This window comes from Natronocalculus amylovorans (assembly GCF_023638035.1).
GTDB classification, from domain to species: domain Archaea; phylum Halobacteriota; class Halobacteria; order Halobacteriales; family Haloferacaceae; genus Natronocalculus; species Natronocalculus amylovorans.
The window spans coordinates 113024-167473 of record NZ_JAKRVX010000003.1; the positions used below are offsets into that span (position 1 = coordinate 113024).

Here is a 54450-nt window from a genome sequence, read left to right on the forward strand (position 1 = left end):
TGATTCAGCGACCCACCTGTTGGTGCAAAGCACGCTTCAGTGCGGTCTACGAGGGCGATAAATGGTGTTGGAAGCGGACGGTATCGAACTTCCGTTGCTACCCCTTCGAACATCTTTGTTGGTAGTGTTGGCCGTTCAGAAACGACCGCAGTATGAATGCTTACTTTAATTACAACATCGTTCTCGTATGCCTTTTTTAATGCCGGACGGAGTGCTGCAAAATGGTCAACTGATAGCGAAACCTGTACCTCATTCTCTGCCCCTTCGATCGCCCGTGTTGCATGGTCGAATACGGTCTCAAACCGCTTGACAATGCTCAGTTTATGTTCGTCAACAGTCGGCTCTTCCCATCGTGTTTCAATCTCTTTTGCCGCTGTTGAGAGGAGCTCTGCACGCCCACGGAGGTCTTCTAATACTACTTCGGGGTTGTTTGCACGTGCGTGTAGGCTATCCTGTTCGTACGTCTCAACGTAGCCCTTATCTTCAAGATCGCGGACAACATCGTAGATTCGTGCAGTCGGGACGGAGGATTCATCGGCTAACCGCGTTGCACTCGTTGACCCGAGCCGTAAAAGCGTAATATATGCCTCCGATTGATACTGTGAGAGCCCGGCGTTCCCCAGCGCCTGTCGGAGTTCTTGTGTCTCCATACGCACCGATTCAGTTCTCCAGCGTATTTAATTACTGCAATACGAAACGAAGTTACTCGTTTTGTGGGCTGTAGTTTGGTGCTTCGTCAGTGATCATCACGTCGTGTGGGTGACCCTCGGTCTGCCCTGCTGCTGACACTCGGACAAATCGGGCCGCTGCTTTGACTTCTGGAACCGTCTCTGCACCAACGTATCCCATTCCAGATTTCATCCCACCAACGAGCTGATGGAGTTCTGACGCGAGCGTTCCTTTGTATGGTGTCGCTGCTTCTACACCTTCTGGGACAAACTCGTCCTCTTCATCTGCATCCTTGAGATAGCGGTCGCCACCACCGGATTTCATTGCACCAACCGAACCCATCCCTCGGTATTGTTTGTAACGTTTCCCGTTCATCGTAATAACGCGCCCAGGCGCCTCATCGGTTCCTGCAAAGTATGAGCCAAGCATGACTGCATCTGCTCCTGCCGCGATCGCCTTAATCGCATCACCAGAGTACCGAATTCCACCATCTGCAATGACGGGGATTCCGTGTTTGCTTGCAACATCTGCAACCTCTGAGACGGCAGTAATCTGTGGCATACCAGCACCCGAAACAACACGTGTTGTACAGATCGATCCCGGACCGATACCCACTTTCATTCCATCAGCAAAGTCAGCAATTTCTTGCGCTGCTTCACGAGTACCGATGTTTCCAACAACAACATCTGCGTCGACAAGGGACTTGATTTCGCGCGCGGAGTCAATCACATTGAGATTGTGGGCGTGCGCACAGTCAATGAACAGCACATCTGCGCCTGCCTCGTCAGCTGCGGTTGCGCGATCGATTTCGAATGGGCCAACAGCAACACCTGCACGGAGGCGTCCGCTTTCATCACGGGCAGCATATTCGTGTTCTCGACGCTCAAGAACACCTTGCATGGTGACTAGTCCGACAAGCCGACTCTGTTCGTCCACAATTGGGACGCGCTCGATTTTATAATCGTACATCAGTTCGAGCGCCTCACGAGCCGTTACATCTTCCGACGCAGTAATCACTTCATCAGTCATCGCTTCGCTGACTGCATCAGACTCACCGACTTCAAGATATGGCCGAATATCAGTTGCAGAAATAATGCCGAGCACAGTATCGTCTGTATCGACGACTGGTGCACCGGAGACGCCTTCTCTGCCCATCATCTTGTCCACGTCACTGACTGTTTGTTCTGGGTTTGCAGTTACAACATTTTCTCGCCGGATGACAAGCTCGTGCGCTTGTTTGACCCGTGCAACCTCATCTGCGGTCTCTTCAACCGTCATATTTCGGTGTAGTACACCAAGTCCACCTTCGCGCGCCATCGCGATCGCAAGGTCGCTTTCGGTAACGGTGTCCATTGCTGCCGATAGAATCGGAATCTCCAACTTAACGTTTTTCGAGACGTGTGTTGCCACATCTGCATCGTCTGGCTCAACGCGGCTCTCCATCGGTCGGAGGAGTACGTCATCAAATGTCAATGCCTCTGGAACACGGAGCTTCTCAGAGAAAGTACCTGACTGAGGAACGTCGTTCGCCATATAAATCGTCTTTGTGGCAACCGCAAAAGCATTGCGAGTTTGCACTTCTATGAGTATGTTGGACAATCACATTAACGCATCTGTACAGTATCATGTGTTTGTGCGTGCTGCTGCGACGATTTTTACTTGCATCAAAAACAACACGATCCGTAAAAAGGCGGTGTTGATCGGCAGGTGTTAGATACTATCCAATTTATACTATCAAATGTGAACAATACCAAATTTCTTGTGATGCACTTACGGGTTTTAATCGAATAACTTCTATAATCATCAGCATAATTTATATACTCAATCTATAAATCAAAACCTATGGTTCCAATTATCACGCAACTTTTAATAGCATAGTCCTGTTTATTTTAGATATGAACTCCCAGCAGTTCGCAGCACCGTGCATTGTTGGTCACGTAAACGCCTTCCGAGGGACCTGTGCAACACGGATGTGGACATTTAAAACACTTACAAAATTTTCACTGGGAGTGAAACGATCCATTAGTGGTGGATCTGTACCCCATGACGGTTCCGGGTTGCACTCATATCACCGATCGGCCGACGGTGACGGCCATAACTAGCAAATGAGTGTCTCACGGCATCCGATCGCCCTTCGTTTAGAGAATCGTGTTGGTGGTGCAACCCGCTTGTTGGCAACAGTTATGGCACTCCCACTGATTGATGGGATTTTTGTCGCATTAGTCCTGGCTGGGACGCTTAACTCGACGTTTGGCATCCTCGAGACTGGACTGTTGATCTTCGGTGGCTCTGCGACACTTGCAGTTATTCTTGCAGAGATGGACGGCACGCGAAAGCAGCAGGTCACCTCTGTTTTGTTAATTGGTGCGTTGATTCTGCCGATCGCGGCGATCGAAGCAGCCCTTGCACCAATGATTGCGAGCGTGCTCAACATGGCGATCTTCGAGCGGTTTGCCGGATTAGTTATCTTGGCAATCGCTGCAAAGACGGCAAGCTCAAAAATTGGGGAATACCTTCCAAGCCCGGGTATCATCATTGGTCTTGGACTCGTTGCGAGTCTTGAGCCGAACGGATTCACGGTTGCGTTCCTTGACGATCCACAGCTTGTCGTTAACGCAACTGCCGCCGCGGGTGTTGGTGTTGGGTTCGCTCTTGCGGTTGCAATGTTTGCACCAAGCCTCCGCGGTAATGTCGATCTCGATCGGTTCCGCTTCGGAAGTTCGGTTGCCCTTGGTGTGCTTGCGCTCCCAATCTTGGGTGTGTTGAACACGGAGGCACCGATCGCACTCGCTGTATTGGTTGTTGCGGCACTGTTCGCATACGACCCTGATGGGGGTGGTGCAGTTGCCGGCGATTCAGATGACCACCATTCGACGGCGATGGCCGCAACCGATGGCGGTGACGAACCACCGTCTGGACCGACTGAAGCAGACACTGATACCGCATCCGATCGGGACCGAAAAGAAACACAATCCGAGTCTTCGTCGTCCGCAGAGTCCTTCGAGGAGCCGGAATCTGAGGAGACTGGGTACGGATACCCTGGCGAAGATGAGTCACGTGCGCCGTGGCTCTGATTGCATACCTACACGATTTTTCATAGCGGTAACCAATACTCGTTGACGCAACCCCTCCGCACCCATAATCCCTTACTATACGCCCATCTTGTGATCTGTATGAGCAACCGCGTTGTCGAAGGTCGAATGGTAACACCAGAACGATTGGCTGAACTTGTTGAAGGAGAGCGTCCCATGGAGGCTACTCAAATTGAAGATGCAGATGACCCATGTCCCGACTGTGGTGGAAACGTTATTTCAGTTGGATATATGCCAAGCGTCACGGCATTTGTAACCGGATACAAGTGTCAAGATTGTTCGTGGAGCGATCGAGAAGAGCAGTAACCTAGGGACAACTATCTAATTCGATCGCCGGTCGCGAGTTTCAATCGAAACCCCTTTACTATCGATCGGACAATATAGTGATAGCGGGGACGTGGCCAAGCCAGGCATGGCGACTGACTCCAGAGGCCACGCGCCCGGGACGATACTCCAGACTGATATACCGAGCGGTCGACTGATCATCGATCGCGTTGACGACCCTCTGGAGTTCCGAGGCGCTACACCGGAGATATCAGTCGATCGGGGGTTCAAATCCCTCCGTCCCCACTGAATTTAAGTCAGAAGCGGCTAAATTTTCCGCTTCTTTCACCCGTAAAATACCCCCACGAGACGCCTCTCATTCGGCCCTCCACACTATTACTAACTTCCGACAGAACGGGGTGAACTGCTAATGGCAGTTCGGCTTGAGCTGCCGGTTCGAAAGGCTGTCTGTCTTCACTGCGGAGCCCACGTAACCACGGACTTCAGGCGTGTCTATGGCGACCAAGACGATCGGGCCCACCGCTGCCGATCGTGTGATACGCTGGTTCGAATTCGAGAAGGGAGTGCAGCTGGTGTTGACGCTCGCACGCCTGACCCTGAAACCTCACCCGGACGGCATGGCTGTGAGGCTGTGGGGTGGTCTCGATGAGCGGGCAGGCTCGTCTATCCGAGTTCGGTGGTACTTCCGATGTTGATCTCGATCTACTGAGCCCTGCTGAGCGGAAAGCCTACGTTGCCGTTCGTTTGAACGGTATCGGTGTTCGCGAACACGCACGGACTACCGATAGATCACCTGGTACGATCGGGAATCTGCTTCGGAGAGCTGAGAAAAAGTTTGAACGGGGTAGAAAATGACGGTGGACACGTTCGTTCACTGTGCTCCCCACGAGGGAGATCTCCACCTCATCTTCTCAGCGTATGGGCTTGGGCCGTACTTTGCAATGGATCGCGTTCGGAAAGATCACGACGGCTGGAAAACGACCGGCAAACCAACGCGCACCATTCATTTCGACGGTGATGAGTGGGCTTTAGCGTACGATTACGACACGGACAACCCGCTCGATCCACGCGAGCACCAGGACTACCACCTACAGAGTGTTCCTGAATTCAGGTTCTATTTTGTCGCAAAAGATGAACTGTATGATGGCGAGAAGGCCGATCAGAGTAAACGAATTCGTGGTGGAACGATGACCGTCCGACCGCGGTGGCCGGGACTGACGGCGAACGGAAAGAAAGTAAAAGGTATCCCAAACATCGGGAAGCCGTACATTGACGTCCAGATTCAAGCGTCGAATATCGATCATACACTGTACCACAAGCTCGCGATCCAAGTGATTAGCGCGTTTGACGTGAACCCGAAGTATCTGCAGGAAGTTCACGAAATGAGCAACTGGCAGGATATAGCCGTCTACACACGATTGAAACGCTCCGAAAGCGGGCCAGTGTACGCTGCAGATGGGCCGATCGCCCGCTCACACCAACTGCTCGAAGGCGATCGCGAAGGCTACCGCAAGCACGTCGAAGACCACCGAAAGATACCTGGCTACTACGTCACCACTTCGGTGAATGATCAACGATCGCACGATCTCATCAAGGGCCACACACTCGGTAAGGAGATTAAGCACTACTACCCGATCGAGCCACGCGACGATCCCGACGATCCACTGTACCACCCGAAGCTCGAAGTTGCGTATCAAACCTCACTCACTGACGAAACAGTGTACTGGGAAGATACACAAGACGCTGTTCGCGAACTCGAAGAGACGCTATTGAACACGCTTGATTGGGCTGGGCTGCCGGTTCACGGGAACGACGGTGACGACCACAGTGGAAACGGTGGTGTGTTCGTCAAAGACGCGTATTTCACTGCAAGAGATGGCCACCAACGATCGCGGAAGTTGGTTGCGTGTCCGCTACCAGAGATCAAAGACGCTCAGGAGGCGGCAGTTATGTCACTGTGGGGTTCAGCCTTACAGAGCGATAGGGAGCTGATTGATCTGTTGCTCTCGGATGGCGGCGAAATCTCGCCTACCAACGCCTCAGAGAAGACTGGGTACTCCTACCGGACGATTCGAGAAATTATCGATCGGTGTGGTTCGGTGCTTAAGCACACGTACGGGAAGATCGAGATCGCCTCGAAGCATCAGCGTGATCTGTTGCTCGAACGAGTCCGAGCGACAGGAGCAGAGTTTACGAACACGGTAGAGCACGCAGTACTGACAGCTGCGGAAGCCGCAAGCGATCGCCGTCGATCGAAGTGGTCCGAAACCCGCCGTGAGTACAACATCACTGTTGACAGCGATCCTGACGACTGCCGGAAGCTACTGAAGGTGAGCTACCAACCTGAAGACGAGTACGAAGCTCGCGAAGTTATTCGATCGATCAAAACGGCGTATCTGTCCACGCACAACGATCGTGGTGGCGCCCACGGCGTACACGCAGTGTTGACCCTGAAAGATGGAACACGCAAGCGGTACAAGAGTCTCGAAGCCAAGACGATCGCACCTCGATCGGGATCGAGCAGAGCGAAACGATACCGTGAAGCGATCGAATCCGTGACCGATCGCGAATGGGAGCTCTGGAGCCAAGGCCGATCTGTGACCTAAGAGCCCGACTGCTGAGAGGCTTTGCTGTTATTTTACTTTATTTCTGCAAGTATACTTGCACTATTTACAGACTAGTACAAACTCATTTTAGTTCGGATGTTGTGACAGTCACGATCGCGTAAACGCCGATCGAACTGTCGGGAAGCAATTTGGAAGCGGGGCTTCCCATTGTTCCTTAGAATGTGTGGCTAAGGCCACATCAACAAAATACCACAGACAGCTCCGCACAGCGCGCAAAAAATTTTCACCGATAGCTATGATCATACTGTGTGTATGTGTCATCTGGTATCCTATATTGTATATTTACTAAATCCCGATCTGGGTTCTTTAATTCGGGACTATCGCTGAGCCTTTTTTCAACCCATTCAAAGTCTTCTGAGATAGAAAAAATGTGTCTTGTAGAATTTTGCACTTGTAGATCATTATAGAATATAGGTATATTCACATCGTGGAATTCATCAGTAATAAATTGCCGTTCTGTATTGTATTCCTCCTTATCAAGTAAGTGTAATATTTTATTTGGCGATAGTGGAAAGAAAATCTCAATTCCCCATGACAACAAGCCTTTACCACCTGCTGATTTTCTCGTATTGGTATTATATCGAATAACTGGATGATCAGAGGTCCATAGGGGGACTGATGTTTTATTTTCTATAACGTTCCACTCCATCCGATTGACTAGCATGTCAGAAAACCTAGGTACATGTTTCTTGAAGAAATCTGTTTGAAATTTCCTTAATGACGCTTCAGAACTAAAATTAGAGATTTCATGTTTCAGTTCAGCAGGAATATCCTCTCCTAAGATATTCGCTAATTTTTCTGAACTGTTTTTTAATATATCACGCCACATTCGTGTTCTCAATTCTTGAACGGAAATATACATAGCAAAATAATATATTTCCCTTGGGGTGAGTATCCGGGTACTAAACTCATTGTTCCGCATTATTTTATCGTAGGGGCCATTTTCATCAGCAATCTTATTTTCCAAATTATGTAACCATCTCTCAGTATCTGCATCTTCCTCTGGTCCATCATAAAAATAATTTTCAACTGCAATTTTTCTAGTAGATACCTGAAATGACTTCTGTTGATATTTGTCATAACACCACACTTTGGACCCATCCGGTTCTGGTGAGAACTGTTTAAGATGATGTTTTGGAACGTAGTGTTGCCGGATATATTTATCTCTCATAAGTTGTTCTTGTCAAGAAGAAATATAAAATCAATAGCGTCAAAGTGGTTGTGTAACAGGTATCTTTGTTTGTCTACTTTGCCGATGTTCACCACCACCGTGCCAGCTCAACCGTGGCAACTGCGATGAGTGCACCATCTTCGATCGCAATATCTGCAGCCCACGCCCACGAACCCGATACACAGCAAACACGTAGTAGCCCCCTTTTCGCCGGAGCTTCCGGTGGTACTGCTCGTACAGTTTGAAGTTCCCCGGCTGTCCATCCGAGTGTGTGCGCATCGTTGATTTGATTTCAACTGGTTTGCCGTCCGATCGCGTAGCGTCACACCACGATCGCCGATCTGGTTCGAGACCGTACTTCTCGAACATCTTCTTTTCAACTGCAGTTCCGAAATGGTTCGCTCGGTGCGATCGGTTCATGTTGGAATCACGCGCTCGCACGCGCCAATATATAGAACTGCGTCTACAGCCCATGGTAGAGAGATCGCTTGCAGCGATCGACTGTATGGGCCACATATAGGGTGTCGGTTGGCACTGTCATGTTGGCAAGTCGCCGCTGTCATGCGATCGCAGCCTCCACACTGGCAAGTGCATCTGTATGCTTGCCCTCATCATCGTACTCGTTCCACCGCGATCGGACCCATTCGTGGCTGTACGGGACGAATTCGGCCACATCGCGGTTTGACATTCCCATCTCTTTGCCGCGGATTGCCGTCCAGATCGCGGTCCGACGAACCACGTCCTTCTCGCTCATCTCCTCAGTCTCTTCGCTATGCGATCGCCAGCTCCAATCGCTCGCTTCTTTGGTGTTGAATCGCCAGTCTGTCGGTGGGATTCCCTCGAGCTCGAACTGAATATCTGCGAGCTGGTTCGATCGGATTGAGTCACCGACGATCGCCCGCTTTTGACTCACTTTCTTGACGATCGTGCCGACGCGCCACAGCATCGGATGGATAGATTTCGGACCGTGAGCAATGTAGATGAGCGCCCCGCCGTATTTTCGGATCTTGTAAACCAACGGAGCCATTTTCATCGCAGTTTCGTAGCCTTGTTTTCCACGTCCTGAAGCAGCACTACTGAACTCATCTCCAATGAATAGCTTTGGGCGCTGGGCGTGCTCGATCGGATCACCGTCCTGCTTGACCCATTCCATCAACTCACCGTAGCTCGAAATCCACCCATCTCGGAGATCGCCGCGATCGTCCACCCAGCGAGTTTTCTCTTGCAGGCTCTTGATGTTCGTTCCGACCAGCCGATCCTCTGGCTGGAGAGCTGACCAGCGTTGTGCTAACAGCATCGAGAAGTCAGTCTTCCCAGCTCCCATTTCACCGAGAATGACAATCACCGGAGCCACGCCATTTACGAGTTTGTCCACCTTTCCGATCGCCTTGATTCCTGAAATGTCCGATCGCTGGTTAGTGTCGCCAGTGAAGTGCTTGAGTGTCGGTGTATCGCCAACTCGCATTGCTCGGCGGAACACTTCGGTGCCTTCCATTTCGCGAACGAGGCGCATCTCAGCCAAGTTCCGAGCCTCTCCGGGCATTTTCTCAGGCCGATCGGCTTCTTCAGGGTCATACATGGCCTCGTAGATGCTCATCCATCGGCTCACTTTCGGATCTTGAACGATCCCGCCGTGTGGGTGGACTTCTCGGTTCGGGCGTTCGTGATAGCCGTCCTGCCACTCTCTCGCCTGTGCTGCAGTGTACACGTCGTTGTCGTCACTCATTGTCTACCTCCGATTTGGTCAGCATCCGTGGCAAGATATCGTCCGTGAGCTGACCGTGCGTACTGCAACAGTAATTTTCTTACTTGGTTCTGAAAAATAGTAGAACCATGATGACGATTGTCCCCGCGTTTTTGTTGCTTTTTGGGATAATCTGTGTAGTGAAACCCGAGTGGATTGTTATGATTGACCGTCGGCAGAAAGCTGCCGGCACAACTCGACGCTCTGAAGAAATTGAGTTCACTGACGGCCACTATGTTTTTATTCAGGTTGTCGGGTTTTTCATCGGGGTCTTTGGCCTTGTGTACACACTGAGGGCCTTCTGAGAGTGTCGAGTGAAACCGATCAGAATCAAGACACACAGTATCGATTGTGGACAGGTCGACATCTTTATTGGGAGAATATCTCACTTCTCTACACCTCCGTCCGTCGCTGTTTGTTCGCTCAGTGGGTCCGGCTTGAATGGTTCCACCAACGATTCTTTTCGGTAGTCTTCGATCTCCGGTAGCTCGATCTCATCATCTCCTTTTGTATCCTCCCGAGCATCTTCGAATGCTTGTCGGGTTGCATCCCGATCGAGCATGATGCCGCGTTCGCGAGCTTCTGCCTCCTCGTTGATGAGAGCGTGCTGTATTTCGAGCCCCATTCTACTGATTCGCGCACGGAGGCGTGAGAGTTCCATGTAGCCGTCTACGAGGAAGCCGTGAACGTCTTCCATCATGGCTTTCGACGTGACAAGGTTCGAATCGAGTGTTGCACTCATCCATGTGCCTTTCACTCGAAGCTCTTCCACGTCATCCAAGTATTCAAACTCGCGAACTTCCCACGCAGAACCGCCGTTAACTGGGTACGGTGCGGGTCCGTCTACGGACTTTTCAGCCCAAACGTCGGGATCGACGCGGTAGACTTTCCGCGTATCTTCAACGCTGTTGATGTGGTAGACTGTTACCCAATCTCGCGTGTGGAGCCACGAAACGATCCGGCGGCAAAGGATGTACGTTGGTAATGCGAGCACGCCCCACGCAGCACTGAATGCGAGCCACGAATCTGGTGGCTGCGGCAGCTGTGGTGAGGCCCAAACAGCCCACACTCCCGCTGCGAGAACGATTACTGTCAGCGGGACTCTGTACTCGCCTAAGAGGTACGTGAGGCGATCGCGGTTGGTTGCAAACGTTGGAGCAGTGTCGCTCATGTGAGTTCCTCCGGCTGTTTCAATCTCTTACGCTTGACTTGCCATGCAGAGGCGAATAACATCGCAAACACAACCGACGCTCCACCAAACCAGCCTGCCGTTGAGGTAGTGCCGGCGAATGGTCCACCAGTTTGTGTGATTCCTGTAGAAACGTACACGCCACGGCCTTCACTGATTGAGTCACTCGTCGTGATCGAAACCGCTGCTTCGCCCGCCGATCGAGGGACGTGGATTGAAACGGTTTGTTCGCCGGGGAGGATTCGCTCACTCATGATGGAGAACGATCCTGCGCCCTCGGGCTGTTGGACAGATTCGGAGATCGTCACTCGTGTTGGCCGATCGGCTTCGAAGACAATCCGAAAGACTTCGGCTTCTGAATCGTACTCGTGATCCACGACTCGGACATGATTATCAACATGGAGTGGGTGACTCTCATTTTGTTGGGCTTGGGCTGTATCAGTAGCTTGAGCGGCAACACCACTAACTCCCATTATGAGTGATCCAACGAGTACGAATAGTACGACCGTGAGCTTTGTCTTCATGACGTGCTCACCGACCCAGCAATGAAAACAATGAGCAAGGCAATAACGCCGTAAACAATACCACCACCTCTATCAAATTCGGGAAATGAAATTCCACCGCCTTGAGCGTCCTCGTATTTCTCGATCAGTCTTTCATTTTCCTCGCGCATTGCGTCCCACTCATCGGATGAGATATAGTTGTCATCAGTTTGTGGTTCACTTGATGAAAACTCAGCACTGTTGTATTCCTCACCATCAGAATCAGTGATTGATTCGATGGTGAACTCATCTTGCAATTGGACGGTTTCGTATTGCGTTTGGTCCATATCACTGTAGAATTCGATTGATTCGACGTTTGTAACAGAGTCGTCTAGATCGTCGGAGAGGTCAACAGTCCAATGTTCAGGTCCGTCTTCGTCGTCTTCGCCTTCAGAGTCGAAGTCGGAACCCGATATATGGACAGTCTCACCAGCAACAGTTTCAACAGTGTAAAGAGTCTCATCGAAGGGTTCAGCGGTGAACGTGAGAACCCCACCGTCGATACCCTCCTCGAAATCGCCCCACGTACCGTGACCGCGTGATATGTCGTACGTGAGATAGACGGACCCATCGAGATCGTCAGGGTCGTAGCTCTCTCCAGAGTTGATACCGTCGTCGGGAGGCTCAGTGAGTGCAAGCGACCCGTAGATAGTTGCATCTATGTCATGGAGATAGACCTCCGCCTCACGTTCGAGATCGACGGGGATATTGAGTGCTTGGAGATCAGCGACCGCTTGCGGGTAGCCTTCGTCATCGGGCATGAGTTCGGCCAATTCACGACTTGTGAATAGCTCCTCAGTGTCGAGATCGCCAGCTTGAACCTCTCCATAGACGCCAGAGACCCATGTTTCAAGACCATCTTTTACGTCGTCAAATTCGTCATTGACTTTTTCGACGACAGAGTTCCAGTCGTCATAATCGAGATATTCGGGAGCGTCGAAGTCAAGCGTCGGCTTGACCTTCGACCGAATATGATAATCGCGTGAGTCTATGTTACTACCCGTCGTCATAGAAACACTGCTCGATGTTTTATCACGGTCAAAGGGAGTCCAATGAGTTGTGTGGTCTCCCTCTTGGCTACCTTGGTGACCACCGTCAAAGTAGACATAGGTCTCAATCTCTACGAGATCATGAGTGTCCCCGTTGGGGAGCTCGTATTCTATCGTTTCGATAGTAATGTCGTCATCGGGGTTGTCTCCATCCCACGCACCGCTCCCGTATTCATTGAGTTCAACGTTATCGAAGGACTCGGGAACCGTGAGTTCGTCATGTTCGCGGATGGATTCGACAAGATATTCAAGCTGTTGTGCAGACTCATTCCACGAGCGAATGAGGTTTGTAAGTACTGTTGATTGATATTCAGTGACGGCTTCGTGGGCAGCATCGAGCACGTCTGATTCAGATACTTGTTCATTTAGTGCATCGATTGCAGCTATCTTCCCATCGGCATATGCAGCATGATCGAGACCAACGAAAACCGTATCATTATCAACGAACGTGCTTGCGTTGTCCGACTGTCGGTTAGTGATTGCATCAGCGACGTTTTTTTGGAGTGCATCAGGAGTCATCCCCTCAGGTGGGGGATTCGAGCCGATCGCCTCAGTTTCGCGGAGCGTCCAGCCGATAGCCATGCCAGCCGCAGCAGAGCCAGCAGTGGCCGCGCCGATAACGACCGCGGGAGCAATGGCTTCAGCCTCACCGACCGGTTGCCGATCAAATTTGTTGCTTGCCCCGACCACTCCAACGGTTCCGATCGCTGTTGCTGCCGATCGCCGCATGAACGCGCGTCGATCCATCACTTCGGTGCTCATAGCGCACCCCCGAGGATGAACGCGCCCAAGCCCACAACACCGATCGCAAAGGTTGCGGCTGCTATGCGGATTTGAAAGTGTGATAATTGAATCATTGGCTTACTCCGAGTAGCTGATCCACACCGCGACTGCCGCGATCGCGATCCATGCAACGAACTTCACAGCGTCACTCGTATCCAAGAGCGTCTGGAACGCAGGGACGAACGAGTACAGTGGTACGAGCAAGAAAACGCCCGCTATACCGAGGTACTCCCACTGCTCGTAATTCGACCCGTCCAGCTCGTTCGTCACCACAATCCACGCGATCGAGGCAACAGTGAGAATGAGTGCAACGGAGATCTCCGCGCCAGCTCCTTCCCACAATGGGGTGGCGAAATCATACCCGCCGAAAATGTTCAACCCGAAACTGAAGACACCGAGCACAAAGCTCGCCATCACCGGGAATATTACCAATGCTCCTACGTCGATCAAATCAACTTGTTGTTGTGCCATAACGACGGTCAGACGACCGTCCGCTCCATCATATAACTCAGTTTTTCTATAGGTTTCCTATCGTGACTCTATCGTTCGCAGTACAGTCACAGTAATTGTTAAGTACAATCGGATGGCCCGCTTTCTCGATGTTTCGTACTCTACGAAATCACGACGGTACGCCACTGGTGGCGTTAGATCGCGATGAACTGCAGATGGACGGCGTATTAGACGGTCAGGGAGCTGTGCCGGACGACCAACCGATGCACATCCAGCGCGTCGGCAAAGCCTGCTATCTTGTCCGAGCTGTAAACGAAGATGGGCTTCCAGATCTCGATGAGGTGTTTCGGCTATGAACCTCGTGGAAAGGGGTTCTCAACTCCGACCCCGTGGGGTTGCGCTCAGATGTATTCAACCGACCCGATGTATGCACACGTTGGGCCGGTTGGGAGTGGTGAGTGTGCATAGATCGCGTGGGCTTGGGCCGCGATCGGGAGTGGTCGGTGACGGTGGAAGAGTGGTTAATATAAAGAAACGAGTGTTCAGTGAGTCGAAACCAACGGGTTTCGTTGGCCGGTCATACATTGGTACTTAAAATGGCGAGTAAACGGACAACTATTCGGCTGAGTGATGAACGGCAGCTGTTGCTCGATCGGGCTTCAGAGATTGTAGCCAGTGGGCCAGATGACGATCCACCAACTTCGGACGTAATTGATGCAGCTCTGACTCACTTAATTGAGTCAAGAAAAAATATGCAGTCTGCACGCAAAAATCTAGACCCAGTAACTATACAACAATTTAATACGCCTGTTCTCGCGCTACAATATCGAGCAGTGATTGATGAACGTTGGAGATAGGTCAATCAGTTGTATGCTCTTTGTAATATTACAATAAAATAATGAGAAATTATGAGTTTATAAGCTTATGAAGACACGTCGGACTCAGTGAACTCGTATGTTTTGAGTGTGGTTGAGCGATCGCCGTCATCAAATATAAGTGAAACAGTGTCACCTGCTTCTAGTTCATCACTAGCTTCTGTTGCATTTGCATCAAGTGTTCTTCCAGCATTGAAAGTTCCTTGAGAAATGTCTTTTTCTACATCAATATTTGAAGTGTTGAAGCTACCAACCACGTCTAAGTTATCTGCACTAATGGAGTCACCACTTCGGTGAGTGAACGTTACAAGAGTTTCATCCGCCTCAAAATCATCCAATCCGTCCCCAGGGCTTGCGTCAACAGATGCACTTGGTGTGGTACTACCAATATCGTCACCGAGACCAATGACAAATGTTCCGATCACTGCTGCGAGAATGACAGTGATTGCGACCATGAGGATAACCCCTATGACTGGAGAGACTGCGCGATCGTTTGTGAATAAGTTTTTGAGTTTCATGTTTTCACGTTTGACACGTATGACCGGTAGAAGGGCTTATCATTGTCTGATACATCAGAACACTTGCAGGCCAACTGAGGCCGCACACATCCTTCTTGCCAAGTACTTGTGTCGTTAGTACCAACTACTCACCAAGTGACTTAAAATCGATGGGTCACCTATCAACAATGAGAATGAGCACTCCAGGTGGGCGAGGAATCTTTTGCAATGAATCTCCTCTAATTGATACCTATTCACCGACCGGCGGGCTTTCCGCTGCGCAATCCGTCCAGCAGTACCGTCGTGTCCTTGAATACTGCGCCGAGCATCCACAACAGAAGTCTATGGCAGTCTCATCTGCACTTGACCTCCCACGAAGTCGTATCCGTACGTGGGTAGACGAGAACGGAGCACCGGATGCAGCTCGTGCAGTCGATGAAGCACACACGTTGGGGTGGCTTGGAGAGTTGGATACTGCGCGACAAACCCACTTTTCTACCCTCGTTGCAGGAATCTTCTCAGGTGGCTCGATTTCATCCGACTTGTACGTACCATCGTGGACCGTCGATCGCCCATCTGTGACTGACGCGATCGAAACGGCACTCCGAGAGCTTGGGTCTTCGGTTCGGTGCCGTCATGAAAATGTGGACAGCCGATCGACAGAGATCCTGCCAGAGAGGCATGCGTCACTCCTTGGGCGTGTCTTGGTGTGTATGGGTGCTCCGCTTGGACAGAAGGCAATTGACGACGATCTTCGAGTCCCGCCGCGCCTGTTTGATGCTTCTGAAGAAGTCCGGTTGGCATTCTGTGAGGTGTACCTTCGAAATCGACTCAGCCCAATAGACGGACGAGCAAGTGGCCCGATTATGGAAGATCGACCAGCAGTGTATCGTGAGCAACTGGCTAACTTATTCCAGTCAGTCGGGATCGATGCGCGATCGGCAGAACGAACAGTTACCGTTCGATTCGACTCGCTGCCGTTTTCGATCGAAGAACTCTAAAATCAATCGAGTTTTTCACGCCAATATCTTCGTTCAAATACTCCACATTTTACCCACACCGATTCGAATGTGTTAGTCTGAGGCTCGATCGAGCGCTTTCGATGTTACATTCTCACCAGTTGCTTCTTTGAGATTGTCCTACTCTCGAGCACGAGTATCTGTCTTTTCGATTCGTATAATTGCACAACCACCTCGAAATCATAGGGTTTTGCGGTGACTCAAACTGTGTTTGTATATAAATAGGCCAACTCTTGGCGTTGGGCTGGGCCACGATATGTGTACAGACGATCGCGATTCGGTAATTTTCGCACAACCACCGACCGGATTACTTGTGCAAAAACGCGGAAGGGATTTTTACGACGTGCAACCCCACGCGTGTGGGTGTCCTTTTTTCGTGTGGGGGTGATTCGCCCAGAGAATTAGGAAAGTAAAAGATGATTATTTTTCGTCATCTAGATCCATCATCAATTTTACGATGTCTCCTCTAGACACATCTTGATTGTCAAGAGAAGGGTTTTTTGTTAAGCTCTTGGGTACACTTGTAAAATAAGACGAGAAGTCAAGTCCTCCCGTGTTTTCATCCGTCACCATTATCGAGTATTTTTCTTCAATTTCAACTGGTCTTACTCTTGCAATGCGATATTCAATCTGTCCAAGGTCTTCACCACTATCTGGATCTTCAATCGGGTCGCTTATTTTGTAAATTCCATATCTTTGGGACTCTGTAACTCCATCTTTAGTACCAAGATTAGTCATAACAGTATATTCGTTTATAGTCTCGGCCACCTTACCCTTAATAGTCATATTTGAGTCCTCGCTCATATCTAATTTTTTGGAGCGTCTTTAGAGTCGTTTGTAACCGCTCTTTTTCAATGTTCGCTACGTCGTCAGTTAAAATTTTCATCCTTGCGTACCCATTTTTGAGATCACTTTCTGCGTTTTTTTTCCAGTGTTCATCATCGTCTTTCCATTCGGTTATAACAAATTCAAATAATTTACCTGACGTACTCTCAGACTCAATTAGTTCAGCTTTTCCAATTCGGCCATTCACAATTCCACAATGATTATCATCTGAGAATACATTGAATAATAGACCTTTAGCCAAACTCAATTCGTCTTCGGAGTTTGCGACAATAATCTCATTATCGCTCCGATAATCAACAACTCTAAGACCATCTGTTTCTTCGGTAGAATTCAAATATTCAGTAATTGCAAGCTGTTTATTTATTAAATTAATAGTCTCTTCTATTGGATCTCCGTATTTCCAGCTTTCTTGTAATTCAATCTGCTCCCCTATTTCATTGAGCAGTGGGATTACAGACGAGATATATTCGTGTTTTTGGCTAACAATCGGTGATATATCTTGTTTTTCACCAATTGCAAACCGCTTATCGTATATTATAACAGAATTATGTTCCGATGATTCGCTTACAAGGAGTAAAAAGCCAAATATAAAAAGCAGAAATCCAATAAAGAGGGTTCCTGCTGACCCAAGGGAAATTGTATGAAACAGTATATCATACGTAACTACGACCATTATAATAAAACCAAGAAGTAGGGCTGCAAGAGATATAATTGGTTTTAATTTTCCCATATGAGTTAGTTCCTGTTAAAGTAAAAACTCATATTACTTTTATTTTAGTATTGGAGTAAGTAGCTATGACACTGCGCTCATTGCTCCTGTGACCATCGACGTAATAGATCTGCATCTAGATCGCCACGCAGGTACGCTAATCCCCAGGTTGTAATCTCATACATATCTGAATGAACTGGCTCGATCAACTCTCGTTCAGTCAGCTCACGACAGCGCTCGCGAACACGAGCAGTGGAACATTGAAGATCGTTGAAACTCGGATCGTCAGCAATCAATTCAGGGGTTGACCAACCTTCTTCGGCAAGGTGTTCAAGAATTCGTTCATCAAGCTGTTGCATCCACCGCCCGGTCTTTCGTATTGGAGAGCCCATTCTATCTATGCACTCGCAGTACCCTCTCCTTCGCTCATATCCTGCAGTTCATCAGCGTCAAGCTCACCCTCAAGATACCGCTCTCCTTGGTCGGTGATGACGTAAACACCATTTCCTAAATGCGTAAGAAGCCCATGATCAGCAAGCCGACTAAGACGGCGTGTGATCGTAGATCGAGAGACCCTGATGTACTTATGATTGGCAATATCTGTTGCATTACCGGAATCTGAATCTCGGATAATCTCTAAGATTCTATCATCCCAGATCGTCATCCATGCACCACTCTTTCTCATTAGCACACACATTGCATTAATGCACAATGTGTGCATTGGATAGTGAGTAATAGCACACTATAGCCTTAATCACTCATTGTGTTTGAATTCAATTAATCAGTGCATTTATGCACACCTAGCTTAATTGTGTACTGTGAAGTCACCTGTTGGTTGTAGATGAGTCTTGTCGGGTGTAGTAGAAAGGACGGCGTCCCAGCGCCGCCCTGTGGTGGCTTCACTGTTCGCAAACAATGAGCCAAAGTAGCTCTGCGGGTGTGAGAACCCGCACACGACAAGATGCGCCGCCCATCAATAACCCCACTGATCGCCCATGCCCACACTGTCATATTCGATCGGCAACTGGCTTCGACGCAAACAGAAGCACCCCAAGCTGTAGGTTGTGTGCGTCGTTGCAGCGGGTCGATCGGTTCATGCTCGGTTCTGAGTTGATTACGGTTCGATCGGAGGCCGATCGGAATGAGTGAAGAGACCGATCGAGAGGAGAAACCAACGCCACCGATTCCACCGACGAGTGTCGATGTGATTCCGAACGCCGGAACCAAACGGCGTTTAGATCGAGAGGCAGTTGAGCGGTGTGATTGCGGCGGTATGGTGTGGGATGAACAGATTGCAACCGGACATTTAGTAGTCGGTAGGTGGGATGAGGCTGATTTCGATTCTGAAGAGTGGAAGCTACACACCGAGTGGGATCAGACAGAGAATGAAGTTCGGTGCGATCGCTGCGGATGGGGGTACGATTACTGATGACCATCACACAGTTTGCGTACTGCGATCGGTGTGGAACGCGACGTGAGCTCGTTCCGGTTGGTGACGGCGTGTTTGCGTGCTACTATTGTGATGCGATTGTTGGAGGTCGATCGAAATGATCGAGCCGTCTGACCTAACACCACGTCAAGCACAGCAGAATTTTCTTTCAAAACGGAAGGCAAGCAGCTCTGACTGGACGATTCGAACGTATCGATACCAGCTCAACGAGTTCGTTCACTTTCTCGAAGAGAATGGTATCGAGACGATCGGCGAAGTGAACGGCTGGGTGATTGACCAGTATGAGCGGAAACGCCGTCAGGAGGTGAAGCCTGCAACTGTTCGCGGTGACATGGTTGCAGTGAAGCAGCTGATAGATTACTGTGTCACGATCGAGGCTGTGGACCCGACGCTACCGGAGCGGATCGACGTACCTACGCTTTCGAAAGAAGATGGCAGTAGCAGCGATCGGCTGGAAACGAAAGACGCGATAGAACTCTTGGATTTCTTCAGGAATTCAACTGCGTACTACGGAAAACCGATGCACGCAGTACTAGAGATTTTTTGGTGTGTTGGGTGCCGTCTTGGTGGGCTACAGGCACTCGATCTCAAAGACTACATCGAGGATGGGCCGTACCTGCATTTCAAGAACCGAACTGGTACGCGGTTGAAAAATGCAAGCGATGGTGAGCGACCTGTGCAGATTAGCCCGCAGGTTGCTGATGTGCTTGATACGTACATCGCTCGAGAGCGTTGGGATGTTCGCGACGATCGCAGTCGTGAACCGTTGTTTACGTCTCGTCGTGGGCGGGCATCGAAGACAACGATTCGAAACTGGACGTACACAGCGACCTTCCCGTGTTGGTTCCGATCGTGTCCACATGGTGAGGTTCCGTCTACGTGTGAGTTCAAGCAAGTTCATCGGAAACAGAGTCAGTGCCCGTCATCGAAAGGTCCCCACGCGATCCGTACTGGATCGATCACGTGGCAGTTGAATCGTGGGATTCCGATCGAGGTGGTGTCTGAGCGAGTGAACGCGAGCCCGGATACGATCAAGCGGCATTATGATAAGGAAGAGCCGTTCGAGGAACTTGAGCAGCGGCGTTCGCAGTGGGTTCATGACCTCGATATTGATAAGGAAAATGAGAGTTTAGGTGCGTAATCATGGATATCAGATTTTTGGTAGGTCAGAAAACGGGAGGTAGAGGGTTTGAGGGTGTTGATAATGGTGTTGGGGGGTGTCCCTCCGTCCCCATTCCGTTGTTAAAACTTTGTTGACCCTTAGGTTAGTCCTAACCGATTCTACAGTACTAACTCTTTCGGGGGTTGATGGTCCCGCTCCGTAGCTGAGTGTGAATAGCCCGCGCTGTACGGACCATTGATGTCAGTTATGTACTATACGTACGTTCGGAGAGCCCGTACATGACTCGCTGAGCTGGGCGCTCAGCATGCCAAGGGAGCCGATCGCATCTGCGATCAGTCCGTTCAAAAAGTCATGTATTCAGTACGCAGCGAACAAATTTGTCTTACAAATCAACCAAACAATAATACCGTATGTCGTATAAAGATCCGTTTTAGTTGTTCTATCGACAATACAGACGATCCGCGATTTTATTTTCCTTTCACTCGCCTATTATGTATGGATCGATCGGGACCACCTATCTACACTCTCTCTCACCAAGTTCATACCATCCGACAGCTTCGATCGATCATTGGCACACTCATCTCGATCACGTTGCGACTTGTGGTTGTTGTTGCGGTATCGCTTGCAATTGTACTTGCAGCAGGTGGGTTCGATACCACCCAACTGCCAGCAGTTGAACTCGATACGGAGTCGAATCCGTTAGCACCAGCTACTGAACGACCGGCAGATCAACCGGACACGCAACCACAGCCAACCGTCTCAGAGGTTTCTGAGTCACGTATTGAACAAGAGATCCATGATGTCGTTAATCGTGAGCGGGAAGCCGAAGGAGTAGATCCGGTGACATTCGATACTGATCTCAGAGAGATCGCACGGTATCACTCCACGCGCATGGCAACAGAGGACTTTTTTGCACATACGGCACCGGATGGAGAAACGCTGGGCGATCGGTACCAACGGTTTGGCTACCGCTGTCAGGTCTCTTCGGATGACGGCTGGTATCGAACGGGAGGAGAGAATCTTGCACAAACATGGTATGACCAACCGATCGCAACGGATGATGGAACGGTCGTCCATGAATCAGAATCTGATATTGCGGAGGGTGTTGTCACCCAGTGGCTCAACTCGCCAGGCCACAGGGATAATATGCTCGATGAGCATTGGGAGGGTCAAGGGATTGGTGTGGTCGCGATTGAAACTGACGACGGCATCAAAATATTTGCAACGCAGAACTTCTGTTAGCGGTAGCCCACCGCTGCTGGGGCGTCGCTACTGACGCTGTCTTCGCTGTGCACTGACGGTTGTTTCTGCGTATCGCACGGTCAGGTATACGGTGACTGCAAGTGAAAACAAGGCCGCAGTGACAGCAGTGACAGGGAGCCACCCGCCAAGCTCTGCCACAGAGAGACTGGTGTATAGCTCTACATATGGAAGCACAAGCCCCACAATAAACAGTATTGTTCCACCGACAACAAGGATACTGCCCCATTCACGGTTCCCAACTGTCACACTGAGTGCAGTCCCTGCAAGCATGAAGACAACGTATGGCAGAATTCCAAAGAGCCAGACAAGTTCAGTTGTCTCTCCAATGCTTGGTCCACTGGCCACCGACTCGCTTCCCGGAAGAAGCCCTGTCTGAAGAATGTATGTCCGTTCATCGTAGGTAACGAATGTAAAAATCTCGCTCGCTGAACCTACACCGTATGTGAAATCGGTCGGTGCGTCCCGTGTCGTATCACAGGTGAGGAGCCATGGCTCACAGACCTGTAATTCATACTGGCTCCACCCATCATCCCCTTCGCTTGCATTGATGGTCTGTAAGAACACAGCAGCACCAGCAGGTGTTAATTCGGAGATATCAATCGAATCATCCGGATCAAGATCGTATAACTCAACCGTTTCAGCGAATCGAGAATCATCCTCTGACACCGCAAAGTGTGTGTACTCTCCAGCATCACCATCAACATATGGGCCAGCAAAGAACGGATGCGGAGCGAGTACTGCGGCAAACAAACAGAGCCCAACGAGTACTGCCGCGCCAATAAGTATTCGATCTGCACGCTCAAACGGGAGTGAGACCATACAACTAGTTGGGAAGAACCTAACAAATTGGTTGCGCAATGAGCGACTCAGATTTCTGTGGTAAATGACGCATACGCCTCATCATCTTCCCACAGTCGAACCGTAATCTGCGTTGGAACATCAACTGCTGTTGACTCAAGAATCTCTTCACACACAATCCGAGAAAAATGCTCGACACTCGGGTTCAACCCCGAAAATGGTGGTAACTCGTTGAGGGTCTCATCGCCATATGTGTCAACGATCGCATCCATGGCTTCTTTGATTGCATCAATGTCTACCAGATAGCCATACTCATTCAGTCTATCACCACTGAATGTTACTTGCAAGCGGAACTGGTGTGAGTGGAGCTCCCCTTCTGGACCTGGGTTTGGGACCGTCAGAAAATGTTGCGCGATGAATGATCGTTCAACAGAGACTCGATACGTGCCTGTGGCAGCCTCAGTTGTAGACATACTGCTACTATGGGCCACAGATTGAAAATAGTATGCAGCGTTAGTAGTGGAATCTGACACCAATCGCATCAGCTGGGGACCGATCAAGCGTCTCATACGCTTTTGGTGCATCATCAAATGGCATCGAGAGCAGTTCAAGGCTCGTTTCATCAAGTGTTGAGAGCTGCTCCCAGACAACGTCGAAACGTCTATCAGCAGTCCATCGCCCCCGAAGTGCAGGGTCGATCGTACTGACTTGACTTGCTTGCAATGAGATTCGGCTTCGGTGGAACCGACCTCCAAGAGAGAGTGAGACATCCTTATTGCCGTACCACGACCCAATAATAACCCGCCCGTCGTAGCCAGTTACCTCAACTGCACTATCAAGCGCAGCAGGATTTCCAGACAGCTCATAACAGAGGTCACAGCCAGCAAGCTCACTGTCGGCGTTTTTCGGGAGCATAATTGTGTCTTGTAGTTCAGCAGGATGAATGCTTACATCTGCACCACACTGTCGCGATTGCGATCGGCGAGCAGAGATCGGATCCACGGTAATGAGCCTGGACAACGGAAATGATGAAAGCACTGTCGTCAAGAGCAACCCAACCAAGCCTTGCCCGAAAACAACCACTTCCTCACCGATTTTCGGTGCCCCGTCATGTGCAAGCGAGATTGCGGTTTCCATTGTTGGCAGTAGCGATGCGACTGCTGGTTCGATCTCATCCGGCACCGGTCGAAGCACATCCGGTGTAGCGACAAAATGGCTCTGATGCGGCTGAAACCCAAATACCTGTGTGCCGAGCCATGAGGAAGAGACGTGCTCACCGACAGCAGTAACAACACCAACTGCAGCATACCCGTACTGAAGCGGATATGAGAGCGAGCCATCCAGCGAGTCGATCGAGAGATCGGCTGGAAGGTCTGTTGGCGCGTCGCCACGATAAATCAGTAGCTCTGTCCCCGGGCTGACCGCTGAAACGCTGGTTTCGACGAGCACCTCTCCAGCCGCTGGTGTTGGTTGCTCCTCTTCTCGAAGTTCTGCCGATCGCGGGGCAGTGAAGTACAGTGCCCGGCGAGATTTACTCATCAGTCGCCACTTGCGTGTGCTTTTGAGCCTGCAAACTCGACGGTTGTGCCGTCAAATCGACAGTCCTCAAGCGCATGTTTTGCAGCGATCCCTGCTTCATGTGGTGACTTGCCATTGCCAATTCCAACCTTTAGTTCGACGTTGACATCACTACGGACGTGATCAATCGCCGCTTGGTACTCTGTCGATGTAAGCGATGGGCAGACGGCGATGATGTTGTCTCCACCAACAAAGAAGGACAGTGCACCATGTTCGGTCCGCATATACTCCATCAGGGAGGCATAGCTTCGCTCGATATGGATGAATGAGTCATACTCGTTCATCTGGTCTGTGTAGCGCCCGGTTGCATCATTGACATCAAAGTGCGCGATATGGATCTCCTGCACATCCTCTTCAGGGAGGAATGTGCCGCTCAGAACCTCTGTTCGGTCTTTATCCTGTGCGCTGCCTGCTGCTTGAATGTGTTCGGTTGCCTCATCGAGTGCAACCGCAGGTGTTGCTCCGACACCGACACCAAGACTGATCGTTACCGGATATCGATTGCGGATACTTTCCTGTAGGATTCTGTGTTCTTCTCTGTCGATCCCGTTTGTGACGGCGACCATATTGTCAAACCGTGTGTAGAATACGTACCCATTCCGACCACCAATGAACTGTGCAATATCTGCGAAAAGCCGGGATTGGAGGGTCTGAAGATCCATCTCTCTGCGGGGCTCGGGAGTTACTGTCCATGGGCCGTAGTTATCGATCTGAATGAGCGTCAACTGGGTAGTTGTCACAATACGACACTATACGTACTGCATCACATAGTGTCTTTCCGTTTTTGTGTTGTATACCGATATCGGAACGGTTAATTTCATCAACAAAATGATCGGCGGATTGAATGGATCGTAGCACGTACATTGACTATGAATTATCGGGCAGTAATTTTTGATGTTGATGGCACGATCGTGCGCGGGGACACACCAATTGACGGTGCACGTGTTGGTCTGGAAACTGCCGAAGATGCAGGACTCAACCGGCTGTTCGTTTCGAACAATCCAACAAAAATGCCTCCCGCATATCAAGCCCGGCTCGCACATGCTGGTGTTACTGTTACTGGTGATGATGTCATTACTGCGGGCACTGCAACAACAACATACCTCTCTGAGTTTCATGCGAATGAGGACATCTTTCTGATCGGTGAACCGGGCGTCTCCACGCAGTTTGAAGAGGCCGGACTCTCCCAGACCGAATCGGTTGAGCAGGCAGAAACGCTCGTTGCGTCGATCGATTTCAACTTCTCGTACCAAGATCTACAGGATTCGTTGACAATTCTCAAAGACCCGTCGATCCCGTTCATTGGGACGGACCCGGATATTATCATCCCGACTGATCACGGAGACATCCCTGGCTCTGGAGCAATTATTGGTGCGATCGAGAACGTCACCAACCGCAGCGTTGAGCAGATCTGTGGAAAACCGTCACCATACACGGCGCAACTCGCACTCGATCGGCTCGGAAATCCCGATCCAAGCGAGTGTCTTGTAGTGGGCGATCGACTTGACACAGACATTCTGTTGGGTAAAAACGCAGGAATGACCACCGTGCTCGTCAAAACCGGCGTGACAGACAATACGACGCTCTCTGAGAGCGATATTCAACCGGACTATGTTCTTGAGTCGCTTGCTGAGTTCGATCGCGTTCTCTACTAATTATCATGTGAGGTATTAACTAGCATATATTTTTATACTAGTCGACAAATGTGTTCGTATGGAGTCGAACCATTCACCGTACGTCTTCCGTGACGAACGCGAGCCAACGCCTCAATACCATGTGTCGGAAACAGATGTCGTAATTGTTGATGGGGCCGCAATGACGTATCGAGCGTACCGTCGCTAAGCGTTCGCTATTGGTTGCGTCTGCTGCACAAAAGAAAGTTGAACTGGTGTCGGAGCCGTTAGAACGCGTTACCGTGGACGTCGATCGATGCGTGAAGCTCCGGTTTGAGTGCTGCGTGAACGTGACAGATTCCTTCTGCTCGTTCGACGATTGCAGCGAACTCCTCATCTGAGAGATCCGCTTCAACGTGCATTGTAAACCGAATTGCAGAGAGATCATCCCCGTCATCAAGGTCTGCTTCTGCATCGATCTGGATCTTTCCAAGATCGTCAACGCCTTCTTTTTGGCCACCAACGCGGAACGCAGGGAGGAAACACGCCGCATAGTCTGCGACGAGCACAGCATTCGGATTTGGACCGGCTTCATCAAGTGCGTCAATTGACAGTTCAAACTCGCCAACTTGGCTCGTGCTTGCGTATCCTTCTTCGCTTACGGTGGATGTTTCAATGTCGCTCATAGCGTTTACACTAATGTCTGCATCCGTCCTAAAGCTTGCTCAAGCGGTTCCGTCTCTTACTAACAGAACATACAAGTGTCTGTGTGTATCCACCAAATCTGCTTGTAAGCGTGTCAATATAAATACAAAAATATTCAGTGTTTACGATCGTCTGTGGGCAGTGCTACCCACAGTTATTTATTCCAACTGGAACGGTTCATCCGCTTCAAGTACATGGACCTCCGTGTTCGATCCAGTTGCCTTGACTTCACGAACGAAGTCGTCTGTATCGACTTCGATCGGCGGGAACGTATCATAATGCATCGGGAAGGCGTGATCGACACTCAGCCAGTCAACAGCAACCGCAGCCTGCCATGGTCCCATAGTGAAATGATCACCGATCGGGACGGCTGCAGCATCCGGTTCAAGATATGAGCCGATTACCTCACGCATCTCGGTCATGAGGCTTGTGTCTCCAGCATGATAGAATGTCGTTGATTCTCCGTCGGAGACCTGTGTTGGTTTTGTATCGCTGATAACGTAGCCAGCAGGCATCCCTGCGGAGGTATCATAGCCCGTGTTGATTCCGTTACTGTGGTCTGCACGGACCATTGTTACATACGCATCGCCACATTCAACAGTCCCACCAAGGTTCATTCCCATCCCACCAACTGCATTTTCTAACCCGAACTCGTCGTTCATGAAGGATGCAAGCTCCGGTGTTGCAACAATCGTCGCCTCCGGGAATGCTTCTGCATCAGCAATATGATCCGCGTGCCCATGCGTTAACAGCACGTAGTCCGGCGTCTCAATGTCGCTTGCATCAAGTTCCGTCTTTGGGTTGTCAAAAAACGGGTCGATCAGAAGCGTCGTCTCACCAACAGTCACATACCAAGTCGAGTGGCCGTGCCACGTGAGTTCCATCGTCATAATCCACCTACATATACTCGGTAAATCCACATAAAAGATGGCGGCGCTCCGACTGACTATCTCGAGTGCATCACCTGCCGATGCACGAACGCTTTTTCATCCTGCTATCGTGAGGGTGGGTATGTACACTGCACGATTCCGTGATCCCGCGGGGACAGTTCGAACCGGCACATACAACGAAGGTACGGTCACTGCAGGCGGCGAAACATATGACCTCTCCAAAGACGATGTGACACTCCTTGCTCCCTGTGAGCCATCCAAGATTGTCTGTGTGGGATTAAACTACGCAGACCACGCTGCAGAACGTGATAAGGAGGTTCCAGAACGGCCCCTACTATTTTTGAAACCGCCAAACGCGGTCTCGCCACCGAATAGCACTGTCACGTTGCCTGCTGGAAAAGATCGGATTGACTGGGAGGCTGAGTTCGCGATCGTCATCGGTGAACAGTGTCGAAATGCTACTGCAGACGATGCGTTGGCGTCTGTCGCGGGCTACACCTGTATGAACGATATCTCGAACCGTGATGATCAGGATATTGAAACGAACTGGGTTCGTGGGAAGGCGTTTGATAACAGCGCTGTCCTCGGCCCAGTGCTTGCAGACCCGACAGCGGTTCCCGAGGACGCATCGATCGAGCTCCGTGTGAACGGCGAGACAAAGCAGTCCTCATCAATCGACCAGTTCTTCTTTTCGGTTCCTGAGCTCATTGAAGAGATTTCAGCATATATGACGCTTGAACCCGGTGATGTCATCTCGACTGGAACGCCTGCAGGCGTTGGCCCACTCTCTGACGGTGACGACGTGGCAATCGAAATCGAAGGGATCGGAACCCTCGAACACAGTGTCCGCATTCCGTAGGCCGAGGGCACTGACGGCGAGGTGTAAGCACTCTTAAGGCTCGGCGGCCGAATTCGACGCATATGCAACCGCGGGATCTCTCTGCAAACGCCCCGTACGTCCCAGGTCGAGGGATCGAAGAAGTCGCCCGTGAACTCGGGCTCGATCCATCCGAACTGATCAAACTCTCATCAAACGAAAATCCACATGGCTCCAGCCCAAAGGCAATTGAAGCCGTCGTGACACACGCCGAAACAAATGGGCTCAACGTCTATCCAAAGGCCTCACATACGGACCTTACTGCGGCGATCGCAGACAAGTGGGGCGTCACTGATGAACAGGTTTGGCTCACACCTGGTGCCGATGGGGCGATCGATCTACTCTCACGCGCAATGCTCGAACCGGGCGATCGGATTCTCGAACCTGAACCTGGCTTTTCATACTACAGCATGAGCGCAAAGTACCATCACGGTACAGCGACGAGCTACACCCTCTCAAAGGAATCCGACTTTGCACAAACCAATGCTTTGGTTTTAGATGCGTATGCTGGCGAACGAATTGTCTATCTCACAAGTCCACACAACCCAACTGGCAAGGAGTTCTCACGAGCGGCGATTGTTGAAATTGCAGATGCGGTCGACGATGACACGCTCATTGTGGTTGATGAAGCGTATGGTGAGTACAGTGAGCGACCAAGCAGCATCGGACTGATCGATGACGATGACCATGACAATATTGCTGTCCTTCGAACGTTCTCAAAGGCATATGGCCTTGCTGGTCTCCGTATCGGCTATGCGGTTGTTCCTGAATCGTGGGCTGATGCATACGCTCGTGTGAATACACCATTTGCCGCGAACGAGCTTGCCTGCCGGGCTGCACTCGCTGCCCTCACCGACGACGAGCACGTCACACAGTCCGTAGAGACAGCACAGTGGTCCCGTGAATACATGCAATCAAACCTCGACGCCCAAACGTGGGATAGCGCAGGGAACTTTATTCTTGCAGATGTCGGCGATGCAAAAACAGTCGCAGCAGAGAGTCAAGCACGCGGCGTAATCATCCGTGACTGCACAAGCTTTGGACTTCCACAGTGTGTTCGCATTTCGTGTGGAACTCGATCGGAGACACACAAAGCCGTTGAGACGCTGAATTCGATTCTCAACGAGGTTGCGATCCACTGATGCGCGTTGCTGTTACCGGGACTCCTGGAACTGGAAAAACGACTGCTGTTACTGCAGCAGACTCCCTTTCAGTGCCCATCGTCCATCTTAACGAAACAATAACTACCCATGAACTGTGGACGGAGCGCGACACCGATCGAGATTCGCTCATTGCTGATCTCGACGCCGTTCGGTCTCACCTCGGTGCATGGGAGGGAATCGTCGAGTCACATCTTTCACACTATCTTGATGCCGATCGAGTGATTGTTCTTCGATGTGAGCCTGCAACACTGGAATCACGACTACTTGACCGTGGTGAGACACCGAAAAAGGCACGGGAAAATGCTGAAAGCGAAGCCCTCGATGTACTCCTCTCGGAGGCGGTTTCCCAACACGGTGCAGAGAAGGTGTATGAGATTGACACAACTGGGAAAAAACCGAAAGAAGTTGCAACCGAAATTGAAGCCGTCGTCACAGGAACAAAAGAACCAAGCGCTGGGACGGTAGACTTTACGCAGTACCTCACACAATGACACTTGATCAGTTCCGCCCTGTTGCAAACCGACTGCTCTCCCCATTTGTCACTGCCGCCGATAAAGTGGGGCTCACGCCAAACAGCGTCAGTGTCCTTGCAGTTGGGTTTGCAGGCGCTGCGGCTGTTGCCTTCTCGTTTGCTGAACCGATCTGGTATCTTCTTGGTGCGCTATTTGTCTTAGCAAACGGGTGGCTGGACCTTCTCGATGGTGCACTCGCACGTGAGCAGAACAGCGCATCAGCAAGCGGCGATCTTCTTGATCACGTTCTGGATCGGTATGCAGATATTATTATCCTTGCTGGACTTGCTGCTGGAATTGAACAGTACGCGCTTGGCTTTGCAGCGGTTACCGGTGTGTTGATGACCTCGTACCTCGGGACACAGATCCAAGCGGTTGGCCTCGGTCGAGCATATGGTGGCCTGCTTGGGCGAGCCGATCGACTCGCACTTATCGGTTTTATTGGCGTCGCGACGGCTGTCTACCCGGCAGCGCTCATTTTCGGGCTTAATTTAATTGGCCTCTTGCTTGTGCTGTTCGCGGTTGTAGGCCATCTCACCGCATTCCAGCGATTCTGGGGTGCGTGGTCAGATATTGAGTAGTAACGCAGTTATCCGACGACGCACCTTTTTTATTCGGGGGCAGTGTAACGGAAGGTATGCCACAGTGCGAGATGTGTGGTGCGACTCAAGGGTCGCTCACTACCACGAAAGTTGAAGGTGCCGAGCTAGAACTCTGTGACTCGTGTAAGGATTTCGGCACTGAAGTCCGCACTACGTCGCCATCTAGCTCCGGAAGCAAATACTCTACCTCCTCCAGTTCTGGGAAAGCTAGCGGTGCTTCCACAAGCTCTGCGGGCGCAGGATCGTCTTCCAGCTCCGGATCGACTCGTCGACGCCGTGATATGTTCGATGATATGGACGAGATTGCAGCAGACTATGACGATCGGATTCGGAGTGCGCGAGAGTCACGAAATCTGACACAGGAGGAACTTGCAAACAAACTCAATGAAAAAGCAAGCCTCATTCGCAAACTCGAACGCGGTGATATTCTTCCGAGTGATGGCGTTCAAAAGAAACTCGAACGATCGCTCGATATCTCACTTACCGAAGGAACCGATGTTGATGCTGATGACTGGTCTAGCGGATCCAGCAGCGGGATGACACTCGGTGACGTTGTCAAGCGAAAAGACTGATCACGAACGACCAGGTTATTTTTTGAGCAAGTCCGAAGGATCCGAGGAGTCTCCACCGTCTGTCTCAACAAATCCATAGCTTGTCGTGAGATGTGAAATAATATAATCGACGGTACTCGGATCATAGCTCCAAAAGCCGTAGAACTGACGTGGCTCTCGTTCTTCAGCCAAGAGCGCGCATTTATTTTGGTCAATCCCTGCTCCATCATAAGCAACAAACCATGTGTTTCTGATTTCAGGTGCCCGCTCGACGTGGATCGTAAATCCGTCATGATCTGGGACATCCCCTTCCGGTGCGGCATACGCATGCACATCAAGTCCGTCTCGAGACCCAATCCGGTTGTATGTTGGGACCTCTCCTGCAAGCACCGATAGCGTCTGGAAGCCGGAGTGTAGCTGGCCTCTACCGATTCGGAAGGCTCGGTCTTCAATTTCGCGGGAGGCAGCGACCATCTTTCCGATCGAGTAGGAGGTAAACATCGTCTCGTCAAGATGATCCAATATTGGTCTGTACGTTTCCGTTTCAAATCCAGGCTCTGTAGAGCTACTTAAACCTAAAATTTCATCAACACCTGCTGCAGTAACAAATTCGCCGTCGCGGCTCAGCACAACAAACGATTGCGGACTACCATCCAGTGTCCCGGATTTGACAGAGATGTTGCGATCGGAAAAGTGCTCTCGGAGCGAATCCACTGCCTCTGGATCCGCATTAACCACAGTGAGCACCTTTTCATGGGCTTCAACGCCCGAGATAAGTTCGATGAGGGACATCCTCGATACAAATACTACACTGCACAACTATTTGGAGTTTTGCACTGCATTAACACGATCAATGCGCTGGTACATACACATCTCGACGCAACTGTAGCCGAAATGATCAAGCTATTTGCGTTTCAGGACGAACGGCAATATGTACAAATGTTCATTCTGGTTAATTTGAAAGCGTACCCGTGTGACCCAGTCGAAATCGCAACTGCAGCGAATACGGTTGCAGAGTCCTCTGGTGTTAGAATTGCTGTCGCTGCACAAGCAGCGCATCTTGAACGTGTCTCAGAAACCGGCGTCGAAACGTGGGCCCAACACGTCTCGCCAAACGGACATGGAAGTTTCACTGGTAGCACGCTCGCGGAAGCGGTCGCGGATGCAGGTGCGGTTGGAACGCTGATCAACCACTCGGAGAACCGACGCAAACTTGCAGATATTGACGGTTCGATCGAAGCCGCAGAACGCGTGGGACTTGAAACATGTGTCTGTGCGAACAATCCTGAACAAACCGCAGCGGTTGCTGCGTTGTCACCTGACTCTGTTGCGGTTGAGCCACCGGAGCTAATTGGTGGGGACGTGTCCGTAAGTAGCGCCGACCCAGATATTGTCAAAGATGCCGTTTCGGCTGCGGCTGCTGTGAACGAAGACGTCGACGTATTCTGTGGTGCTGGAGTTTCAACTGGCGATGATGTGGTTTCTGCAGGCGAACTCGGTGCAACAGGTGTGCTTCTTGCAAGCGGTGTTGCAAAAGCAGACGATCCAAAAGCTGTACTTGAAGATCTCGTATCCGGGCTCTAAAATAGGTGCTTTGGTCTCGCCTTGTGCGTATGTGAGGTATCAGCTGCGTCCGAGCTAATCCATATCAAACATAAATCCGGGTGTCGATGCTTTGCTCGGGCGGGTCTCTCGTGGATCTTCAACCTCTGACACAAACGCGGATTCCACAGCCGCAACCATCTCGGACACTTCATCGTCTGCAAGTTGGTGTGCATATGCATCATCGATTAAATCCGGAACTGCATACTCGTACTCTCCACGACCGATGTGTTGGACAACACCTGCTTGTCTGAGCGGGCGATGCCGACTGTATGCGAACTGTTGGTCTGCATCGCCTCCAGTTTCGATATGTGCGGTGAGCGGGTCGCTTGTTTTGACTTCCCGATAGTGACGGAGAATTTCGAGACTCGGCTCTGGGAGCTGTGTAACCCGATCGACTAATTCCTCAATGACTGCCTGTCGGGTGCCAATGTCGACCGCCTCTGCAAACTTCATCGCTTCCTCAGCGATCTCTTCCCTTGATACCGTCCCTAACCTGGCAAGTGCTGCAATTTCGTCATCGACATTCTCTTCGGAGGGTTGTGCGTGTGCCTCTGCCTCTACGTCTGTATCACCTTCTCCCTGGTCTGACTTTGCCCATGCCCGAACCTGCTCGTCCGTCCACTCGTCTGTATCTGTCGTTGTCTCCTGATCTGTTTCTCCCTGTATTTGTGTTCCGGATGATTGGTCAAGCTCTCCGTCTACGTGCTCGCCAGGCTCATACTCGTAGAGATCGGACTGCTCATCATCACGCGCAAGATTCCGTCCTTCACCACCATGATACGGCGCCTCCGATCGTTGTAAGAGCGCTTGTGCAAACTGATCGGCCATACGACTGAGATCTTTGGCCTCCTCAAGTTCGCGTTTGAGCTGTCGGATCGTTGCATCTTTCGTGTCCAACTGCTGGCGGAGATCGGCGATCGTACTCTCTCGGCGCTGTTTTTCGTCAGAGATATCTGCGAGCTCAGAAACAAGGTTTCCACTGACGGATTTTAATTCCGGTCGCTCAAAATCGTCTAACCCAGGTGTTGCACCAGCATCGAATGTGCGCTTTCGGTGGAACTGCACGCGGCGAATTGATTCGGACCAGTCAGTGACAAGAAATCCTTCACCATCCCCAAGATCCTCAACCGCACTTGCATACTCATTTCCAAGGATACGGCCAACAACTTTGGTGTCGTTTCGCCATGTAAGGCGGTGCCAAACAAGCCAATCACATTGCGTAATGAAATCTTTCTTTACATCTGCAGGCCGCTGGCTAATTCCTAAAATCCCGAGGCCGTGTTTTCGCCCTCGCTTTCCGATTTTAATGAGCATCTTTCCAGCCTCGCCCATCCCGCCTTTTTCGGGGATATACTCGTGGCACTCCTCAATGACAAGCAGAAACGGTTTTTTAAGTTTCTTTTCTTTGGCGAATAGATGCCGGGCAGTCTCTAAGATCAACTCTTGGGCATCCGAATCATCTAAATACCCTGACACGTCTAAAATAATTGGAACGTTCTGTTCGAGCGCTAAGGAAGCAATCTTTTCTGCATGCTCCGGACTGACTTGAATGTCACACTCCTCATCCGCGCCGACATGTAGTACCTCGTACTCTTCTTTCAAGCCATAGTATTCGCCATCCGAATCAACAACAAGCACTGGAAAGTTGTTATCCAGCAAATTTTCCATCATCACGGACGCGGTGTTTGACTTTCCAGACCCTGACTTTCCGGTGACAAACCCTCTCCCCGTAAGGATGTCGACAACAGGGAGTTCAACGGGAGTTCCAGGCTCGATCTCGTCGGTTCCACCAAGTCCGGCGCTTACATCTGCGACGGTGATTTTCTCCGCGTTACTCATTCTCTATCGAATAGCAACGCCGAAGACACATAGTTTATACTGTGAATTGTGACTTTCTGTACCGAGGATCGATCGCTTCACACTACTCTTGCGGATCGACGTCTGAATCCGAAAATGAAAATAACGACGCTTGCCCCTCAGATATAGACCGCTCTTCGGTTGCATCATCCGTTGTGTCTGGTGGATCGACCCAGTCTAACAGCGTCTCACCGGTAGGTGTGTCCGGATCTGTGCCGGAATCTGACTGTCGCGATGTGTCTCCCTGTTCGTTCTCGAATCCACTCAATGTGACCTGATCGCTCGCTCCAAAATCAAGGTTTGAAACACGCACTCCCACTTTTCTTACAGTTGCTCCCACAAACTCAGTATACAACTCATCTGCAATCGTTGACACTACATCTGGGTCATCAATAGGCCCGGGAAGCGATCGTGCCCGGGTGTTTACGTCGAACGGTGGAGAGACAATTTTAATTCCAATTGTCCGATACAACGCCCCACGGCTTCGGGCACGGGTTGCAACATCCCCAGCAAGCGCCTGTATCTTTTCTCGAATCTGTGCAGAATCATCTGTTGACGCTGTGAATGCAGACTCCCGTGAGAGGCTTTTCGGGTTTCCGCTGGGTGTCACCACCCGTGAATCTTCTCCCCGCGCTCGTTCATACAGTTCTTCACCGCGGCTACCGAACTGTGTTATCAACATCGTCCGATCGGCAGATGCAAGTCCTCCTGCGGTCTCAATCCCGTGTTCTCTGAGTTCACGCGCGGTCACTGGACCAATACCATGGATATCGTCGATCGGAATTGGCTCCAGAAACGATCTGACTGTTGCTGGCGGAACGACCGTTAATCCATCCGGCTTCTCAAAGTCGCTTGCGATCTTTGCAGTTGCCATATCAGGGGCGACCCCGATGCTTGCAGGAACACCGACTTCCCGATCAATTCGATCCTTGATATATCGGGCGTAACCCTCTGCGAGCGTTCTCGTGTCACCGTCAGAGACTGTATCCCACCCTGTCCGATCGGTTACATCGAGGTATGCCTCGTCAATGCTGACTTCCCGAACGGTTTCAGCACACTCATGAAGAATTGATTTCACTTCACTTGCAATGTCTTTGTAAAACTCCATGTCAACAGGACGGTAGTGGCCGACAGGGCCATCATACCCTGCGTCTGTGTGTCCAACGCGTGGGAGTGCGTCTAGTGCCTGCCGTATTGGCTGGGCACTTTCAACACCATGTGCTCGTGCCTCATAACTGGCTGTTGCGACCGCACCATGGGTCTCACCATGCTCGTATCCCATCCCAACAATAACAGGCCTACCGTCTAAGGACGGCTCTTTCAACCGCTCACAGGATGCATAAAAACAGTCCATATCGACATGGAAAATGATCCGATCGACCGGATCCTCACCCACGTCTGTCCCAGGGAGCTGACCTGTTGTCATCGCACAGTGTCGCTTACAGTTGCGAGGGGTTTAGTATTCGGTACGCACGGTGAATGTGGACAGACAAAAAACCACATCAGCTAAACGCCCCGCTCACAAAAGAATATCAATGCTTGAGGCGATCGTTCTGTTTGGCTCTGCAACCCTTTTAACATATCTTGGCTACCAAATTCGGTATCGTGGGCGTGTCGATCTTATTTCAGGCCCGCAGCCAGAACAAATCACGGATCATGCAGGATTGGCACATTTTGCTGGTGCTGCAGTGTTACGAATCGCATTTATTACGTTTATTATGGGTGTTACTGTGTTTTTCGAGTACGACTCAACCGTGATCTGGGGAATCTACATTGTGACTATGTTGTTACTTGTCGGAATCGTTGTCGTCGGCTCATTCCGATTTTTCGAACCTGCAGAACCGACCGGTGTTGATGAAGAGTAACCTCTCTGCGACGTGCGGTCTGTTCGACTCTCTATTTTAATCGCTCTTGTAGAAATGACGGATGTGCAGCCGTCACACCATCGATCGCCAAAATCTCCTCTGCAATTATAGTACCCAACTCATCACCGTCACCAGCACGTACTTCTGCCATCAGCATGTGGTCTCCTGAAGAGGTATACAGCGACTCGATCGAATCAAGCGCCTGCAGCTTTCGGGTGACTTCGACGTACCGGCCGCTATCGACATCCATCCCCACGAATGCAATTGATTGCGAGGAGAGCTTTTTCGGATCAATATCAGCAGAGTACCCAACGATGACGCCGCTATCTTCAAGCTGTCTAATGTATTTTCGAACTGTTGGTTTTGATACTCCTGCTCTGTCAGCAATCTCCGCATAGGATGCTTGTGCATCATCCTCAAGAACGGAGAGAATACGATCCGCGGTAGACGTTGTGCTCATAACTACCTATTTTGTTTCGCAGAAAAAATACCTTGCGAACACGTAAACCAAAACACACCCTGTGAGTGCTCGGTTTTCGCTTCGCGCAGTGTGTCTTGTTATTTGTGCTTGTCGAGGAAGTGGTCTGCCGATCGCTCCCACTCGTAGGAGTCGTCGAAGTACCGCTCTGCAAGCGGTTCTTCTGGAATCTCGCCAATTGCACGTTTCTCCTGTTGGTAGGATGGTCGGTCCTCGTCAACGTAGAATCGACCAGTAAGGACGGTTCCCTCGTGGAGCGCATCCTCAACCTCTGCCATCATTGCTGCTGCTTCGCGTCGATCGTTGACGTCGAAGTCGTAGTCATCGGAGTCTTGTACGTCGATGTATGGGACGTACTGGCGTGCATCCTTGTTCCAGGTTGGACATTGGGTGAGGAAGTCAATGTGTGCAAAGCCGTCGTGCTCCATTGCCTCAATAATGATCTCTTTTGCCTGGTTTGGATTCACTGCTGCCGTCCGTGCGACGTAGGACGCACCGGATGTCAGCGCTAGCGAAAGCGGTCGGATTGGATCCTTTGCGCTTCCGGATGGCTGTGTTTTCGACTTATGGCCTTTCGGACTCGTTGGGGAGGTCTGTCCCTTTGTGAGGCCGAAAATCTCGTTGTTGAACACAATATACGTCATATCGTGGTTCTCACGAGCGGTGTGCATGAAGTGATTGCCACCGATACCGTAGCCATCACCGTCACCACCTGCTGCAACCACTTCGAGACCTGGGTTCGCAAGTTTTGCTGCACGAGCGATCGGGAGCGATCGGCCGTGGAGCGTGTGGAATCCATAGCTCTCAAAGTAGCTGTTGAGTTTTCCAGAACAGCCGATACCGGTCGTGAGAAGAATCTCATCCGGTGTTCGGCCGAGTTCTGCTGAAGCGCCTTTCAGTGCCTTCAGGACACCGAAGTCACCACATCCTGGGCACCACGTCGGCTGTGGTTCAAGACCAGGGGTAAACTCGTTTTGATCAACGTCTCTTCCGTCTCCGATTGCATTGAACGCACTCATAATCAGTCACCTGCTGCAGGAACGAATTTGGTCTCCAGCCCTTGGAGATCGTCCCCTTTGATGATGGTTGTTTTGAAGCCTTCGACGATGTCTGCTGGCTCGAATGGGTTTCCGTTGTATTTGAGAAGGCTCGAAAGTTTCTCGCCGTAGCGTCCAAGTTCCTTCTGGGTGAGTCCACGGAACTGTGCGGATGCATTCATCTCAATAACAAGTGCCTCATCGACACTTTCGAGGAATTCGGTAACCTCCTCAACTGGGTACGGCATCATATCACTCACGCCGAGCGATTTGACTGAGTAGCCCTGGTCAACGAGGACATCAACTGCCTCTTCGACAGTTCCCTGCTGGCTACCGAACGTAAGGAGACCGTATTCGGCGTCATCGTCACCGTGGTAGGTCTGGTGTCCGTCCTCGAGGTCGTCGAGGTACGCGCGGATTGCCTCCTGTTTCTGCAGACGTCGGTTCATCTGCGCAACACGGTTCTCTGGGGTCTCTGCAATGTGCCCCTCTGGAGTGTGTTCGTTACCGGTTGCGAGGTATCGGCCGCCCTTCTGACCGGGGATCGATCGTGGGCTGACACCGTCTTTAACATCGTGTTGGAATCGCTGGTATTTGCCAGTGTCCGAGTGTGGAGCATCCTCGAGCTCAGCCTCGGTCAGTACGCTGCCGAGGTCTGGGTTTGGATCTCGATCGAAGTGGCTTGCCGGTACGTTCATCAGCTCGCCGCCGAGCTTCTGATCATACAGGATAAGCGATGGAATCTGGTACTCGTATGCGATCTTGAACGCCTGTCGCGTCTGATCGTACGCCTCTTCAACAGTTCCCGGTGCGAAGACAACACGTTGGGAGTCTCCCTGTGAGCTGTAAAGGACGTGTTCCAAGTCAGCCTGCTCTGGCTTCGTTGGCATACCAGTCGATGGACCTGCACGCATTGCCTCGATAAGGACAATCGGCGTTTCGGTCATCTCTGCAAGACCAAGCGGTTCGCCCATCAGTGCAAAGCCACCGCCGGAGGAGCCCGACATTGCTTTGACACCTGCGTGGCTTGCACCAACAGCGAGTGCCGCTGCAGCAATCTCATCTTCGACCTGCTCTGAGATGCCGCCGATCTTTGGGAAGTTCTGACAAAGAATGGTGAACACTTCGGTCCACGGAGTCATTGGATAACCTGCAATGAACCGGCATCCTTCGTCGATCGAACCGTATGCGATCGCATCCGATCCTGAAAGCAGAACCTGTTCTTCATCGTGCTCTCCCTCTGGGACCTTCACGTCGTGTGCATCGACGTCGTACTCGTCTTGTACGAGCTCATATGCCTCGTGAAGAATCTCGAGGTTTGGCTCGAGAATCTTCTCCGGCATCGCATCCGTCATGAGATCTTCGATCCAATCCGTGTCGATGCCTGCGAGCGCACACGTGACACCAACACCGGCGGTGTTACGCATGACTTCACGGCCGTGCTCACGAGCCATCGATCGGAGGTCAAGGTCGTAGACGTGCCAGTTGTTTGCCTCGACGCGCTCGTCGAAGTCTTCGATCTCGGATGCATCAAGCAGTCCCGAGTCGTAAACAATCACACCACCTTCTCGAAGCTCATCAAGGTTCTCCGAGAGCGGTTTAATCTCCTCGTTTCCGTAGTACGCACCCTCTTTTGGGTTACGTGCGAAGGAGTCACCAAGTGCAAGAAGGAAGTTGTAGCCGTCCCCTCGTGACTTGACTTTTTCGCTGGAAACGCGGATTTCCGTGTAGGTATGGCCGCCACGGATACGTGATGGATAGTGTCGATGCGTGAATACGTTCAGCCCCGAACGCATCAGTGCTTTCGCGAAGTTCTGGCTCGTCGAAGCGATCCCGTCACCGGAACCCCCCGCGATTCGCCAGATAAGTTCGTCGTCAGTCATAATTACGGTCACGGCCCCGGTGGGCCACTAGTGATCATAACTTACAATGACCGCGTAAAAGACTTTGCTATGCAATGGCTAGGAACAATCATTAAAGACTTGATTTGCTGGACGAATGTCCATGAAATATCGTTCAAAATTCTCGTAATTTGACGATCAAAACGTAATATATGACTAGTCTCTACAGTGTCTAATATAAGGCCATATATAGATGTTAATTTCAAGCGCTAGAACAATCCGGCTGCGCCACGGACACCATAGCCTGCTGCAACAAGGAAGACAATATAACACACATTTCCACAGAACGACGTAAGTAGAAACCGTCGTCGTGGGTAGTTACTCATCCCCGCTGGAATTGTCATGAGACATCGAATCCCCGGTATTGCATTGGTACCAACAATCCCCGCACCGCCGTAACGATCGAACACGGTATCAACAAACTGCATTCGTTTTTCACCAACTCGTGCCCTGCTCCACTCAGGAAGTTCATCCAATCGTGGAACCGTTTTCCGTATCCCTATGAACTCGGTTGCACCATCTACAAATCCACGGTATAGCGTCCACTGGCCAACCGTTGCTGCAATAACACACAACACACAAATGAAGAGAAGATGGCTGTTTGTCGGTGATAACACGCCAACGTATGCGATGAACACGATCGGTGGCTGTAGCAGTTTTCCAACAATGAGGCCCTCAAAATAAAAGAGGACAACAAGCGCAGGGATCCCAACCGTCAGTGCAACTGTGACGATCGTGCCGATCGGATCCGAGAGAACCATACGTATCGTACTAGATCACGACTGAAAATAAACCGGTATGTTTGTCGAAACTACTCGTTGTGCGGGCTTCGGGGATGGTACTCCGTATCGTATTTCCCAGGAGCATTATCAAGTCGATCGGCATTGATCCGACCGGACAACAACATGAAATCCAAAATTGTCAGATTAAGCATTGCCTCGACAACGGGAACTGCGCGCGGCGGAAGCACTGGGTCGTGTCGGCCAACAACCTGAATCTCTTTCTCTTCGCCGGTTTCCCAATCGACCGTGATCTGTTTTTTTGGAATTGATGTCGGTGCGTGCCACGTTGCTTCACCCCAAATCGGCTGTCCAGTTGTTATTCCACCCTGAACTCCACCGTGTTTGTTTCCAACTGGTTCTGGATCGCCATCGTCGTCGAATTGCCAGTCCTCGTTTCGATCTTTTCCGGTCCATTCTCTGGCTTCTTTTCCAAGCCCAAACTCAACATGTGTTGTCGCTGGAATGGAAAACAGTGCTTGTCCAAGCCGTGATGGGACCGAATCAAATCGTGGTGCACCAAGCCCGCGTGGCACCCCGCGGGCCTCGAAGTAGATCGAACCTCCAATTGAGTCACCTTCTTTCTGGTACCGATCGGCTTCCTCACGCATTTTTTCGGCTGCATCCGGGTCCGCACACCGGACGTCATTTTCTTCGGTGTTCTCCAAGATATCTTCCCACGTTACATCGCCTGCTTTGACATCACCAATCTGGTTGACGTGCGCTTTGACCGTAATGCCGTGTTGCTCGTTGATGAGTTTCGCAACTGCGCCCGCTGCAACCCAATTTACTGTCTCGCGCGCGGACGATCGACCACCGCCACCCCAGTTTCTGGTTCCAAACTTTGCCGAGTAGGTGAAGTCACCGTGACTTGGGCGTGGTGCGGTGACGTATGGTTCGTATTTTCCCGATCGTGCGTCTTTGTTCTCGATGACCATTCCGATCGGTGTTCCCGTCGTATAGCCGTCTTGGACGCCGGAGTTGATGGTTACCGCATCAGGTTCGCCGCGGCTTGTCGTAATCATTGATTGGCCGGGCTTTCGTCGATCGAGCTCTTTTTGAATCGCTGCTTCGGTCAGTTCCAATCCCGCTGGACAGCCGCTGACAGTGACACCCATGGCTTTACCGTGGCTTTCACCATAGGTCGTCACCTGAAAGAGCCGACCAAACTGATTTCCATTCATTACGATACGTTGAGAGCGGGGGCCATTTGAACCTTGCAATCCATACAAAGACTACCGCACACCAAATGAACATACGAAACTATCAGTCTCTGCGTAATGTATATCATATATGAACAGTGTAGTACCGCAGTTGGGGCCGATTGACGCGCTTATTTCAGTATTTGGCCCATTTGCACTGCCCGTTCTTTTGTTTTTCGTCGGTCTCTGTGGCTATCTCGCTCTGTTAAAACTCAACCAGTGGTGGGTTGCTCGATCGTAACAACCGTTTTTGTTTGCGTGGCTCTGTTGAATTTCTCAATCAGTGATCTGCTTTTTGCGATCGTGCAAGATAAAGAAAATGTATTCAGCACGATCATTTGGACTTGGCAGACATACAATATTAGTAGGACCGATCGAAGCGAAATAGCACGATATCTATCTAATGGCACACGCAAGCGTGAGCAATCGGTCGGGCGATGGGATACGGTAGTTCAAGATACGAACGGCAGTAGCTCGATGTTGAGATTTCACCCTGGATGAAGACTTTGCCTACTGCTTTTGAGCCACATCGGTGCGGTTATTGTTTCATATTTGAAACTACTTTTGATTTGGAGAATTACAGACAGAAGCCCTAATGAACCTTTTGAGAATGTTTAAGCTCTCATAGAGCATGTTACCTATTATTTATGAGGTACTTACCACCGACGAAGGCATTCATTCGCGTTTTCCTTGCGCTTGCGCTCGTCACTGCCACAGTTGGCGCCGGTGCCACCCCGGTCGCAGCCCAGAGTGACCAACCTGACTGGGCGGTCGATATGTTCGGGGAAATAGAACCGGTGATACAAACGTACAATGCGAACGTGGACGTATCAAAGGAGCATTTCGTAGTACGGTGGTCTATCAGCATCTTGGGGGGTGAAACGGTGAACCTTCACGTGTTTGACCACGAGAACGACACCATTGCGACCGCATCATTCCATCTAGACAACGACTTGCAGATGGAGGAGTTTGAACTGGGCACTCGTGACGACGCTACGCTGCATATCCTCACGGACAAAGACACGTTGGAAAAAGTCCTCACGTCTCCCGATCCCGGTTCTGAATTCCGATCGGCCTACCTGAACGGAGATCTGCGTTTCTCCGGTAACGGGATGATCAACTCACTCAAGTGGAGCCTCGTTCACGGAATCAGCTGGGTGCATTCCGCAATCTTCGGCTAGCGTGGTCAGCGCACCTCAGACGACCTCCTCGTTTGCGTTACCGCCACGGCGCGCCGTCCGGATCGATCACACGCATTTCACGATCGATAGTTTCGATCTCTTCAAGATCGGCCTTCGTTAGTTCGATCTGTTGTGCCTCGTAGTTTGCACGAATATGCTCGCCAGTTGCCTTTGGGATCGGGACAACAGTCTCTTGTTCGAACGCCCATGCGAGACAGACTGCTGCAGTCGTTGTATCGTGACGCGCTGCAATCTCGACAAGTTCTGGTTCAGAGAGAATTTCTCCGCGACCCAGTGGCGAGTACGCGACCAGATGATGGTTGTGCTTTCGTGCGTAACGTCGAAGCTCCTCCTGTTGTAAAAACGGATGACATTCGACTTGATGTGCGGCAATCGGAACCGAGAGGTGATCGCGGGCGTCATCGAGCAACTCCGGCGTGAAGTTTGAAACACACAGATGATCCATCACGCCGTCATCGTACAGCTCCTCAAATGCAGCAAGTGTCTCCTCTGCGTCATATGCGCTGATCGGCCAGTGGACATAGAGCATCTCAACCGATTCGACACCGAGCCGATCGAGACTTGCTTTTGCCGTCCGCTTTGCATCGTCCGGCGCTAAATTATCCGGATGGACTTTTGTTGCGAGAATCACATCCGATCGATCAACACCGCTCCGTTCGATTCCCGCGCCAACATACGCCTCGTTTTCATACATCTGTGCGGTGTCAATATGACGATACCCCACATCAAGCGCGGTTACAACGCTCTCTGCACACTCATCTGGGTCTTTGTTTGCGGATGTTCCAAGTCCCAACGCAGGAAGTTCAAGACGACTCATGCGACTACGTTCACAGTCCGCTAAAAAATAGCTGTGTACCGCGGCGATCGCCTCAGTCCGTGTTTGGTGTCTTTTTGCGAATAAATCGGTCGTATGCTGAGAGGAACTCCTCGTTCGACTCTGCGGTTGCTTCCCACGCAATCAGCCCACGCTCTTTGTCAGTTCCACTAATTGTGTTATCCAAAAACAGCGCAATGAGCCCGCCGACAGCCATCCCTGTCGAGCCAATCACAAGGATAGTTGTTGCGATTGCGTCGACACCAAGTAGCAGTCCAACGTATGGAATTGCATCAAGCGTAAGCACGATCGTTCCGAGTACTGCCGCATCAGTCAGGCCGGCTGCGATCGCATCAACGCCATCGATGTTGCCCATGTATGCTGGAATTGCCATTCCTGCAAACATCGAAATTCCGACAATGAAGAGATTTCGTTGCGAATCAAGTTCGACATATTTCAGATTCGCAAGACCAACAGCAATAATTTGGCCGAACATTGCGATATACAGTCCACCGATGATTGGACTTGGAATTGATGCAACAAGCGCGCCGAACCAGCCGGAGAATCCGAAAATCAACATGACAACCGCACCGATCTGGACAACATACCTCGAAGCAACACCGGTGAGACCGATCGCACCGATGTTTTCGGAGTATGATGTTGACCCACCTGATCCCATGACTCCTGAAAAGACGTTCATGATCCCTTCCATTCCAATTCCGTGGTTGATTCGTTTTTCGCTTGGTGCAGCAGCGCCTGACAGTCTGGCAACCGCATAGTAGTCACCGAGACTTTCGACGATCGATGCTGCAACTCCTGCGAGCATCCCGATTACGAATGCAGCGGTAATCTCTGGAATTCCCCACTGGAACGGTGTGATTGGAAGTAGCGCGGGAGTTTCGTTCAGTGTCTGTGCACCAAAGTCAACGTAGCCCGGCGCATCCGGGGAGTAGATACCAACCGTCGAGAACAAGAACGCAATGACGTATGCACCAACGATTCCTAACAAGACTGGGAAAAGTTTGAACAGGCGATTCGTGTCGAGATACTGTGAAAAGAGGACGATGAGCGCAAGTGTAAGACCAAGCAGCCACCAGTCCTGATTGGCGGTAGTAATATCAGGTGCATCAAAGAGCGAAAGGCCGATAAGTGCGATCGTTGGAGCGATCACCACTGGAGAAAGATACTGTTTGAGCTTTCCAACAAGCCCAAGATACCCGATCACAACCTGGACGATCGCCGCAACAATAATCGCACCCTGTAGCTGTAACAGTGCAACCTGCCACGCCTCACCAGCGGGATTCGTTGCTTGGACAACTGCAATAACTGCAAGTGCAGGCGCGAGCAGGGAAAACGGGGCACCTTGGACGATCGGATACCGATTTCCAAACGTCGTTTGGGCTAGTGTTGCGATTCCAGAGACAACAAAGAATGTCCCGATGAACTGTGGCCACAGCTCTTGTGGCATACCAAGTGCTTCAGCCAGAATAAGCGGAACCGCAATATTTGCACCAACCATCGTGAGGTAGTGCTGAATGCCCAGAAACGCGGAGGTGACAACCGGTGGTTTGTCATCAATACCATACTTTACAAGTTTTTCTCGCTCCACGTCGCTCATATGCTCACCTGCATTGAACGTGACTGAATAACTGAAAGAATATATACGTACCTATGTTTATTTTTCACCCACCACCCAATTCTAACTCATATTACAATGCACAAACATGAATATCACGTCTGTTTTATTGCGCATTCATAAAAGCCGCTAGCTCTGACTGTGTTGGCAGTGCGGTCATTGCACCTGGTGCGGTTGTCGTGAGTGCAGCAACTGCATTCCCGCGTTCGAGTGCTGTGTTGAGCGAACTTTCGGTTGCCAGTGCAGAAATCAATCCTGCGGTAAACGCATCACCGGCCCCGGTCGTGTCAACTGGATCGACACTGAATCCACTATGAGATATACTCCGGGTTGAATCGGAATTATTCCACGGCGCTTCCGGCGTTGATCCAGCAGTGACACCATCTGCACCACGTGTGAGACAGACCGTATGTGGTCCTTCATCTCTATTCAACAGCGAGCGAACGATTGCGTCCGGGTCGACGTTCGTATCGAATCCAGCAGCGTCTAGATCGTCCGTTGTAACTTTCAATACGTCTACAACAGAGAGAATATCACGAATAGACTCACCGAAATCGAACGTGGTCCAGAGCTCAGGTCGAGCATTTGGATCGAAGGACACTGGAATCCCGTGTTTTTTAGCCGCAGTTGCAAGCGCTTGGGTTGCAGAGCGGGAAGGCTCGTCAGCCAACGTTACACCGCCAACGTGGACCCACGATCGCCCGGCGAGCAGTGCATCGTCTACTGTATCCGCGGTCATTTGTGTGTCGGCACTTTCGTGACGATAGAAACTGAACTCTCGCTCCGCATCCGTCCCTAAACTTACAAACGCAAGCCCCGTTTTTGCGGCTGAGTCACGTTCAATGTGCGCCGTCGAGAGCCCCTCAGCGGTTAGTGTATCCACGAGAAAGTCACCAAACTTGTCGTCACCAACACGGGTCCAGAACATCGGTACTGTCCCAAGCCGAGCCAGCCCAACAGCGACGTTTGCTGGTGCACCGCCTGGTCGTCGTGAGAATGATTCAACGGTTGAAAGAGAGCCAGCACTGTCCGGGAGAAAATCAATGAGCGTCTCACCTGCAACGAGTATCTGATGCATAATTGTTCGAGTAGAGTAACATGTGTGCACCGTCTTAGACTATCCGGACATCGACAAGCCACTATTGGCTTGTTCTATGTACACGGTCATCTCCGCGAGGAGCATCGAATGATGGAAGTGAAAATGTACACCGAACTTCTGTCCCACTATCTGGTGCGGCAGTGAAACTGATTTCTCCTTTCACGCTCTCTACAATCCAGATAACAAGCCAGAGCCCCAGCCCACTAACGTGTTCTAGTGGTGTTTCCGTCCCTGACTCCACGACACGCCTTTCACCGACTGGAATGCCAGGGCCGTTGTCCTCGATCGTGAGTTCGACGCGTTCTGTGTGTTGTTCGAGTCTAACGGTCACTGTTGGTTTGTCTGCAGTATTATGTTCGATTGCATTCTCCAACAGATTCCGAACAGCAACACTGAGCGATGAGTCACCTAAAATAATGCACTCGTTTTCAATCTGTGTTCGAACAGTCGCATCAGGGTAGGAGTCACAAATTGCAGTCACTTCTTCGGTAACAATCACAGAGATATTTGTTCGCGTTCGGACTGGTTTCGTTGTTAGCTCTTCGTCAATTCGTCGAACTTTTTCACCCAACTCAACTAACGACATTGCTTTTCGTCGAATGATTTGTGCATGACGAGTACCGCCATTATTTGCTTCTAACAAGAGGTCTGCATGGCCAAGGACGACATTCATATCATTGCGGAGGTCATGCCGTAACACACGATTCATCACTTGCAGCCGCCGTTGATATCTGTGGTTTTCAGTTACTTCACGTGCACTGATAATGATACCCTCAATTTCAGGTGTTTCCAGATGATTGAGTGCCACACACTCGTACATTCGCCATGATCCGTCTGTATCTTGGATTCGATAGCGCGATCGAATCTGCTCTCCAGTTGTCACCACTCGTTGAAACTGTTGGAGGGCCGTATCTTGTTCATCTTCGTGAATGAAACTGAATACCTGCTCTCCGAGTAGCTCTTGCGGTGTATACCCCAGTTGTTGGGTGAGCGTTGGGCTGCTGTATCGTAGACACCCTTCTTTATCAAGCACAAGAATAATATCTGACGTGTGTTCAATGAGCGATCGGAACTGTGTCTCCGTCTTCCGGCGCGCGGTAATGTCCCGAAAGACGAGTAACTGACCATCAATTGCAGCAGTCATTCGAACCGATTGTACCGTCACCAGATAGTTACGCTCTTCACCGCTGCTCAGTGTGATGGCCAGATCAATCTGATTGGTCTCGGCTGCTTGCTGGGTGTCGTCAATATCATCGGTCAGCGGAAGATTCTGTCGCTCAGCAACTGAGACATCGTATTTCGCCTGTTTCTTGTTTCTTTTGGTAGTTTGCCCTGCAGTTACCTGTCCCGTTTTTGTAGCGATCGATTCAGCAAAATGTCCTCCATCTGGCCGAGGGTGGTGATCCTGCTGTGTCTTTTGGAGTTGGCTAATAATCACTTGGAGTGGACGATACTGTCTGGCATCATCTCCGATTACGGTGTCTGGAAGCTCAAGCCCATCTCGGGCGGCACTATTTGCTTCTACAATCTGTCGATCGCTATTGAGAACGATCACCCCGTCACGCATTCGGTTGACAACCTCATCCCGTGCAATCGATCTCACATCAAACAGTGCGTACCGAACCGTCCCAAATAGAACAAGTAAGATCGAACCGGACGCAACGAAGGGAAGTGCATCCACTGAGGCAGTTCTAAACTGAAGCAATGAGATCGAGATACCAACCAACGGAAGGACTGTTGCCACCAGCAGGACAACCGTTTGCTTCGTGTAAACACCCGAGCTGCCGCGTAACGATCGGCTCAACAATCCAACCGATGCGACAGAGACCGTGATTACATAGGCTGCAAAGAGCGCATATGCAGGGCCATATACAACAACCAGTGCGTCTACCCCACCGATCGGTTCGATTGTCGTCTCGCTCACAAATAATCCATGTACTGGATGCGTAATCGTAATACAGAGCAATCCAACCGGAACCGTCGCCAATAGCGCTACGGTGCGTTTTGTGAGTGCTGATTTATGGCCTGTGTAGGTCAAAATAAACACAATCCAGCCAAAAGGAAAGAATATTGCACCGAGAACCACCGGTATCAACGTCCAGAGTCCATAGGTGGCTCCGATGGCAAGCTGCATTCCATACCCACCAACCCACAATGAACTGGCTACTGCTGCAGTTGTGAACCCAATCGCCGCGACTCGGTGATGGGTATCAGCCTGTCTGTAACAAATAACCGCGGTAAGCACGGAGAGTGCTGCGGCTGTAACTCCGAAGACGACGGTCGGGGATAGCGCAACTATACCATTCACGTTGTGTGTCAATAAAAACGAAGGAAACCCCGATATTAATCCCGATGTTTAAAATATCAGTATTGATACCGAGTGTGGTTATAGTCCCAACTGACGGCCAATAATAAGATGTTGGATCTCACTTGTCCCTTCGCCAATCTCCATTAGTTTTGCATCTCGGTAGAATCGTTGTGGTGCGAAGTCTTCTGTATATCCATAGCCGCCAAGCACCTGCACTGCATCTTCTGCAACCTCACGCGAGGCTTCTGATGCATCGAGTTTGGCAAGAGCGGATGCCTTTGTGACGGGCTTTCCATTGTCGTATCGCCATGCTGCGTTGTGTGTCAAAAGGCGTGCTCGTTCAGTTTTCCTGTACATGTCAACGAGTTTGTCCCTGATTGCATCGAACTTCGATATTGGCTTGCCAAACTGTTCGCGCTCTTGTGCATACTGATGCGCCGCTTCGTATGCACCTTGTGCCAGTCCTGTTGAGAGCGCTGCGATCGAGATTCGACCACCTTCAAGTGTTTTCATTGTCTGTGTCCATCCTTCACCCGCTTCACCAAGGAGGCGGTCAGCAGGCACGCGAACATCGTCCAATGCAATTTCACAGGTAGGTGAACAGTTCAACCCCATCTTATCCCATACAGTTGTCACCGCAAACCCGTCGTCGTTCTGTGGGTCGATAATGAAAGTGGAGATGCCGTCGTAGCCTGCATTTGGGTCAGTCACTGCTTTGACAAGAACGGAATCTGCGACGTTTGCATTGGTAATAAACTGTTTTGTCCCGTTGAGAACCCACTCGTCTCCATCTTTGACGGCAGTTGTATCCATGTCGCTTGCATCTGAGCCACTTCCTGGTTCGGTAAGCGCCCATGCACCCATCCCATCCCCTTGCGCTAGTGGAGTGAGCCATCGTTCTTTCTGTTCTTCGGTTCCGAATGATTCGATCGGTTTCGAGCCAAGCGAGACATGTGCTGCATACGACAGGCCAATTCCACCGGAGACGCGCCCAAGCTCTTCAGTGACAAGCGCATACATGAGTTGGTCGCCACCGAGGCCGCCGTACTCCTCGCTTACAGGGACACCCATCATATCGAGTTTCCCAAGTTGATCAAACACCTCTTTTGGGAACCGATGTTCCGATTCCACTTCTTGAGCGATCGGTTTGATCTCCTCCTCACAGAAATCCTGAACAGTATCTCGAATCATCCGATGTTCAGGGGAGAGTTCAAAGTCCATGTCTCTGAGTTATCGACACAACGTATAAATGATGCGAACAACCATGAAGAATACTCCAAAGCCGACTGTTTATGCCGACTGCACGCGTGTAACTTTTATAATGGAGTTCCGACGTCTCGTTCGGGGCCGTGTTGATTGGTCGGATCTGGAATCAATCGCTCGGGCAATCGCCGATCGGTACGATCGCTCGGAGCTATCGGTCCGTTTTTTGGATGCCGATAACTGGCTCTCGACACCGATGGTTGTGGATGACGACCTCTTTGTCAAGGTTATTTCACCACAAAATACGCTTGTTCATGCAATTTTCACAACCGGCCGAAATCTTGGTGTCCTCTCAAGTGGTGTTGAAGGGTTTTTTGAGCCGTTCCAGACGCCCTTGGAGATGGCACAACACGAACTCGCAGCAACGGAACAGATGCGAGCGCTTGGAATACACGCCCCCAAACCGATCGAAGCGTTTGAACACAACGGGTTTGGAATTGCAGTATTAGAATACCTCCCATCATTTCGACCACTCGACGAGTTAGACACCGCAACCGAGATTGAACTTGCACCGGAGCTGTTTCAATCGTTAGCAACACTGCACCAAAATGGCCTTGCACATGGTGACCTCCGTGCGGAAAATGTACTGATCCGAAACGGAGAACTCTACTTTATTGATGCAACAAACGTCAAATCCTCCGCAGAGGCCGATGCAAAGTCATATGATCTTGCATGTGCGCTTGCGGCGTTAGAGCCGCTTATTGGTGCCCACAAAACGGTTTCAGCTGCACTTACGATCTACTCCGCGGAAGAATTGCTTGCCGCGCTTGACTTTTTGGATTTTGTTAATATCCGTCCGGATCATGATTTTAATGCGATCGTTCTTAAAAGCGAGATTGAAAAACATCTCACACCGTAATCAGACATTTTGTTTTCACTGGTCAGTAACTTATCATCATACACGACACCCACTATGGGCAGCAAGCCAAAATGTGGGAGCAATGTAGCTCACTGCCGGTGGGTAACGAGAGAGTCAATCTCTCGCCGCAGATGTAACGGACGGTCTGTAGGGGCATCGATCCACGTGTAACACCGGGGAGCGTTATAGTGTGGATCTATCAACGTTCATCTACGGCATTCTAAAAGCACCGGAGCGTTCATTTAATCATTCTTGTCAAATTATCAAAATCGGTAATTGCCGTTTCGAGGTCGGTGTCTCAACTATTGTAGAACAGATTGAAAGGATGTGTGGATGGTTGATACAACCGTTATTGACATGCCCCGAGTTCATCTCAATAACCACGGGAATGGTTGTATCAGACAGTTGGCGGCGTTGGCGAGTGTTTATCACCGACACACGACGAGAAAAGCGTCGTCAGTCGGTATCAAACCGTACGTAATCAACAGGGATAAACCCACCGTCACAGTCGACGATCGCGAAGCGATGGAAAATCAGCTCTAATTGCGGCCACTCGATCGGGATCGAGCTCTGCTGTAACAATTGTTTCGTCGTCTCCTGCACCGGCGAGTGTCGTCCCCCATGGATCGTAGATGGTCGATCGACCACACAGTTGCGAATCTCCGAACGTTCCAACCCCGTTCGCAGTCAGCACGTATGCTAGGTTCTCAATTGCTCGAGCACGGCCAAGCGTTTCCCAGTGCTCTGTTCGTGGATACGGCCATGCGCTCGGTACGATGATTGTATCAACACCTGAGTCAATCATCGATCGATACAACTCCGGGAAGCGAAGATCATAGCACACCGATATCCCCAAGGTAAGCTCACCAAACTCTACGACTGTCTCACGTTCACCAGCCACGAGCAGCGTTGCTTCCGCAGATTCATACCCAAACAGATGGCGTTTTCGGTACACGCCTTCTAACGAGCCATCAGCATCGAATATTGTGACTGTATTTGCATATCCCTCCGTGGCCGGCGTGTCGAACCCCGCAGTGTGGCTTGCGTTGAGGTCCTCAACAAAGCTTCCAGCAACAAGACCGACTCCATTCTCAACAGCAATCGATCGGAGCCGGTCAACGAGTGGGCTCTCCAATCCAACCGCACTGTCTGCATATGCGTCAAACTCAAAGAAACCGATCGTAAACAGCTCTGGGAGAACCACAAGCTCCGCACCGTTTTCTGCAGCCGTTTCGACTGCTGCCGCTGCCCGTTGGAGGTTTGTGTCTACTGCAACAGGCTCAATGTCTAATTGAACAAGGGCAACTGAAACGGTCATGTTAGGTTGTATTTACAGAGTCTGTATCAATATCTTCACGGAGTGCCGATTCAAGATTCTCCAGTTCGGTGTCGAAGTTTCGTTTGAAGAATCGCTCAACACCGGGGAGGCGGCCGTCAACCACAAACTCGTTTTCGAGTCGGCATCCAGTATCCGTTTCGATTATTCGATGCTCGCCAGTCACGTTGAATGCTTTCGATCGCCCAATAAATTTCACACGAGATGGTGGCTCATTAATAACCTCTTCAGTTTTTACATCGATCGTCGATCGAATCATTGGAATCGGTAGCTCAACATGCCACGTTGCAGATCCATCTGCGTGTAGGTCGAACCGTTCAACGACACTTATTGCCCCAACACGCTTTCGTGGGTCTGAAATAAAATCCCAAATACGCTCCGGCGGGACGTCAAATGCAAACGCTCGTGATACACGGACAGTCATTACTTCCTCTTAGAAGCAACAGGTGAAAATATTGCGGGGTTGGTTATGGGAGTTCGACTCGCCACGTTGTCGAACGTGCACGACCCCATTTTTCTATATGCACGTCGTCAGATTTCTCGGCGAGCCGAGGGAGACGCGATCCAACCTGTTTTGCAGAAAGGCCAATGGCCTCTGCAATGTTTTTTGCACGGAAGTATCGATCACCGCGAGAGACACTATCCCGTAGGTACGCGATGATACGTTGTTCTTCCTCGGTGTATTCGGTCATCCTCGTCCCATATTGGATGGTGATGATATTAACAATTTCGCGGTTGTGGCCCGACAGAATACTCGTGGAATCAGTCCCAAAAGAGGTGGATTGCAACCACGCCGATTATTGAGGCGATCATCGCTGCGCCGAATCCCCATGCGCGCAACAACTGTGTATCGCCTGCATACATAACCACTGCACCGATCAGTGTCAATGCTGCAAATGCCATTCCCAGGCCGATTCCTTTGTCGCTCGTGACTGAGCCCGCTGTCATACTCGCAGTGAGTCGTGGTATCAACTTAGTTCATTCGACACTGATTTTTTGCCTCCACCACAAAATCACAGACCCGATGTACACGGTTTCTCGGACCGGATCATCACTTAATCCGTATTAACTCAGCTTTAGTAACATTGCTATTTACACGGGTACGGCCACAGTGGACGAACATGGATCGACATGACCTCGCTGGGATTCTCCTCATTCTACTTGGAGCTGGGCTTGTCCTTGCTGGAGGATTATCATCTGCTTCGGCGAGTGTGATTACGACTGCGTCTGATTATGATGTTGAAACGCAAAACAATACTGACGTCCTCTCGAGTGGTGAGCGGCTCGCCGGTGTAGTTGGTGTCCACCAAGTCGAACTTGAATCGACCGTCTCAGAGCGAGCGTTTGACCGAACCGTTGCAAACCGATCGGCTGCAGAGAAAGCAACTGTCGCTGGAGCGAGCGTTGACCGTGCAGAAGAGCGGCTTGTTGCACTCACAGAAGAGAAACAGCGACTTGAGACCGCACGTGAGAATGGGACACTCTCGAATGGACAATATCGGGCGCGAATTGCACAACTTGAGAGTGAAAGACAGTCTATCGAACGCTCACTCAACCAATCTGAATCGGTCATATCCGATCTTCCACAGGCCGATCGCGAACGATCAGGGGCCAACGAGTCACGGATTGAACAGCTCCGAGACAATGCACGTGAGCTCTCAGGTCAGGATGTCCGAGCGATCGCACAAGAGATTGCAGGGCCACCAACTGAGAGGCCTGGTGGACGAAGCGATACCGGACCACCACAGGGCACTCCGGGACCACAACAACCGAACGATGAGAACGCATCGGCTGGGCCTAACCTAAATACATCCACTCCGCCGGGACACGATCGACAAAACGAGACCGCTGAACAAGAGCCGCCACAGTCTGCTGATCGCGGGGCCGCACAAACTGAGAACAGAAGCGCGACAGCAGCTGCAAATAACAATACTGATCAAAATACCACCGAACGGGGCGCACCTGATCAAAGGGGCTCCTCTGAAGAGCGTGGTGAGCCGAACGCACCAACCGATCAAAATACCGAAACAACGACTGAAACTAACTCACAGACACGGGAGCGGGGGGCAGGCCGACCATAACCCATTCTATCCAGTATGAGTGGCTATTACTGAATTTCTACGTGTTCTGATTCTTCATTAAGCGCAAGGTTCGCCGCGATCTCCGCGTTTCGCATTGCATACTGTGCAGTCTGTTGCAGACTCACCAGAACCTCCCGAATTTGGAGTAAATCTTTGTTATCCATCTCTGGAAGGTCATCAAGGATCTCTTTTTCTCGGTTTGAGATCTCATGAAACAGATGTCGACAATCGATCGTCAGATCATAATCGCGTTCAACAACCGATCGAACTGCGAGTGTTGTCAGTTCATCAACCTTGTCGGTAAACTCACGAATACGCCGAACCGTCGCATCGTCAACATTGAGTGCGTGGCCATCAGCCTCGAGCACGATGTCTGCGATGTCTTCAGCATTGTCAGCAGTGAGTTCAAGATTCTTTGCGACCGATCGGTACCCGATCAGTGGGAAGCTTGATTCG

Annotated in this window: 66 protein-coding genes and 1 tRNA gene (2 of these 67 only partly in view); 29 read left to right on the forward strand and 38 right to left on the reverse strand. The window is 50.7% G+C overall.

All coding sequences use genetic code 11. The features are described from left to right. Nucleotides 1-650 carry the 5' portion of a TrmB family transcriptional regulator gene (locus AArcSt2_RS08640; protein ID WP_174653858.1) on the reverse strand. 442 nt of this gene lie to the left of the window's left edge, so the window shows 650 of its 1092 coding nt (coding positions 1-650); it begins with the start codon at nt 648-650; its stop codon lies off the left edge, out of view. A gap of 52 nt (nt 651-702) precedes the next feature. Further along, nucleotides 703-2202: an IMP dehydrogenase gene (gene guaB / locus AArcSt2_RS08645; RefSeq protein WP_250583956.1), complete on the reverse strand. Its 1500-nt coding sequence runs from the start codon at nt 2200-2202 to the stop codon at nt 703-705. Nucleotides 2203-2564: 362 nt separating this feature from the next. Here guaB and AArcSt2_RS08650 point away from each other — a divergent pair, with 362 nt between their 5' ends. The 7 genes from AArcSt2_RS08650 (at nt 2565) to AArcSt2_RS08675 (ending at nt 6652) form a co-directional block, all read left to right on the forward strand. Continuing rightward, nucleotides 2565-2771, forward strand: a complete 207-nt coding sequence (locus AArcSt2_RS08650; protein WP_250583958.1) for a DUF8099 family protein — start codon at nt 2565-2567, stop codon at nt 2769-2771. A gap of 3 nt (nt 2772-2774) precedes the next feature. Continuing rightward, a complete protein-coding gene (locus AArcSt2_RS08655; RefSeq protein WP_174653855.1) occupies nt 2775-3743 on the forward strand; it encodes a DUF5794 domain-containing protein in 969 nt (322 codons plus the stop codon). Between the two features lie 99 nt (nt 3744-3842). Next, nucleotides 3843-4067 carry a DUF5795 family protein gene (locus AArcSt2_RS08660; protein WP_250583960.1) on the forward strand — a complete coding sequence of 75 codons (225 nt, stop codon included), beginning with the start codon at nt 3843-3845 and terminating at the stop codon, nt 4065-4067. An 85-nt stretch (nt 4068-4152) separates the two neighbouring features. After that, nucleotides 4153-4331: transfer RNA gene (locus AArcSt2_RS08665), tRNA-Trp, on the forward strand. Between the two features lie 124 nt (nt 4332-4455). Further along, nucleotides 4456-4695: a DUF7563 family protein gene (locus AArcSt2_RS08670; protein ID WP_250583962.1), complete on the forward strand. Its 240-nt coding sequence runs from the start codon at nt 4456-4458 to the stop codon at nt 4693-4695. Next, nucleotides 4692-4901 carry a sigma factor-like helix-turn-helix DNA-binding protein gene (locus AArcSt2_RS16805; protein WP_425493654.1) on the forward strand — a complete coding sequence of 70 codons (210 nt, stop codon included), beginning with the start codon at nt 4692-4694 and terminating at the stop codon, nt 4899-4901. The genes AArcSt2_RS08670 and AArcSt2_RS16805 overlap by 4 nt, the downstream gene beginning before the upstream one ends. Further along, nucleotides 4898-6652 carry a DUF7845 domain-containing protein gene (locus AArcSt2_RS08675; RefSeq protein ID WP_250583964.1) on the forward strand — a complete coding sequence of 585 codons (1755 nt, stop codon included), beginning with the start codon at nt 4898-4900 and terminating at the stop codon, nt 6650-6652. Before AArcSt2_RS16805 ends, AArcSt2_RS08675 begins: the two co-directional genes overlap by 4 nt. Nucleotides 6653-6896: 244 nt before the next feature. Here the strand turns inward: AArcSt2_RS08675 and AArcSt2_RS08680 are convergent, their stop codons facing one another. From AArcSt2_RS08680 to AArcSt2_RS08690, 3 genes are all read right to left on the reverse strand, one after another. Continuing rightward, nucleotides 6897-7844, reverse strand: a complete 948-nt coding sequence (locus AArcSt2_RS08680) for a DUF4238 domain-containing protein (RefSeq protein WP_250583966.1) — start codon at nt 7842-7844, stop codon at nt 6897-6899. Nucleotides 7845-7883: 39 nt separating this feature from the next. Then, the gene (locus AArcSt2_RS08685) at nt 7884-8264 is read right to left on the reverse strand and encodes a PD-(D/E)XK family putative nuclease (protein WP_250583968.1); all 381 of its coding nucleotides are present in this window, start codon (nt 8262-8264) and stop codon (nt 7884-7886) included. Nucleotides 8265-8403: 139 nt separating this feature from the next. Continuing rightward, nucleotides 8404-9570, reverse strand: a complete 1167-nt coding sequence (locus AArcSt2_RS08690; RefSeq protein WP_250583970.1) for a hypothetical protein — start codon at nt 9568-9570, stop codon at nt 8404-8406. 158 nt (nt 9571-9728) lie between these two features. On the opposite strand from AArcSt2_RS08690, the gene AArcSt2_RS08695 reads away from it, so the two are divergent. After that, nucleotides 9729-9893 carry a hypothetical protein gene (locus AArcSt2_RS08695; protein WP_250583972.1) on the forward strand — a complete coding sequence of 55 codons (165 nt, stop codon included), beginning with the start codon at nt 9729-9731 and terminating at the stop codon, nt 9891-9893. 80 nt (nt 9894-9973) lie between these two features. On the opposite strand, the gene AArcSt2_RS08700 is transcribed toward AArcSt2_RS08695, so the two are convergent. The 4 genes from AArcSt2_RS08700 to AArcSt2_RS08715 all read right to left on the reverse strand — a co-directional run bounded on the left by AArcSt2_RS08700 (nt 9974) and on the right by AArcSt2_RS08715 (nt 13622). Continuing rightward, nucleotides 9974-10759: a hypothetical protein gene (locus tag AArcSt2_RS08700; RefSeq protein WP_250583974.1), complete on the reverse strand. Its 786-nt coding sequence runs from the start codon at nt 10757-10759 to the stop codon at nt 9974-9976. Continuing rightward, nucleotides 10756-11301 carry a DUF8063 family protein gene (locus AArcSt2_RS08705; RefSeq protein WP_250583976.1) on the reverse strand — a complete coding sequence of 182 codons (546 nt, stop codon included), beginning with the start codon at nt 11299-11301 and terminating at the stop codon, nt 10756-10758. The genes AArcSt2_RS08700 and AArcSt2_RS08705 overlap by 4 nt, the downstream gene beginning before the upstream one ends. After that, on the reverse strand, nt 11298-13130 hold the full coding sequence (locus AArcSt2_RS08710; protein WP_250583978.1) for an Env/VP5 family phage fusion protein: 1833 nt from the start codon (nt 13128-13130) through the stop codon (nt 11298-11300). Before AArcSt2_RS08710 ends, AArcSt2_RS08705 begins: the two co-directional genes overlap by 4 nt. Nucleotides 13131-13229: 99 nt before the next feature. Continuing rightward, the gene (locus AArcSt2_RS08715; protein ID WP_250583980.1) at nt 13230-13622 is read right to left on the reverse strand and encodes a DUF8023 family protein; all 393 of its coding nucleotides are present in this window, start codon (nt 13620-13622) and stop codon (nt 13230-13232) included. Nucleotides 13623-13750: 128 nt separating this feature from the next. Between AArcSt2_RS08715 and AArcSt2_RS08720 the strand changes: the two genes are divergently transcribed. Then, nucleotides 13751-13957 (forward strand): DUF8053 family protein, encoded by a 207-nt coding sequence (locus AArcSt2_RS08720; RefSeq protein ID WP_250583982.1) that lies wholly within the window; start codon nt 13751-13753, stop codon nt 13955-13957. 240 nt (nt 13958-14197) lie between these two features. After that, the gene (locus tag AArcSt2_RS16810; protein ID WP_425493655.1) at nt 14198-14458 is read left to right on the forward strand and encodes a DUF7386 family protein; all 261 of its coding nucleotides are present in this window, start codon (nt 14198-14200) and stop codon (nt 14456-14458) included. Nucleotides 14459-14523: 65 nt separating this feature from the next. On the opposite strand, the gene AArcSt2_RS08725 is transcribed toward AArcSt2_RS16810, so the two are convergent. Further along, entirely contained in the window at nt 14524-14994 is a 471-nt protein-coding gene (locus tag AArcSt2_RS08725) for a type IV pilin domain-containing protein (protein WP_250583984.1), read from the reverse strand. 167 nt (nt 14995-15161) lie between these two features. Here AArcSt2_RS08725 and AArcSt2_RS08730 point away from each other — a divergent pair, with 167 nt between their 5' ends. Continuing rightward, complete coding sequence (locus AArcSt2_RS08730; RefSeq protein WP_250583986.1) at nt 15162-15974, forward strand: hypothetical protein; 813 nt, start codon at nt 15162-15164, stop codon at nt 15972-15974. A gap of 438 nt (nt 15975-16412) precedes the next feature. On the opposite strand, the gene AArcSt2_RS08735 is transcribed toward AArcSt2_RS08730, so the two are convergent. The 4 genes from AArcSt2_RS08735 to AArcSt2_RS08750 all read right to left on the reverse strand — a co-directional run bounded on the left by AArcSt2_RS08735 (nt 16413) and on the right by AArcSt2_RS08750 (nt 18232). Then, nucleotides 16413-16796 carry a hypothetical protein gene (locus AArcSt2_RS08735; RefSeq protein WP_250583988.1) on the reverse strand — a complete coding sequence of 128 codons (384 nt, stop codon included), beginning with the start codon at nt 16794-16796 and terminating at the stop codon, nt 16413-16415. Next, entirely contained in the window at nt 16768-17568 is an 801-nt protein-coding gene (locus tag AArcSt2_RS08740) for a hypothetical protein (protein WP_250583990.1), read from the reverse strand. The genes AArcSt2_RS08735 and AArcSt2_RS08740 overlap by 29 nt, the downstream gene beginning before the upstream one ends. 77 nt (nt 17569-17645) lie before the next feature. Beyond that, complete coding sequence (locus AArcSt2_RS08745; RefSeq protein ID WP_250583992.1) at nt 17646-17939, reverse strand: hypothetical protein; 294 nt, start codon at nt 17937-17939, stop codon at nt 17646-17648. 5 nt (nt 17940-17944) lie between these two features. Then, the gene (locus AArcSt2_RS08750; protein WP_250583994.1) at nt 17945-18232 is read right to left on the reverse strand and encodes a helix-turn-helix domain-containing protein; all 288 of its coding nucleotides are present in this window, start codon (nt 18230-18232) and stop codon (nt 17945-17947) included. A 230-nt stretch (nt 18233-18462) separates the two neighbouring features. Here AArcSt2_RS08750 and AArcSt2_RS08755 point away from each other — a divergent pair, with 230 nt between their 5' ends. The 5 genes from AArcSt2_RS08755 (at nt 18463) to AArcSt2_RS08770 (ending at nt 21362) form a co-directional block, all read left to right on the forward strand. After that, on the forward strand, nt 18463-18696 hold the full coding sequence (locus AArcSt2_RS08755; RefSeq protein ID WP_250583996.1) for a hypothetical protein: 234 nt from the start codon (nt 18463-18465) through the stop codon (nt 18694-18696). Beyond that, complete coding sequence (locus AArcSt2_RS08760) at nt 18689-18976, forward strand: hypothetical protein (RefSeq protein ID WP_250583998.1); 288 nt, start codon at nt 18689-18691, stop codon at nt 18974-18976. Before AArcSt2_RS08755 ends, AArcSt2_RS08760 begins: the two co-directional genes overlap by 8 nt. Continuing rightward, the gene (locus tag AArcSt2_RS16715; RefSeq protein ID WP_302928662.1) at nt 18976-19098 is read left to right on the forward strand and encodes a hypothetical protein; all 123 of its coding nucleotides are present in this window, start codon (nt 18976-18978) and stop codon (nt 19096-19098) included. The genes AArcSt2_RS08760 and AArcSt2_RS16715 overlap by 1 nt, the downstream gene beginning before the upstream one ends. Then, the gene (locus AArcSt2_RS08765; protein WP_250584000.1) at nt 19095-20138 is read left to right on the forward strand and encodes a tyrosine-type recombinase/integrase; all 1044 of its coding nucleotides are present in this window, start codon (nt 19095-19097) and stop codon (nt 20136-20138) included. The genes AArcSt2_RS16715 and AArcSt2_RS08765 overlap by 4 nt, the downstream gene beginning before the upstream one ends. A 477-nt stretch (nt 20139-20615) precedes the next feature. Beyond that, nucleotides 20616-21362, forward strand: coding sequence for a CAP domain-containing protein (locus tag AArcSt2_RS08770; protein ID WP_174653853.1), 747 nt, complete (start codon nt 20616-20618; stop codon nt 21360-21362). A gap of 27 nt (nt 21363-21389) precedes the next feature. Here the strand turns inward: AArcSt2_RS08770 and AArcSt2_RS08775 are convergent, their stop codons facing one another. The 4 genes from AArcSt2_RS08775 to AArcSt2_RS08790 are packed head-to-tail and all read right to left on the reverse strand — an operon-like array spanning nt 21390 to nt 24499. Continuing rightward, nucleotides 21390-22202, reverse strand: coding sequence for a hypothetical protein (locus AArcSt2_RS08775; protein WP_250584002.1), 813 nt, complete (start codon nt 22200-22202; stop codon nt 21390-21392). A gap of 47 nt (nt 22203-22249) precedes the next feature. After that, complete coding sequence (locus AArcSt2_RS08780; protein ID WP_250584004.1) at nt 22250-22654, reverse strand: 6-pyruvoyl trahydropterin synthase family protein; 405 nt, start codon at nt 22652-22654, stop codon at nt 22250-22252. A gap of 40 nt (nt 22655-22694) precedes the next feature. After that, a complete protein-coding gene (locus AArcSt2_RS08785; protein ID WP_174653850.1) occupies nt 22695-23720 on the reverse strand; it encodes a zinc-binding dehydrogenase in 1026 nt (341 codons plus the stop codon). Continuing rightward, the gene (locus AArcSt2_RS08790) at nt 23720-24499 is read right to left on the reverse strand and encodes a GTP cyclohydrolase IIa (protein WP_250584006.1); all 780 of its coding nucleotides are present in this window, start codon (nt 24497-24499) and stop codon (nt 23720-23722) included. The genes AArcSt2_RS08785 and AArcSt2_RS08790 overlap by 1 nt, the downstream gene beginning before the upstream one ends. 129 nt (nt 24500-24628) lie before the next feature. Between AArcSt2_RS08790 and AArcSt2_RS08795 the strand changes: the two genes are divergently transcribed. Further along, the gene (locus AArcSt2_RS08795) at nt 24629-25414 is read left to right on the forward strand and encodes an HAD-IIA family hydrolase (RefSeq protein ID WP_250584008.1); all 786 of its coding nucleotides are present in this window, start codon (nt 24629-24631) and stop codon (nt 25412-25414) included. Between the two features lie 58 nt (nt 25415-25472). Further along, nucleotides 25473-25601 carry a hypothetical protein gene (locus tag AArcSt2_RS16720; protein WP_302928667.1) on the forward strand — a complete coding sequence of 43 codons (129 nt, stop codon included), beginning with the start codon at nt 25473-25475 and terminating at the stop codon, nt 25599-25601. Between the two features lie 58 nt (nt 25602-25659). Here the strand turns inward: AArcSt2_RS16720 and AArcSt2_RS08800 are convergent, their stop codons facing one another. Together AArcSt2_RS08800 and AArcSt2_RS08805 are read right to left on the reverse strand one after the other, a co-directional pair. Next, nucleotides 25660-26058 (reverse strand): OsmC family protein, encoded by a 399-nt coding sequence (locus tag AArcSt2_RS08800; protein WP_174653847.1) that lies wholly within the window; start codon nt 26056-26058, stop codon nt 25660-25662. A 177-nt stretch (nt 26059-26235) separates the two neighbouring features. Further along, nucleotides 26236-26961 (reverse strand): metal-dependent hydrolase, encoded by a 726-nt coding sequence (locus AArcSt2_RS08805; protein WP_250584010.1) that lies wholly within the window; start codon nt 26959-26961, stop codon nt 26236-26238. A 127-nt stretch (nt 26962-27088) separates the two neighbouring features. On the opposite strand from AArcSt2_RS08805, the gene AArcSt2_RS08810 reads away from it, so the two are divergent. From AArcSt2_RS08810 to AArcSt2_RS08830, 5 genes are all read left to right on the forward strand, one after another. After that, the gene (locus AArcSt2_RS08810) at nt 27089-27826 is read left to right on the forward strand and encodes a fumarylacetoacetate hydrolase family protein (protein WP_250584012.1); all 738 of its coding nucleotides are present in this window, start codon (nt 27089-27091) and stop codon (nt 27824-27826) included. A 62-nt stretch (nt 27827-27888) separates the two neighbouring features. After that, complete coding sequence (gene hisC / locus AArcSt2_RS08815) at nt 27889-28986, forward strand: histidinol-phosphate transaminase (protein WP_250584014.1); 1098 nt, start codon at nt 27889-27891, stop codon at nt 28984-28986. Beyond that, nucleotides 28986-29498 carry an adenylate kinase family protein gene (locus AArcSt2_RS08820; protein ID WP_250584016.1) on the forward strand — a complete coding sequence of 171 codons (513 nt, stop codon included), beginning with the start codon at nt 28986-28988 and terminating at the stop codon, nt 29496-29498. Before hisC ends, AArcSt2_RS08820 begins: the two co-directional genes overlap by 1 nt. After that, nucleotides 29495-30100: a CDP-alcohol phosphatidyltransferase family protein gene (locus tag AArcSt2_RS08825; protein ID WP_250584018.1), complete on the forward strand. Its 606-nt coding sequence runs from the start codon at nt 29495-29497 to the stop codon at nt 30098-30100. Before AArcSt2_RS08820 ends, AArcSt2_RS08825 begins: the two co-directional genes overlap by 4 nt. A gap of 56 nt (nt 30101-30156) precedes the next feature. Further along, entirely contained in the window at nt 30157-30693 is a 537-nt protein-coding gene (locus AArcSt2_RS08830; protein ID WP_174653842.1) for a multiprotein bridging factor aMBF1, read from the forward strand. Nucleotides 30694-30708: 15 nt separating this feature from the next. Here AArcSt2_RS08830 and AArcSt2_RS08835 read toward each other — a convergent pair whose 3' ends face one another. Then, entirely contained in the window at nt 30709-31464 is a 756-nt protein-coding gene (locus AArcSt2_RS08835) for a DICT sensory domain-containing protein (RefSeq protein ID WP_250584020.1), read from the reverse strand. A 147-nt stretch (nt 31465-31611) separates the two neighbouring features. Here AArcSt2_RS08835 and tpiA point away from each other — a divergent pair, with 147 nt between their 5' ends. After that, nucleotides 31612-32256 (forward strand): triose-phosphate isomerase, encoded by a 645-nt coding sequence (gene tpiA, locus AArcSt2_RS08840; protein WP_250584022.1) that lies wholly within the window; start codon nt 31612-31614, stop codon nt 32254-32256. A 54-nt stretch (nt 32257-32310) separates the two neighbouring features. On the opposite strand, the gene AArcSt2_RS08845 is transcribed toward tpiA, so the two are convergent. Together AArcSt2_RS08845 and dinB are read right to left on the reverse strand one after the other, a co-directional pair. After that, nucleotides 32311-34116 carry a helicase HerA domain-containing protein gene (locus AArcSt2_RS08845; RefSeq protein ID WP_250584024.1) on the reverse strand — a complete coding sequence of 602 codons (1806 nt, stop codon included), beginning with the start codon at nt 34114-34116 and terminating at the stop codon, nt 32311-32313. An 82-nt stretch (nt 34117-34198) separates the two neighbouring features. Next, entirely contained in the window at nt 34199-35560 is a 1362-nt protein-coding gene (gene dinB / locus AArcSt2_RS08850) for a DNA polymerase IV (protein WP_250584026.1), read from the reverse strand. 109 nt (nt 35561-35669) lie between these two features. Between dinB and AArcSt2_RS08855 the strand changes: the two genes are divergently transcribed. Further along, nucleotides 35670-35999 (forward strand): hypothetical protein, encoded by a 330-nt coding sequence (locus AArcSt2_RS08855; RefSeq protein ID WP_174653838.1) that lies wholly within the window; start codon nt 35670-35672, stop codon nt 35997-35999. Between the two features lie 31 nt (nt 36000-36030). Here AArcSt2_RS08855 and lrpA1 read toward each other — a convergent pair whose 3' ends face one another. From lrpA1 to aroC, 5 genes are all read right to left on the reverse strand, one after another. After that, the gene (lrpA1, locus tag AArcSt2_RS08860; protein ID WP_174653837.1) at nt 36031-36459 is read right to left on the reverse strand and encodes an HTH-type transcriptional regulator LrpA1; all 429 of its coding nucleotides are present in this window, start codon (nt 36457-36459) and stop codon (nt 36031-36033) included. Between the two features lie 98 nt (nt 36460-36557). Further along, the gene (locus tag AArcSt2_RS08865) at nt 36558-37496 is read right to left on the reverse strand and encodes a thiamine pyrophosphate-dependent enzyme (RefSeq protein ID WP_174653836.1); all 939 of its coding nucleotides are present in this window, start codon (nt 37494-37496) and stop codon (nt 36558-36560) included. A gap of 2 nt (nt 37497-37498) precedes the next feature. Further along, nucleotides 37499-39397 carry a 2-oxoacid:acceptor oxidoreductase subunit alpha gene (locus tag AArcSt2_RS08870; RefSeq protein WP_250584028.1) on the reverse strand — a complete coding sequence of 633 codons (1899 nt, stop codon included), beginning with the start codon at nt 39395-39397 and terminating at the stop codon, nt 37499-37501. Nucleotides 39398-39624: 227 nt separating this feature from the next. After that, nucleotides 39625-40176 (reverse strand): DedA family protein, encoded by a 552-nt coding sequence (locus AArcSt2_RS08875; RefSeq protein ID WP_250584031.1) that lies wholly within the window; start codon nt 40174-40176, stop codon nt 39625-39627. Between the two features lie 50 nt (nt 40177-40226). After that, nucleotides 40227-41378, reverse strand: a complete 1152-nt coding sequence (gene aroC, locus AArcSt2_RS08880) for a chorismate synthase (RefSeq protein WP_250584033.1) — start codon at nt 41376-41378, stop codon at nt 40227-40229. Between the two features lie 109 nt (nt 41379-41487). On the opposite strand from aroC, the gene AArcSt2_RS08885 reads away from it, so the two are divergent. Further along, a complete protein-coding gene (locus tag AArcSt2_RS08885; protein WP_174653832.1) occupies nt 41488-41637 on the forward strand; it encodes a hypothetical protein in 150 nt (49 codons plus the stop codon). Nucleotides 41638-42043: 406 nt separating this feature from the next. Then, nucleotides 42044-42577: a hypothetical protein gene (locus AArcSt2_RS08890; RefSeq protein ID WP_250584035.1), complete on the forward strand. Its 534-nt coding sequence runs from the start codon at nt 42044-42046 to the stop codon at nt 42575-42577. A gap of 37 nt (nt 42578-42614) precedes the next feature. Here the strand turns inward: AArcSt2_RS08890 and AArcSt2_RS08895 are convergent, their stop codons facing one another. The 5 genes from AArcSt2_RS08895 to AArcSt2_RS08915 form a co-directional block, all read right to left on the reverse strand. Then, nucleotides 42615-43415 carry an aldo/keto reductase gene (locus tag AArcSt2_RS08895; protein WP_250584037.1) on the reverse strand — a complete coding sequence of 267 codons (801 nt, stop codon included), beginning with the start codon at nt 43413-43415 and terminating at the stop codon, nt 42615-42617. Between the two features lie 52 nt (nt 43416-43467). Next, nucleotides 43468-45030, reverse strand: a complete 1563-nt coding sequence (locus AArcSt2_RS08900) for a uracil-xanthine permease family protein (protein WP_250584039.1) — start codon at nt 45028-45030, stop codon at nt 43468-43470. A 124-nt stretch (nt 45031-45154) separates the two neighbouring features. After that, nucleotides 45155-46126, reverse strand: a complete 972-nt coding sequence (locus AArcSt2_RS08905) for a carbohydrate kinase family protein (RefSeq protein WP_250584041.1) — start codon at nt 46124-46126, stop codon at nt 45155-45157. Nucleotides 46127-46187: 61 nt separating this feature from the next. After that, nucleotides 46188-48455 (reverse strand): histidine kinase N-terminal 7TM domain-containing protein, encoded by a 2268-nt coding sequence (locus AArcSt2_RS08910; RefSeq protein ID WP_250584043.1) that lies wholly within the window; start codon nt 48453-48455, stop codon nt 46188-46190. Between the two features lie 78 nt (nt 48456-48533). Next, a complete protein-coding gene (locus tag AArcSt2_RS08915; protein WP_250584045.1) occupies nt 48534-49676 on the reverse strand; it encodes an acyl-CoA dehydrogenase family protein in 1143 nt (380 codons plus the stop codon). A gap of 100 nt (nt 49677-49776) precedes the next feature. Here AArcSt2_RS08915 and AArcSt2_RS08920 point away from each other — a divergent pair, with 100 nt between their 5' ends. Continuing rightward, nucleotides 49777-50577, forward strand: coding sequence for an RIO1 family regulatory kinase/ATPase domain-containing protein (locus tag AArcSt2_RS08920; RefSeq protein ID WP_174653826.1), 801 nt, complete (start codon nt 49777-49779; stop codon nt 50575-50577). A 502-nt stretch (nt 50578-51079) separates the two neighbouring features. Here AArcSt2_RS08920 and AArcSt2_RS08925 read toward each other — a convergent pair. From AArcSt2_RS08925 to AArcSt2_RS08940, 4 genes are all read right to left on the reverse strand, one after another. After that, the gene (locus tag AArcSt2_RS08925) at nt 51080-51895 is read right to left on the reverse strand and encodes a carbon-nitrogen family hydrolase (protein ID WP_250584047.1); all 816 of its coding nucleotides are present in this window, start codon (nt 51893-51895) and stop codon (nt 51080-51082) included. Nucleotide 51896: 1 nt separating this feature from the next. Beyond that, the gene (locus AArcSt2_RS08930) at nt 51897-52337 is read right to left on the reverse strand and encodes an SRPBCC family protein (RefSeq protein WP_174653824.1); all 441 of its coding nucleotides are present in this window, start codon (nt 52335-52337) and stop codon (nt 51897-51899) included. Between the two features lie 43 nt (nt 52338-52380). Further along, on the reverse strand, nt 52381-52605 hold the full coding sequence (locus AArcSt2_RS08935) for a DUF7123 family protein (RefSeq protein WP_174653823.1): 225 nt from the start codon (nt 52603-52605) through the stop codon (nt 52381-52383). Nucleotides 52606-52675: 70 nt separating this feature from the next. Next, a complete protein-coding gene (locus AArcSt2_RS08940) occupies nt 52676-52861 on the reverse strand; it encodes a DUF7525 family protein (protein WP_174653822.1) in 186 nt (61 codons plus the stop codon). A gap of 173 nt (nt 52862-53034) precedes the next feature. Between AArcSt2_RS08940 and AArcSt2_RS08945 the strand changes: the two genes are divergently transcribed. Further along, the gene (locus AArcSt2_RS08945; RefSeq protein WP_250584049.1) at nt 53035-53994 is read left to right on the forward strand and encodes a hypothetical protein; all 960 of its coding nucleotides are present in this window, start codon (nt 53035-53037) and stop codon (nt 53992-53994) included. 26 nt (nt 53995-54020) lie between these two features. Here AArcSt2_RS08945 and AArcSt2_RS08950 read toward each other — a convergent pair whose 3' ends face one another. Then, nucleotides 54021-54450 carry the 3' end of a phosphate signaling complex PhoU family protein gene (locus AArcSt2_RS08950; protein WP_250584051.1) on the reverse strand. Its footprint extends 602 nt past the window's final position, so only the last 430 of its 1032 coding nucleotides appear in the window; the start codon falls outside the window, past its right edge; the stop codon is at nt 54021-54023.

Excerpts from the sequence above, each read along its gene's own strand:
- guaB (WP_250583956.1), bottom strand. The coding sequence starts at position 2,202 with ATGGCGAACGACGTTCCTCAGTCAGGTACTTTCTCTGAGAAGCTCCGT.
- AArcSt2_RS08650 (WP_250583958.1), top strand. The coding sequence starts at position 2,565 with ATGAACTCCCAGCAGTTCGCAGCACCGTGCATTGTTGGTCACGTAAAC.
- AArcSt2_RS08655 (WP_174653855.1), top strand. The coding sequence starts at position 2,775 with ATGAGTGTCTCACGGCATCCGATCGCCCTTCGTTTAGAGAATCGTGTT.
- AArcSt2_RS08660 (WP_250583960.1), top strand. The coding sequence starts at position 3,843 with ATGAGCAACCGCGTTGTCGAAGGTCGAATGGTAACACCAGAACGATTG.
- AArcSt2_RS08670 (WP_250583962.1), top strand. The coding sequence starts at position 4,456 with ATGGCAGTTCGGCTTGAGCTGCCGGTTCGAAAGGCTGTCTGTCTTCAC.
- AArcSt2_RS16805 (WP_425493654.1), top strand. The coding sequence starts at position 4,692 with ATGAGCGGGCAGGCTCGTCTATCCGAGTTCGGTGGTACTTCCGATGTT.
- AArcSt2_RS08675 (WP_250583964.1), top strand. The coding sequence starts at position 4,898 with ATGACGGTGGACACGTTCGTTCACTGTGCTCCCCACGAGGGAGATCTC.
- AArcSt2_RS08680 (WP_250583966.1), bottom strand. The coding sequence starts at position 7,844 with ATGAGAGATAAATATATCCGGCAACACTACGTTCCAAAACATCATCTT.
- AArcSt2_RS08685 (WP_250583968.1), bottom strand. The coding sequence starts at position 8,264 with ATGAACCGATCGCACCGAGCGAACCATTTCGGAACTGCAGTTGAAAAG.
- AArcSt2_RS08690 (WP_250583970.1), bottom strand. The coding sequence starts at position 9,570 with ATGAGTGACGACAACGACGTGTACACTGCAGCACAGGCGAGAGAGTGG.
- AArcSt2_RS08700 (WP_250583974.1), bottom strand. The coding sequence starts at position 10,759 with ATGAGCGACACTGCTCCAACGTTTGCAACCAACCGCGATCGCCTCACG.
- AArcSt2_RS08705 (WP_250583976.1), bottom strand. The coding sequence starts at position 11,301 with ATGAAGACAAAGCTCACGGTCGTACTATTCGTACTCGTTGGATCACTC.
- AArcSt2_RS08710 (WP_250583978.1), bottom strand. The coding sequence starts at position 13,130 with ATGAGCACCGAAGTGATGGATCGACGCGCGTTCATGCGGCGATCGGCA.
- AArcSt2_RS08715 (WP_250583980.1), bottom strand. The coding sequence starts at position 13,622 with ATGGCACAACAACAAGTTGATTTGATCGACGTAGGAGCATTGGTAATA.
- AArcSt2_RS08720 (WP_250583982.1), top strand. The coding sequence starts at position 13,751 with ATGTTTCGTACTCTACGAAATCACGACGGTACGCCACTGGTGGCGTTA.
- AArcSt2_RS16810 (WP_425493655.1), top strand. The coding sequence starts at position 14,198 with ATGGCGAGTAAACGGACAACTATTCGGCTGAGTGATGAACGGCAGCTG.
- AArcSt2_RS08725 (WP_250583984.1), bottom strand. The coding sequence starts at position 14,994 with ATGAAACTCAAAAACTTATTCACAAACGATCGCGCAGTCTCTCCAGTC.
- AArcSt2_RS08730 (WP_250583986.1), top strand. The coding sequence starts at position 15,162 with ATGAGAATGAGCACTCCAGGTGGGCGAGGAATCTTTTGCAATGAATCT.
- AArcSt2_RS08735 (WP_250583988.1), bottom strand. The coding sequence starts at position 16,796 with ATGAGCGAGGACTCAAATATGACTATTAAGGGTAAGGTGGCCGAGACT.
- AArcSt2_RS08740 (WP_250583990.1), bottom strand. The coding sequence starts at position 17,568 with ATGGGAAAATTAAAACCAATTATATCTCTTGCAGCCCTACTTCTTGGT.
- AArcSt2_RS08745 (WP_250583992.1), bottom strand. The coding sequence starts at position 17,939 with ATGGGCTCTCCAATACGAAAGACCGGGCGGTGGATGCAACAGCTTGAT.
- AArcSt2_RS08750 (WP_250583994.1), bottom strand. The coding sequence starts at position 18,232 with ATGAGAAAGAGTGGTGCATGGATGACGATCTGGGATGATAGAATCTTA.
- AArcSt2_RS08755 (WP_250583996.1), top strand. The coding sequence starts at position 18,463 with ATGAGCCAAAGTAGCTCTGCGGGTGTGAGAACCCGCACACGACAAGAT.
- AArcSt2_RS08760 (WP_250583998.1), top strand. The coding sequence starts at position 18,689 with ATGAGTGAAGAGACCGATCGAGAGGAGAAACCAACGCCACCGATTCCA.
- AArcSt2_RS16715 (WP_302928662.1), top strand. The coding sequence starts at position 18,976 with ATGACCATCACACAGTTTGCGTACTGCGATCGGTGTGGAACGCGACGT.
- AArcSt2_RS08765 (WP_250584000.1), top strand. The coding sequence starts at position 19,095 with ATGATCGAGCCGTCTGACCTAACACCACGTCAAGCACAGCAGAATTTT.
- AArcSt2_RS08770 (WP_174653853.1), top strand. The coding sequence starts at position 20,616 with ATGGATCGATCGGGACCACCTATCTACACTCTCTCTCACCAAGTTCAT.
- AArcSt2_RS08775 (WP_250584002.1), bottom strand. The coding sequence starts at position 22,202 with ATGGTCTCACTCCCGTTTGAGCGTGCAGATCGAATACTTATTGGCGCG.
- AArcSt2_RS08780 (WP_250584004.1), bottom strand. The coding sequence starts at position 22,654 with ATGTCTACAACTGAGGCTGCCACAGGCACGTATCGAGTCTCTGTTGAA.
- AArcSt2_RS08785 (WP_174653850.1), bottom strand. The coding sequence starts at position 23,720 with ATGAGTAAATCTCGCCGGGCACTGTACTTCACTGCCCCGCGATCGGCA.
- AArcSt2_RS08795 (WP_250584008.1), top strand. The coding sequence starts at position 24,629 with ATGAATTATCGGGCAGTAATTTTTGATGTTGATGGCACGATCGTGCGC.
- AArcSt2_RS16720 (WP_302928667.1), top strand. The coding sequence starts at position 25,473 with ATGGAGTCGAACCATTCACCGTACGTCTTCCGTGACGAACGCGAGCCA.
- AArcSt2_RS08800 (WP_174653847.1), bottom strand. The coding sequence starts at position 26,058 with ATGAGCGACATTGAAACATCCACCGTAAGCGAAGAAGGATACGCAAGC.
- AArcSt2_RS08805 (WP_250584010.1), bottom strand. The coding sequence starts at position 26,961 with ATGGAACTCACGTGGCACGGCCACTCGACTTGGTATGTGACTGTTGGT.
- AArcSt2_RS08810 (WP_250584012.1), top strand. The coding sequence starts at position 27,089 with ATGTACACTGCACGATTCCGTGATCCCGCGGGGACAGTTCGAACCGGC.
- hisC (WP_250584014.1), top strand. The coding sequence starts at position 27,889 with ATGCAACCGCGGGATCTCTCTGCAAACGCCCCGTACGTCCCAGGTCGA.
- AArcSt2_RS08820 (WP_250584016.1), top strand. The coding sequence starts at position 28,986 with ATGCGCGTTGCTGTTACCGGGACTCCTGGAACTGGAAAAACGACTGCT.
- AArcSt2_RS08825 (WP_250584018.1), top strand. The coding sequence starts at position 29,495 with ATGACACTTGATCAGTTCCGCCCTGTTGCAAACCGACTGCTCTCCCCA.
- AArcSt2_RS08830 (WP_174653842.1), top strand. The coding sequence starts at position 30,157 with ATGCCACAGTGCGAGATGTGTGGTGCGACTCAAGGGTCGCTCACTACC.
- AArcSt2_RS08835 (WP_250584020.1), bottom strand. The coding sequence starts at position 31,464 with ATGTCCCTCATCGAACTTATCTCGGGCGTTGAAGCCCATGAAAAGGTG.
- tpiA (WP_250584022.1), top strand. The coding sequence starts at position 31,612 with ATGTTCATTCTGGTTAATTTGAAAGCGTACCCGTGTGACCCAGTCGAA.
- AArcSt2_RS08845 (WP_250584024.1), bottom strand. The coding sequence starts at position 34,116 with ATGAGTAACGCGGAGAAAATCACCGTCGCAGATGTAAGCGCCGGACTT.
- dinB (WP_250584026.1), bottom strand. The coding sequence starts at position 35,560 with ATGACAACAGGTCAGCTCCCTGGGACAGACGTGGGTGAGGATCCGGTC.
- AArcSt2_RS08855 (WP_174653838.1), top strand. The coding sequence starts at position 35,670 with ATGCTTGAGGCGATCGTTCTGTTTGGCTCTGCAACCCTTTTAACATAT.
- lrpA1 (WP_174653837.1), bottom strand. The coding sequence starts at position 36,459 with ATGAGCACAACGTCTACCGCGGATCGTATTCTCTCCGTTCTTGAGGAT.
- AArcSt2_RS08865 (WP_174653836.1), bottom strand. The coding sequence starts at position 37,496 with ATGAGTGCGTTCAATGCAATCGGAGACGGAAGAGACGTTGATCAAAAC.
- AArcSt2_RS08870 (WP_250584028.1), bottom strand. The coding sequence starts at position 39,397 with ATGACTGACGACGAACTTATCTGGCGAATCGCGGGGGGTTCCGGTGAC.
- AArcSt2_RS08875 (WP_250584031.1), bottom strand. The coding sequence starts at position 40,176 with ATGGTTCTCTCGGATCCGATCGGCACGATCGTCACAGTTGCACTGACG.
- aroC (WP_250584033.1), bottom strand. The coding sequence starts at position 41,378 with ATGAATGGAAATCAGTTTGGTCGGCTCTTTCAGGTGACGACCTATGGT.
- AArcSt2_RS08885 (WP_174653832.1), top strand. The coding sequence starts at position 41,488 with ATGAACAGTGTAGTACCGCAGTTGGGGCCGATTGACGCGCTTATTTCA.
- AArcSt2_RS08890 (WP_250584035.1), top strand. The coding sequence starts at position 42,044 with ATGAGGTACTTACCACCGACGAAGGCATTCATTCGCGTTTTCCTTGCG.
- AArcSt2_RS08895 (WP_250584037.1), bottom strand. The coding sequence starts at position 43,415 with ATGAGTCGTCTTGAACTTCCTGCGTTGGGACTTGGAACATCCGCAAAC.
- AArcSt2_RS08900 (WP_250584039.1), bottom strand. The coding sequence starts at position 45,030 with ATGAGCGACGTGGAGCGAGAAAAACTTGTAAAGTATGGTATTGATGAC.
- AArcSt2_RS08905 (WP_250584041.1), bottom strand. The coding sequence starts at position 46,126 with ATGCATCAGATACTCGTTGCAGGTGAGACGCTCATTGATTTTCTCCCG.
- AArcSt2_RS08915 (WP_250584045.1), bottom strand. The coding sequence starts at position 49,676 with ATGGACTTTGAACTCTCCCCTGAACATCGGATGATTCGAGATACTGTT.
- AArcSt2_RS08920 (WP_174653826.1), top strand. The coding sequence starts at position 49,777 with ATGGAGTTCCGACGTCTCGTTCGGGGCCGTGTTGATTGGTCGGATCTG.
- AArcSt2_RS08925 (WP_250584047.1), bottom strand. The coding sequence starts at position 51,895 with ATGACCGTTTCAGTTGCCCTTGTTCAATTAGACATTGAGCCTGTTGCA.
- AArcSt2_RS08930 (WP_174653824.1), bottom strand. The coding sequence starts at position 52,337 with ATGACTGTCCGTGTATCACGAGCGTTTGCATTTGACGTCCCGCCGGAG.
- AArcSt2_RS08935 (WP_174653823.1), bottom strand. The coding sequence starts at position 52,605 with ATGACCGAATACACCGAGGAAGAACAACGTATCATCGCGTACCTACGG.
- AArcSt2_RS08940 (WP_174653822.1), bottom strand. The coding sequence starts at position 52,861 with ATGACAGCGGGCTCAGTCACGAGCGACAAAGGAATCGGCCTGGGAATG.
- AArcSt2_RS08945 (WP_250584049.1), top strand. The coding sequence starts at position 53,035 with ATGGATCGACATGACCTCGCTGGGATTCTCCTCATTCTACTTGGAGCT.